This window comes from Buttiauxella agrestis ATCC 33320 (assembly GCF_000735355.1).
Taxonomy (GTDB): domain Bacteria; phylum Pseudomonadota; class Gammaproteobacteria; order Enterobacterales; family Enterobacteriaceae; genus Buttiauxella; species Buttiauxella agrestis.
Genome location: NZ_JMPI01000074.1, coordinates 57,672 through 115,342 on the forward strand (window position 1 = coordinate 57,672; position 57,671 = coordinate 115,342).

Sequence of the window (57,671 nt, forward strand, 5' to 3'; positions counted from 1 at the left end):
ACCACCTTTGGGAGGTTCAGGAAAAAAATAACTGAGATACAGAATGATGCTGAATTTAAGAAATTAATATCTCCACAGCAAGCAAAAAACCCAGAATACTGGTCTCCCGATTATGCACTTGTATGCAATCTTAAATCTTATTTTGTAATGCAGGCAATTAAATTAGGAAGTATAAAAAACAACTTAGTTGCTTGGGTTGATTTTGGCTATTGTCGTTCAGCAGCGACTCTTGATGGTATCAAAAACTGGTATTATCCGTTTGATGACTCTAAGGTTAATTTGTTTACGATCCGTAAACAATTTTCATTGAAGACAATGAATGATGTTTTGTCGGGTATATTTAATAACAATGTCTTTATTATCGGTGGTGCTATCGTTGGTTCAGTTAAGCATTGGGGTGAGTTTCATAAATTAGTCTGGAATTGTCAAAGGTACTTGCTGCAAAGGAAAATCATTGATGATGATCAAGGGGTTTTCTTAATGTGTTATTATAAAAACAAAGAACTCATACGTTTAAATTATCTTGGCGATAACAAATGGTTTTCTCTGTTCAAAGTTTTCCATCGTAGAAATAGTGTGGCGTGGAAGATAAAAAACCGTCTCCGTGTTTTTCGTGGGAAATAAATATGATTACCTTAAAAGATTGTGCTAAAAAAATCACAGAGTATAGCCACGAACAATTTGAGCTAAGAGAAAGTTTTAATATCGCCTATGGTACCGATGTAAACTACCAAGTTGGAACAATTATATCAGTTGCTTCTATTGCCGAAAATAACAAATCCATTAATTGTCGTTTCTTTATTTTTTCAGATGTCTATAGTATCGAGTTTTTAGATAAAGTTGAGCTGTTAACAAAAAAATATAAAATTAAAATCGAACTCTTTGAAGTTGATAGTGCATTATTAAGCAAATTACCACGCACCTCTATTTGGCCTGTTTCTATTTATTATCGTTTGTTAGCTTTCGATTATCTTTCCCAAGAAATAAGTTCTCTGCTCTATCTTGATGCTGATGTTATTTGTAAGGGAAGTATTAATGAATTAGTGTCGCTCGATTTTGGTGAGCATTATGGGGCCGTCGTACCAGATGTTCCATCTATCCAGGAAAAAACTTATCAACGTTTGAACATTGACTTTAAAGACCTGTATTTTAATTCAGGCGTCATGTATGTGAACTTAACACAATGGAAATCTCAACAGTTAACAAGTAAAGTCTTTTCACTTCTTCTTGATGAGAGTTCATCCGTCCGTCTAAAATATCCCGATCAGGATGCATTAAACATTGTTTTGCAGGGATACTTAATTTATCTGGATAGACGATTTAATACAATTTACTCACTTAAATCAGAATTTGAGTTTAAAGATAAAAATCACTTCAAACAATATATTTCCGATTCAACTGTGTTCATCCATTATACTGGTGTCACGAAGCCATGGCATGCCTGGGCTGATTATCCGGCATCTTCTTTCTTTCGCGATATTTATTTTTTAACACCATGGAGAAATGATCCATATTTTGATGCAAAATCTAGATCTGAATATAAAGAGGAATACAAGCACAAGCTTTATCAAGGTAAGTATCTTCAAGCAATAAAGTCAGTGATAGCATATAAATATAAGTCATATATTAATAAATAAAACAATCAAATTGTAGAGCAATAAATGAATCACACTAAAGAGTGTTTCCCTATATTCATTATTTCACTCAAACATGATATTGATCGGAAAGAAAAAATAATATCATTGTTGAACCAATATAATATTCAGTATGATTTTATTGATGCTGTTGATTACAGAACAGATGCATATAAAAATATAAAAGATAATGTCAGTGTTAATAGTAATTCGTCTTATGGGTCAATGACCGATCCTGAGATGGCCTGCACATTGAGCCATTTACAAGCGTATCAAAAAATCATAGACGAAAGTTTGGAATGGGCGCTGATTCTGGAAGATGATGTGACATTCGACGAACGTTTATCTCAGGTATTAAGTGCGCTATCACAGAATAGAAACTTATTAACCATGGGGACATCTTATGTCTTGGGCGGACAAGAGGGGACTTCAGATTACCAATTATTTGGACTAAGTCTCTTTAAAACGGTTAATATTGGCAATGTCTTATTTAGAAAAGCAACTTACAAAAAACACAAAGTGACCCGTGCGTGTTGCTATATCGTTGACGAGCGTTATTGCAGAGCAGCGATTAAGTTATTTGAGACACATGGTTTCTTTTTAATTGATGATAGAAAAATTCTTTTCGATAATAATGTTATGTCACATATATACTTTACTGATATTGTTACTCACCCCCTAGTCTGCCAGTCAAATTCTCATATAGAAAATAGTCGTATCGAAAAAAATAAAGAGTTGAGAGTTAAAACACGTAGCAATATCATGGCCTGGCTAATGAGGCTCAGATACAAGATTAGAGTTCTGCTAGGTTCATTTGAATAGTGTATATTTTTTTTATATTTCAACTTAAAGCCAATCTTAATATTAAGATTGGCTTTTTTATTGCCTATACTTTTTTATTTTTATGCAATGTGCAGATAAACATTAGTGGCAGCAACCAGCCTAAAGGAATAGGTTTCGCGTATGTTAATGTATCACTTATCCCAAACAGGATGAATAGAATCAGGAATGCGTATAGAACGGATTGTTTATTCCTGATGGCAAACCTTGCAATGCTTACAATGAGTAGTAAATCAATTATAAATCCGACCCAGCCAATGGTGGAAAGAGTATCAATAAATTGATTGTGAAGATGTACGTTTTTAAATATCAATGCTGCGGAAAGACTCTTGTCACTTTCAACAATTATTTGTATTTTTTCATTTCTTTGCTCGAGAGATTGACCAAAAATATTATCGTAGGATGAAAGCCAGCCAGTTTTATACATGGCAAAGCGCGCACCAACAGATGTATTGCTATTATCTTGAGAATACTGTGTTAAATCTGACCGCAAGTTGTCGATTCTATACATGATTGGTTTTGCCATAGAAGCAATTATTATTGCTAGCAATACGCATAGTATTGATAATGACTTCTTAGATATATGTATTCTTTTGTCTTTATACTCCATATAGCACATGACAACAAATGCAATTGGGTAGGCTATAATTGCGGCTCTGGTGCCTGTCATAATAAGAGCAGTATAGTTAAGTATCCATAATACGCTTAGGGCTTCTAATTTATGTTTTTTTAATGACGAAGATACTGAGGCCATAGCGTAAAGAGATACAAAAGAGATGATGTATGCAGCAGCAGTAGCATTAGGGCCATAGGCGAGTGATAAGAGTATTCTTTCCATCTTTAGCACAAAGAACTGATAATACGCATATATAATCAAAGATATATTAACAGCTAAAGAAACAATTAAGTGTATTTTATTGATTTGTGATGAGTAAAGTCTTTTGCTAGCGATAACTAAAAAAGTTATTGCCGAAAAAATACCCGCAAGACTCCAGTCTCGATAGTTTATATAAGCGCCAATATATTCAGACTCTGAGTTCTTATAAATGCGGAACCAAGTAAATGTTATTAATGATAATGTAAAAATACAAAGTGAAATATATTTCACATCACTTTTAAAATACTTTGTCGGTGACAGTATTATAAGAAGTAAAGAAATTTGCCCCGCGATTCTCAATAATTTCATTGAGGTTCCTTGTTCAAAAGGAAGGAACATCAAAGAGGTAATACAAAACAGTAATATCACGTAATATAATAAGTTATCTAACTTCTCAAGCTTCGTCATAACTTTTTTGACCTACAATAAAATATAAGGATTAATTCGAGTGCTTAACGGAATAAAAATTTATGAATACTGTTACTCAATCGAGAGTGTGTTTCTTAAGTACAGAAAATGAATGGATGACATCATTAGCATTGAGATCGTTTAAATCCTCTGTCTTCGAACTGCACACCACTTGATTCTGTCCGTAACCGCCAATCAATCCTGGGTCTGTTGGGCCATACAAAGTCACATTTGGCCTATCCAGAGCGGCTGTCAAATGGCTTAAACCAGTATCCACTGACACCACAAATTCCGCACCTGCTAGTACCCGCGCAATTTCTTCCAGGCTCATTCTTGGCAGCACTTCTACAAAGCTAAAGCCTTCAGCCAGCCTGTTTGCTCGTTCTTGCTCATGCGGAGCGCCCCACGGAAGTTTGATCTGTATTCCTGAATCCTTCATCATTCCTATCAATTCTCGCCAGTGTGATTCTGGCCAGTGTTTATCATCACGAGTTGTCGCATGTAAAAACACTGCGTAACGGGCATTGTCAGTATTTGGAGTATTTAGAAAATGACCCGAAATAGCATAGTCGCCCTGTGATGAAGGCTTTTTGTAGTTCAAACTTTTCGCGAACAATTCTCGAGTGCGCTCAACAGCATGTTGTTGTTTAGCGATTGAGTGGCGGCGATTGTAAAATAGACTGGCCAGTGGTTCACGAGCGCTGCTCCAGTCCATACCGTGCTTAATTCCTCGCGCTTTTCGCGTTACTAATGCTGCACTTTTGATAAGACCTTGCGCATCAATAATCGCATCGTATTGCTCGGCGCGTAACGCCTGAACAAACGCTTTGCGTTCGGCTTTTATCGGGGCTGAAAACCAATTCTTACGCCAACGGCGGATCGCCACGGGAAGAACTTTATCTACTGCGGGATGCCAGGTGGGAATTTGTGCGAAACCTTCTTCAACGACCCAATCAAAGCGGATACCAGGAATAGCCTGCATTGCATCCGTCAGGGCTGGCAGCGTGTGCAGGACATCACCCATTGATGATGTTTTTACGATCAATACCCGCATTACACTTCCTTCTCAGCTCGTAACAGAGCCGTTAGCTCTTCAATCACGCGCTCTGGCGTTATATCAATCAAACTTTGATGATAACCTTCCGCGGCATCGCCTTTACGCACCTTGTGGTAGCCTGTGATCAGACGAATTACCCGTGCCTTATGGGAAAGTGGCGGTGTAAAGTCCGGGCTACTTGGGCCATATAACGCGACAAGTGGGCGGTTAAGTGCCGCCGCAACGTGCATCAAGCCAGAATCGTTTGAAACCACGGCCTGACAAGCCGCAATTAAAATAACCGCTTGCTCAAGTTCAGTGTCTCCCGCCAGATTGCGGCAATACGCTTGCTGCTGCGACGTCAATGCGGCGACGATGTCATTCCCGGCGTCTTTGTCTTTAGCAGAACCGAATAAGACAACTTGATAGCCGTCATCAATGAGTTTTCCGGCCAGAGTCGCGTAGTGATAATGCGGCCAGCGCTTGGCTGGGCCGAACTCAGCGCCAGGACAGAAACCAATAATTGGACGTTGGGCATCAAGGCTAAAAGCTTCGCACGCCTGAACTTTTTCCCCATCGTTAACTTGCAACTGGGGCCACAGTAACGGCTGAGGAAGATCTTTTGCCGACTGCATCCGTCCTTTTTCATAAGCCAGAGCAATGTAGCGCTCGACCATCAAAGGCCAGGCTTGTTTATCCAGAACGCGCGCATCGTTGAGCAATCCGTAGCGCATTTCGCCGCGCCAGCCGGTGCGTTGTGGAATATTGGCAAAGAAGGGGACGAGTGCGGACTTGAACGAATTTGGCAGCACATAGGCCTGATCGTAACGCTTCTCGCGCAGCGCGTGTCCGAGACGGCGTCGTTCACCAATCTCAAGAGCACCATGGCCGAGTGGCATCGCCAGCGCTTCGTTAACTTCGGGCATACGTGATAATAATGGACGGCACCAGGCCGGTGCCATTACATCAATTATTGCCTGGGGATAGCGCGCCTTGAGCGTGCGATAAAGACTTTGCGACATCATCATGTCGCCTACCCATGACGGGCCAATCACCAGTATTTTCATGCGTCAGGCTACCTGCTTATGCGTCACGGTTCAGCCAGGCCATATATTCTGTTACGCCTTCGGCAACAGTTTTAAATGGCTTGTCGTACCCTGCGGCACGCAGATTGGTCAAATCAGCCTGAGTAAATTCTTGGTAGCGGCCTTTGAGCTTTTCCGGGAATGGAATGTACTCAATGCTGCCTTTTTTATGGAACGCCAGCGCTGCATCGGCAATAGCCTGGAAAGATTCCGCTCGGCCGGTACCACAGTTATAAATACCGGATACGCCATTCTGCCAGAACCACAGGTTAACGGCGGCGACATCGCCAACATAGATGAAGTCACGTTTAAAGCTGTCGCTGCCTTCAAACAGTTTTGGATTTTCACCGTTGGTGAGCTGGGTGTTCAGATGGAATGCAACGCTCGCCATGCTGCCTTTATGGCCTTCACGTGGTCCGTAGACATTGAAGTAGCGGAAGCCGGTAATCTGGGAATTTGCTTCTGGCAGGATTTGACGCACGTATTCATCGAACAAGAATTTCGAGTAACCATAAACGTTTAGCGGCTGCTCATATTCACGCGACTCGATGAAATCGCTATTGCGACCGCCGTAGGTTGCAGCAGAAGAGGCATACAGGAACGGGATTTCGCGTTCCAGGCAATAATGCAGGATTTCTTTGGAGTACTGATAGTTGTTATCCATCATGTACTTGCCATCCCACTCGGTGGTGGAAGAGCATGCGCCTTCGTGGAAGATGGCTTCGATATCGCCGAACTCTTCACCCGCCATAATCTGGATTAAGAAGTCTTCTTTATCCATATAGTCGGCGATATTTAAATCCACGAGGTTGGCGAACTTGGTGCCATCCTTCAGGTTGTCTACCACCAGAATATCTGTATGGCCAATATCATTCAGGGACTTAATGATGTTGCTGCCGATAAGGCCAGCACCGCCGGTGACAATAATCATGAGCGAAACCTTAAACAAAAAGAGGGCCGTAAGGCACGATACCTCACGCGCTAATGGCTCTTATCATACCATTACATTCATTGACCCGCCTAATCAGAGGAAGTTTCTGATACTCGTGATTTATGCTGCAAAAATCAATTTCATTGAAGCGTCATCTCGTGTCCTGGTATAGGTTTGGGTAATATGTGCCGAAATTAGCCATGCCTGGAGAATCGCAATGCGCGGAGATTTTTACCAACAGTTAACAACCCAACTTGAAACCGCACGAGCGGAAGGGTTGTTTAAAGAAGAACGTATTATTACTTCTGCTCAACAAGCAGATATTACCGTTGCTGACGGTAGTCACGTCATCAACTTCTGCGCCAATAACTATCTCGGCCTCGCTAACCACCCAGAGCTTATCAATGCTGCTAAACAAGGCATGGATACGCATGGCTTTGGGATGGCCTCTGTGCGTTTCATTTGTGGAACACAAGACAGCCACAAAGAGCTGGAAGGCAAACTGGCCGGCTTCCTCGGAATGGAAGATGCCATTCTTTATTCTTCGTGTTTTGATGCCAACGGCGGTCTGTTTGAAACACTGCTTGGCCCGGAAGATGCGATTATCTCCGATGCGCTGAACCACGCATCTATCATTGATGGCGTGCGTTTGTGCAAGGCAAAGCGTTATCGTTACGCCAACAATGACATGCAAGAACTTGAAGCCCGCCTGAAAGAAGCGCGTGCGGCAGGTGCTCGCCATATCATGATCGCAACAGACGGCGTGTTCTCTATGGATGGCGTGATTGCGAACCTGAATGGGGTTTGTGATTTGGCTGACGAATATGACGCTCTGGTCATGGTCGATGATTCTCACGCGGTAGGTTTTGTGGGTGAAAACGGTCGTGGCACGCATGAATATTGCAACGTGATGGATCGTGTAGACATCATTACCGGAACATTGGGCAAAGCGCTTGGTGGTGCATCTGGCGGTTATACCGCAGGTCGCAAAGAAGTGATTGAATGGCTGCGCCAGCGTTCGCGCCCGTACCTTTTCTCTAACTCATTGGCTCCGGCTATTGTTTCTGCATCCATTAAAGTTCTGGAGATGCTGGAAACTGGCGCTGAAATGCGCGATCGCCTGTGGGCGAATGCCAGCCTGTTCCGCGAGAAAATGACCGCCGCTGGCTTTACTCTGGCCGGTGCCGATCATGCCATCATCCCTGTAATGCTGGGTGAAGCGGTGGTTGCGCAGAATTTTGCTCGCGAGCTGCAAAAAGAAGGCATTTACGTCACTGGATTCTTCTATCCGGTGGTTCCAAAAGGGCAGGCGCGTATCCGTACTCAGATGTCTGCGGCTCACACGACTGAACAAATTGAACGTGCGATTGACGCATTTACGCGTATCGGCAAACAGTTGGGCGTCATCGCCTAAGGGAGCGGTCATGAAAGCATTAGCAAAACTGAAAGCAGAAGAAGGCATCTGGATGACGGATGCACCCAAGCCGGAAATGGGTCATAACGATCTGCTGATCAAAATCCGTAAAACTGCCATTTGTGGCACCGACGTGCATATCTATAACTGGGATGAATGGTCACAAAAGACTATTCCGGTTCCAATGGTTGTCGGCCACGAATATGTCGGTGAAGTTGTTGGTATTGGCCAGGAAGTTAAAGGCTTTAAAATTGGCGATCGTGTTTCCGGTGAAGGCCATATCACTTGCGGCCACTGCCGTAACTGCCGTGCCGGTCGTACTCACTTATGCCGTAACACGACAGGCGTTGGCGTAAACCGTCCAGGCTGCTTCGCAGAATACCTGGTGCTACCTGCTTTCAATGCTTTCAAAATTCCTGACAACATCTCCGACGATTTAGCCTCTATCTTTGACCCGTTCGGCAACGCTGTTCACACCGCGCTGTCTTTCGACCTGGTCGGTGAAGATGTGCTGGTTTCTGGTGCAGGCCCAATCGGCATTATGGCGGCGGCTGTCGCTAAACACGTTGGTGCGCGTAATGTCGTTATCACCGATGTGAATGAGTACCGTCTTGAGCTGGCTCGCGAAATGGGTGTCACCCGCGCGGTTAACGTCAGCAAAGAAAACCTGACCGATGTCATGAAAGAATTAGGCATGACCGAAGGTTTCGACGTGGGTCTGGAGATGTCTGGTGCTCCGCCAGCGTTCCGTACCATGCTCGACACCATGAATCATGGTGGTCGCATTGCAATGTTGGGTATTCCGCCATCAGACATGTCTATCGACTGGACGAAAGTCATCTTTAAGGGACTGTTTATTAAGGGAATTTACGGGCGTGAGATGTTCGAGACATGGTACAAAATGGCTGCATTAATTCAGTCAGGTTTGGATCTGTCGCCGATTATCACGCACCGTTTTGGTATTGATGATTTCCAGCAAGGCTTCGATGCCATGCGTTCTGGTCAATCCGGCAAAGTCATTCTTAGCTGGGATTAACAGTAAAAAGGCCCAAAAGCAGAATTTGGGCCTTTTTTTTCCTGGTTTTTTAGTATTGTATTGATTCTTTGTGTTCGCTAAAAGGTTGAAGATGAGTCATCCGCCGATAGAAGTCAGCGTTATTATCCCTGTCTACAATGGTGAAGAAAACATACGTCATCTGGTCGAGAGTGTTCTCGCGGAAACGCGTATAAATTTAGAGCTTATTGTTATTAATGATGGTTCAACGGATAAGACACGCGAGATACTTAATTCAATTCAGGATGAAAGGTTGGTCATTATTGAGCAACCCAATAGCGGAGTCTATATTGCGCGCAATGCCGGGTTGGCAGCGCATCGTGGGAAGTGGTTAATTCTGCTGGATGCTGATGACGCCATCACACCCGACATGATTTTTAATCGCTACACTAAAGCTGAACAGCATAATTGTGATGTGCTGATATGCAACGGCTGGCGCGGAAACCCCGGGCAGAAGTTGGCTGGATGGGAAGTTCATCGGCAACAAATTTACAACCGCATGATTTCCGGTTTCGAATGGATTAAACATGCTGTCAAAGTGCGAGAATGGCCGCATTATATTTGGTTGCAAATTGTAAGTTCGAAATATATTAAAGAAAATAATATTAACTTCCACGTGGGTACCAGTCATAAAGATATTTTATGGTCCACGGAACTGGCTCTGGCTAATGGGCGATTTTATATTTCACCAGAACCAGATTATTACTATTCAAAGAACACATCTTCTATTACCAATCACGGTCGCTATTACGATCCTCGCGCTTATAGTTACATTGATATCATCAATAAGTTAATTAATTACGCAAAATCTCCTGAATATGCAGCCGTTAGTCGCCCGCTTTATATTCATGCTTTGAGAGAAACCGGACACCTTTCAGGCCTTTACCGCAAGAAGATTAAAGATCGTGCTGCGGTTCGAAAGTCATTTCATGAGCATATCCGCTTCACCGATTTAGCAAAAGGGGTCAGCGGAATTCATGAAGCCTGGTTTTTGATCCGCCTGTGGTTCAGATTGCGTTAAAAAAATGCCAGGAATATCCTGGCATCTTATTAGCTTTTCTTGACAGTTGAATCCCAGCCTTGCCATTGGTGCTGCATGTATTTCAGCAACTGGCTTTGGCTGATGCTTTCACTTAACACCGTGAAGAAAGTGGTTGCATAGACCGGTTGCAACGGCTGTTTAGGCTTGCAAAGGTTCACGCCTTTGAATGGGTTACGCGGTTGCTCAACAGGTTTCCCCGGTGCAGTTGGGCGCGAATTATTAGGCCTTGAAGTATCAACCTGAGGCTCATTGAGCAAACTGCTCGGGCGCACCAGCGTAATATCCGCAGGTAGGTTATAGACCATTTGTTGCAGTACGCGAACGGTCGTTGGATGCGGGTGGCCGATGGCAATCGCAGAGCCATTTCGGCGCGCCAGTTCAACGGCACGATTAAACTGGAAACGAATATCCGCTTCGTTTTGTGTGTCGTCGAGGAACACTTTGCGTTTGATAACTTTGACGTTAGTGCCTGCCGCCGCACGCATCGACTGGCTATTGCCAATCGTCATGCTATCGAGAAAATAAAGATTATATTGCCCCAGCGCCTGCATAACCTTCTGCATGCCAAACAGGCTGGATGTCATCGCACTACCCATGTGGTTATTGAGGCCCACGGCATAGGGAACATCATTCACTGCTTCGCGAATAATACGTTCGATTTCGCCGCTGCTCATATCCGGGCGCAGCGTGTCCTTTTCCAGCGGCTGTTTACTCAGTGGTGCCATCGGCAAATGAATCAGGACTTCATGCCCGGCGTTATGCGCCTTAGTGGCCATTTCACGGGCGTGAGGAGCGTTGGGTAAAACTGCGACCGAAATGTTGGCAGGCAGGGCGATAACTTTGTTTTCTTGCGCGGGGCGATAACCGAAGTCATCTATCACTATTGCCAGTTTTCCGGCGTAAACGGGAGCTGTCAGCATAAGTGTGCTGACGAAAAAGAAAGACACACGACGGAATTGAAGCAAAACTTATCTTCCCAACCACGGTTGTGGATTGACGGCCTGGCCCTGGCGACGGATTTCAAAATAAAGTGACGGGCGGCCCTGACCACCACTGTTGCCCACCAGTGCAATCGCCTGGCCGGCGCGAACTTGTGTACCCACATTAACCAACGCGCTTTGGTTGTAACCATACAAACTCATATCGCCTTTGCCGTGTTCAACCACGACGACAAGGCCATAGCCCTGCAACCAGTCGGCGAGAATGACACGTCCGTCAGCAATGGCTTTAACTTCAGTGCCTTCACCCGCAGCGATAACTATCCCTTTCCAACGTAGCTCACCCTGGAGCTGTTCGCCATAGCGATGCAAAATTGACCCACGTACCGGCCAGAAGGCTTGTCCGCGTGGAGCGCCGAGGCCACCCGTACGCGAAATCAGTGAACGTTCGCTTTCTGTTGGTTTATAGGTGCTACCTTTGCTGGTCGCTTCCTTTTGGCGAGTTTTAACTTGCTCAGCTTCACGGGCTTCTTTTTCAGCTCTCGCTTTCGCAGCGGCTTCCGCACGGGCAATTTGCCCCTGGAGACGCGACTGGTTCTGGCGCATTTCACTCAGCTTTTGCTGGTCTTGCTGCAAAGAAGACTCGAGAGTAGACAGTGTTTTCTTACGCTCGTTACGCGCGCTTTCAAGCTTAGTTTGCTGAGCTTGTTGCTCGTAGAGAAGGGTCTGCTGCTCGGTTTGCTTAGATTCCAGACTGGCTTTTTGCTCATCAACTTCAGCTTTAGTTTGCTTAAGCTTTTCGATAGTTTCCTGACGCGCTGCGTTCAGGTAACCAAAATATGCCTGCAAACGTTGCCCACGCTGGCTTTCTTCGCCGCTTAAAATCAGCTGAATGCCGGTATGTTGGCCCTGGCGAAAAGCAGCATCAAGTTGAGCCGCCAGATTGCGCTCCTGCGAGGCCTGCTGTTTTTGCAGTTTCGCGAGTGAAGCGTTCATGGTGTCGATTTGGCGGTTGAGATCGGCAAGCGTGTTTTGCGTATCGCGCAGCTTGCGGCTGGCTTCGGCGATAGCTTTTTCTTGTGCCTGGAGTTGAGCGAGTAATGTAGAGCGTTGTTGCTGTTGCTGGCGTACCGCACGTTCTTGAGTCGCAATATTCTGCTGAATAGATTTCAACTCAGCGCGATCGTCGGCATGGCTGATCGAGGGGCATAACAATACGCCAGCGCTTAAAACGCTGGCGTACATCATAGGCCTGACTGAAAACAGTTTCGTTTTCACGGCCCATGTTATTGAAAAAATCGCCTTTCCCCTCATGGGGAGGGATTATTCCACGATGAACAGCGGCTTGCCAGTCATCTCTTGCGGGATTTCCATCCCCATTAGGTTCAGCATCGTTGGTGCGATATCAGAAAGCTTGCCGCCTTCAACCGCTTTCACGTTACGGGAACCGACATAAATCAACGGAACTGGCAGGCTGGTGTGCGCAGTGTGCGCCTGGCCTGTTGCCGGGTCAGCCATCTGCTCTGCGTTGCCGTGGTCAGCGGTGATAAGCAATTGCCCACCGACATTTTCAACCGCAGCAACAACCTGAGCAATACACTGGTCCAACGCTTCGATTGCCGCAATAGCCGCTTCGTAAACACCGGTATGGCCGACCATATCACCATTTGGGTAGTTACAAATGATGGTGTCGTATTTGCCGCTGTTGATAGCTGCCAGCAGTTTTTCGGTCAGTTCGACAGAACTCATTTCCGGCTGCAAATCGTAAGTAGCAACTTTCGGGGAGTTAATCAGAATGCGGTCTTCGCCAGCGAACGGCTCTTCAACGCCACCGTTATAGAAGAAGGTCACGTGAGCATATTTTTCAGTTTCGGAGATACGCAACTGAGTTTTGTCATGCTTCGCCATCCACTCACCGAAGGTATTGGTCAGTGAAGCTGGTGGATAAGCACAAGCGGCTTTGATGTCTGCTGCATATTCGGTCAGCATCACGAAATCGCCGAAGTTAACCACTTTCTTACGGGCAAAACCGTCGAAGTCAGCGTTAACAAAAGTACGGGTAATTTGACGAGCACGGTCTGCGCGGAAGTTCATGAAGATCAGCGCGTCGCCGTCGTTCATTGCGGCATCCGCTTCGCCTTCTGCACGAATCACAGTCGGTTTAACGAATTCATCGTTCTCGTCGCGAGCGTAAGCTGCTTCCAGACCTGCAACAGCAGTTTCTGCCTGGAATTCACCTTGAGCCAGAGTCAGCAGATCGTAAGCCAGTTCAACGCGATCCCAGCGGTTGTCGCGGTCCATAGCGTAGTAACGGCCAATCAGGGAGGCAACGCGGCCTTTGCCCAGAGCAGCGAATTTGTCGGCAAATTTCTTCAGAGAAGATTCTGCGCTGCGTGGCGGTGTGTCACGACCATCCAGGAATGCGTGCAGGTAGATTGCTTCTGCGCCACGCTCTGCGGCCAGTTCAATCATTGCCAGAATGTGTTCTTCGTGGCTGTGAACGCCACCGGCTGATGCCAGACCCATGATGTGTACTGCTTTGCCAGCAGCAACCGCTTTGTCTACTGCCGCAGTCAGCGTTGGGTTTGCGAAGAAAGTACGTTCTTTAATTTCAACGTCCAGACGAGTCAGATCCTGGTAAACAATACGGCCTGCGCCGAGGTTTACGTGGCCAACTTCGGAGTTACCCATTTGGCCGTCTGGCAGACCGACTTCCAGGCCGGATGCGTTGATCAACGTGTGTGGACGCTGCGCCCACAGGTTATCCATAACCGGGGTTTTAGCATTCAGAATAGCGTTATCTTGCTGCTCTTCGCGGTGGCCATAGCCATCCAGAATCACCAGAACCATAGGTTTTTTAGTAACTGACATTGCGACAACCTCTAAGTCAAAGACAAAATTTGCGTAATTTTACTACAGGCCACGGGGTAAATAGCCGCAGAAGATCAAAGAAAGAGGCTGGATTGTGATCGGTTTTACGTCGTTAAGGTAATTTTTTTCGTAACAGGCCGCAGAATCCACATTACCTGGCGCAGACTGGCTGTATTTGCCACAACGCAAATGTATACTCCTCACCTGGTTTTTTCATATTACTTAGTCGGGAGTTACACCCCCCCATGCAAGAAATTATGCAATTCATTAGTCGCCATCCCATACTTAGTCTGGCGTGGGTTGGCTTACTGGCCGCCGTACTTTTCATGACCTTTAAAGGCTTAACCTCTAAAGTTAAAGTTATCACTCGTGGCGAAGCGACACGCCTGATCAACAAAGAAGATGCTGTTGTGGTTGACGTACGTTCGCGTGATGATTATCGCAAAGGCCATATCGCTAACTCATTGAACGTGTTGCCTGCTGACATTAAAAGTGGCAACTTCGGTGAGCTGGAAAAACATAAAGCACAGCCGGTGATCGTGGTTTGTGGCAACGGTGTTTCTTCTCAAGAATCAGCAGCGCTGCTGACCAAAGCTGGTTTTGAGCAAGTCACTTTGCTGAAAGAAGGGATTGCTGGCTGGAGCGGGGAAAACCTGCCGTTGGTTCGCGGTAAATAAATCGAGACGCACACTGGGGATGACCATGGCGAATATTGAAATCTACACCAAAGCAACCTGTCCGTTTTGCCATCGTGCAAAAGACCTGCTGAAAAGCAAAGGGGTCGCGTTTCAGGAATTAGCGATTGATGGCGATGCCGTTAAGCGTGAAGAGATGATTAAACGCAGTGGGCGCACCACAGTGCCGCAGATTTTTATTGACGCACAGCACATTGGTGGTTGCGATGACTTGTACGCACTCGATGCTCGTGGTGGACTCGATCCCCTGCTGCGCTAGTGCAGTTCCTTTGTCGCATACTGCCGTTTAAGGACGTATTAATTTTTTAAGGGTTTAACAATGTCAGAACAAAACAACACAGAAATGGCTTTCCAGATTCAGCGTGTTTACACCAAAGACATCTCTTTTGAAGCGCCGAATGCACCGCATGTATTCCAGAAAGACTGGCAGCCAGAAGTTAAACTGGATCTCGATACGGCTTCCAGCCAACTGGCAGACGACGTTTATGAAGTTGTGTTGCGTGTGACTGTAACCGCAACACTGGGCGAAGACACTGCATTCCTGTGTGAAGTTCAGCAGGCGGGTATCTTCTCCATCGGTGGGATCGAAGGTCCGCAGATGGCACATTGCCTGGGTGCGTACTGCCCGAACATTCTGTTCCCTTATGCACGTGAAGCAATCACTAGCCTGGTTTCTCGTGGCACCTTCCCGCAGCTGAACCTTGCACCGGTTAACTTCGATGCGCTGTTCATGAGTTATCTGCAGCAGCAATCTGGCGAAGGCGAAGGTGCTGAAAACCATCAGGATGCCTGATGAACAGCCTTAATGCTTCAATGACTGTGATCGGTGCCGGTTCTTACGGCACCGCTCTTGCCATCACCCTGGCGCGTAATGGCCACCACGTCGTATTGTGGGGCCATGACCCTAAACATCTTGCTGTATTGCAGGCCGATCGCTGCAATGCTGCATTTCTTCCTGACGTTCCTTTTCCAGACACTCTTCACCTTGAAAGCGACTTAGCAAAAGCATTGGCTGCCAGCCGCAATATTCTGGTTGTCGTGCCGAGCCACGTTTTCGGCGAAGTGCTGCGTCAAATTAAGCCGCTTATGCGCAAAGATGCGCGTATCGTGTGGGCGACTAAAGGTCTGGAAGCTGAAACCGGACGTTTGCTACAAGACGTTGCGCGTGAAGCGTTAGGAGACGAAATCCCATTAGCGGTGATTTCCGGCCCGACGTTTGCCAAAGAGCTGGCGGCAGGTTTGCCGACAGCAATTGCACTGGCAGCAACGGACGAAACTTTTGCTCAGGATCTCCAGCAATTGCTGCACTGTGGCAAAAGCTTCCGTGTTTACAGTAACCCGGATTTCATCGGCGTGCAGTTGGGCGGCGCGGTGAAAAACGTGATTGCGATTGGCGCGGGGATGTCTGACGGCATTGGCTTTGGTGCTAACGCTCGAACGGCATTGATCACGCGTGGCCTTGCGGAAATGACGCGTCTTGGTAGTGCCTTGGGTGCAGATCCTGAAACCTTTATGGGAATGGCAGGGCTAGGCGACCTGGTACTGACTTGTACCGATAACCAATCACGTAACCGTCGATTCGGCATGGCGCTGGGGCAGGGTGCGGACGTGGATTCGGCACAGCAGAAAATCGGCCAGGTTGTTGAAGGCTATCGCAATACCAAAGAAGTGCGGGAACTGGCGGCGCGTGTAGGCGTCGAAATGCCAATAACCGAGGAAATTTATCAGGTATTGTATTGCGGAAAAAACGCTCGCGAGGCAGCATTGACTTTGCTTGGTCGTACTCGCAAGGATGAGCGGAGCGGTAGTTAATACCCATCATACTTCAAGCCGCATCTTTGTTGGCTGCGTGAACTCACCCGAATCACTTACTTATGTAAGCTCATCGGGATTCGTTCTCTTGCCGCCGCGATGCAACTCGAATTATTTTGGGTATAGCTACAATTGATGGAACAACACAACCGCAATAACTGAAGCGTTCCGGTACTTTGTGCCGGGCGCTGTTTTTCTGTCTGGAGAGAGCAATGTCGTCTGAAGAACTGGATCTGGTGTGGAACAACATTAAAGCCGAAGCGCGAGCGCTTGCCGATTGTGAACCGATGTTGGCCAGTTTTTACCACGCAACTCTCCTCAAGCACGAAAACTTAGGCAGTGCGCTGAGCTATATGCTCGCCAATAAACTTGCTTCCCCGATTATGCCCGCGATCGCGATTCGTGAAGTTGTCGAAGAAGCTTACGCGGCAGAACCACAAATGATTGCCTCCGCCGCCTGCGATATTCAGGCCGTGCGCACCCGTGACCCGGCGGTAGATAAATATTCTACTCCGCTGTTATACCTGAAAGGTTTTCATGCGCTGCAATCCTACCGTATCGGCCACTGGCTGTGGAAAGAGGGCCGCCGCGCGTTAGCGATATTCCTGCAAAACCAGGTTTCAGTCTCGTTCCAGGTCGATATCCACCCGGCGGCGAAAATTGGCTGTGGGATTATGCTCGATCACGCCACCGGCATTGTGATCGGTGAAACGGCTATCGTTGAAAATGACGTGTCGATTTTGCAGTCGGTAACGCTGGGTGGTACTGGCAAAACCAGTGGCGATCGCCACCCTAAGATTCGTGAAGGCGTGATGATTGGTGCCGGCGCAAAAATCCTCGGCAACATTGAAATTGGGCGCGGCGCGAAAATTGGCGCAGGTTCAGTGGTGTTACAACCAGTGCCGCCTCATACCACGGCTGCTGGGGTTCCTGCGCGGATTGTGGGTAAACCTGAAAGCGATATGCCTGCCATTGATATGGATCAGCACTTTAACGGAGCCAACAATGGCTTCGAATACGGCGACGGAATCTAGCTTCTCAGAACGGCGCCGGGATAACCCAACTGGCGCCACGCTTCGTAAACCACCACTGATACTGCGTTCGACAGATTCATGCTGCGGCTGTCCGGCATCATCGGAATACGAATTTTTTGTTCAGCTGGCAGAGCATCAAGAATAGTTGCAGGCAGGCCACGCGTCTCCGGGCCAAACACCAAATAATCCCCATCCTGATAGCTTACAGCACTGTGCGCAGGTGTTCCCTTTGTGGTCAACGCAAAGATTCGCTGTGGGTTTTCTGCTTCCAGAAAAGCGCTGTAGTCTTTATGGCGGTTAACGGCGGCGAATTCGTGATAATCCAGCCCTGCGCGACGAAGACGCTTATCATCCCAGCCAAAGCCTGTCGGCTCGATAATGTGCAACCGGAAGCCGGTATTGGCACAAAGACGGATGATATTCCCGGTATTCGGTGGGATTTCAGGTTCAAACAACACGATATTTAGCATACGGCCCCCATAAGACAAGGCGCGCAGAATATCAATTTATCGCCAGAAGGAAAACAGGCCCCGAAGGGCCTGGTCTTTACGATGATTAATTAACGATGATAGAGCGGCAGCCAAAGAACCAGCCGCAACCCGCCTAACGGGCTGTCGTCAGCTTTCACCCAACCACGATGCTGCTGAACAGCCGTTTCTACAATCGCTAATCCCAGCCCTGTTCCACCAGATTCGCGATCGCGCGCTTCGTCTGTGCGATAGAACGGCCGGAATATTTGCTCACGATCTTCCGGGCTAACGCCTGGGCCGTCATCATCAACCGTGATAGTAATCCCTTGATTATCAACGGAGAAATTGACAGCTATTTTCGTATGCGAGTAGCGTAAGGCGTTGCGAACAATATTCTCCAGCGCGCTTTCCAGCGAGTTGGGATTACCGTACATCAACCACGGGCCAGGCGGGTAAGTGACTTCCAGCGATTTGCCCATCTGTTCGGCCTCAAAGGCTGCGTTATCCAGCACTTCGGACCAGATTTGATTGGCTTTCATCGTCTCGCTTGCCAGCGCATTTTTTTGCTGATTGCGCGACATCACCAGCAGGTCGTTGATCATGCCGTCCAGGCGCTGAGCTTCGGTTTCAATACGCTCAAGCTCTTTGCTTTCACCCGCTTTACGGCGCAGCAGGGCTGTACCTAATTGCAGACGGGTTAACGGTGTACGCAGTTCATGGGAAATGTCAGACAATAGCCTTTGTTGGCTCGTCATCATTCTTTCCAGCGCGGTAATCATCTGGTTAAAACTGGCACCGGCCGCGAGAAATTCTTGCGGTCCGGATTCGAGTTCAGGATGTTGACGCAAATTCCCCTGCGCCACCTCATCGGCAGCATTTTTCAACTTACGCGCAGGTTTTGCCAGGCTCCACGCCAGCCATAACAGCAGCGGTGAACTGACCAGCATAGTGACTATGAGTAACAGTAAAGGTCTATCAAACAGCAGGTTAATAAAATCAGATTGGGAGTTACTTGCGGGGCGAATCAGGTAGAGCTGGTAGTTATCTTCACCATCACGTACCGAGAAGGGACCCACTAATTCTACGCGGCCATACTTTTTCTTTTGCGGATGATCGGCGTTATCAGACTGACCGATAAAGTTACGGATTATCTGCATTTCATTGCGCTGGGCGCCAATAACTCGCCCTTCGCTGGTCACGAGTAACAAACGCTGCCCCGGTGGTGCCCATTTATCAATGGCCCGGAATAAGCGACGCCACCACATCAGGTCGTTGGGTGGATCGTTTTCAAGTTCCGCTTCGACATGCTGTTCAATCATGATGCCTTGACGTTGCTCATTTTCCATCAGTTCGGTCATTTGACGCGAATCCAGTTTAGGCAGCATCAGCACTAGCATCAGCACTAACGCCAACGTTAACCAGAAGATGGCAAAAATACGCGCGGTAAGGCTACTTATCATGAAGCAGACACCATCAGGTAGCCGCGGCCACGTAATGTTTTAAACCACGGATGACCGTCTTTGCGATCCGGTAACTTACGACGCAAATTGGAAATATGCATGTCGATTGCGCGGTCGAAAGGTGTCAGGCGTTTACCCAGAACTTCCTGGCTTAAATGTTCGCGAGAAACCACCTGGCCCAAATGCTGCGCCAGCAAATAGAGCAGGGTAAATTCGGTACCGGTCAAATCCAGCGCTTGCCCATCAAAGCTTGCTTCCTGGCGACCAGGATTGAGGCTTAAGCCGTCAACTTCAACGGTTGGCGAGCCACTGTCACTGTTTTGCTGCTGCTCACTCCAGTGTGAACGACGCAAAATAGCGCGTATACGGGCCACCAGTTCACGATCGTTAAATGGTTTAGGCAAGTAGTCATCTGCACCCAGTTCGAGGCCGAGAACGCGATCCAGCTCGCTTCCTCGAGCTGTAAGCATAATGACAGGAGTCTGGTGTGACTGGCGCAACTCTTTCAATGTATCAATGCCATTTTTCTTTGGCATCATCACGTCGAGCAATAAAAGGTCAATGGTGTCATCAAGAAGCTCCAACGCTTGTTCACCATCGTGGGCAACAATTACGTTAAAACCTTCCATGTCGAGCAGTTCCTTTAACAGGGAAGTAAGCTCTCGGTCATCATCAACTAGCAGAATTTTATTCATTGTTAAATTACCTCCGAGGCAGAAATTACGTCATCAAGGCGCGCTAATCTATGACTTTACGTTGTTTTACACCCCCTGACGCTAGTTTGCAGCGGGAATCGTAGACTGGCTCTCGTTGAATCGCAGCACAGATGATTTCAGGAGCAAGTGATGCGCAATGTTACCGCTGCCGTCATGGCCTCTACATTGACTCTGATTACCCTGGCGAGCCAAGCCAGAGAGTTACCGGCTAGCGATAACTGGTACCAGGGCGGTGAAGGCACGGTGAAGCGAAATAGCCTTCAAAGCCATATGTTCGACGGGATAAACCTGACCGAACAACAGCGCCAACAAATGCGCGATCTAATGCAACGGGCACGGCATGATAGCCCACCCGTGAATGTAAGCGAAATGGAGACCATGCATAATCTGGTCACCGCAGAGAATTTTGACGAAACGGCAGTGCGTGCTCAGGCTGAAAAAATGGCACAAGAACAAGTGGCTCGCCAGGTTGAAATGGCGAAGGTACGCAATCAAATGTACCGCTTGTTAAGTCCTGAACAGCAGGCCGTTTTGAATGACAAACACCAACAGCGCATGAATCAGTTTCGTGAACTGTCGGATCTGCAACATATGTCTTCGTTGCAGGCATTGAGTAGTAGCAGTAAGCGTAGTAACCAGTAACAAACCCTGTTTTCCTTGCCATAGACACCATCCCTGTCTTCCCCGCCTTAACAGGCGGGTTTTTTTTGCCTGAAGGTTCGGATGAATCCGCTATACTAGCCAGCAATCATTCGCTGGAGCCCCTATGAATCAACAATATGGGAAGCTGGTCAGCCGTGCAGCAATTGCCGCAACGGTGATGGCATCGCTGTTACTTTTGATCAAGATTTTCGCCTGGTGGTATACCGGTTCGGTCAGTATTCTGGCTGCATTGGTCGATTCGCTGGTGGATATCGCCGCGTCGCTGACTAACCTTCTTGTCGTGCGTTATTCTCTGCAACCTGCGGATGAAGAACACACTTTTGGGCATGGGAAAGCGGAATCGCTGGCGGCACTCGCACAAAGTATGTTTATTTCTGGTTCCGCACTGTTCCTGTTTTTGACCGGGATTCAGCATTTAGCGGATCCGGCACAAATGAAACAACCGTTAGTGGGTGTGATCGTTACGGTTATCGCATTACTCAGTACACTTGTACTTGTGACGTTCCAACGGTGGGTCGTGCGTAAGACGCAAAGCCAGGCCGTTCGGGCAGATATGCTTCATTATCAGTCTGATGTTATGATGAACGGAGCCATTTTGGTTGCGCTGGCGCTGTCCTGGTATGGCTGGCATCGCGCTGATTCGATATTTGCATTAGGTATTGGCGTCTATATTTTATATAACGCGATTCGCATGGGGCATGAAGCCGTGCAATCCCTTTTAGATCGCGCATTACCCGATGAAGAACGACAGGCAATTGTTGATATCATCAATGCATGGCCCGGTGTTAAAGGGGCGCATGATTTACGCACGCGGCAGTCAGGGCCGACCCGCTTTATTCAAGTCCATATCGAAATGGAAGACAATCTGCCACTGGTTCAGGCGCATGTTATTGCCGAACAAGTGGAGCAAGCGATTTTGCGTCGTTTCCCTGGGTCAGATGTGATTATTCACCAGGACCCCTGCTCGGTAGTCCCGACGCAGCAGCAAGGGCATTTTGAGCTCTAAATATTCGTTGTAAAACCAGGCATTATTGGAATTTTTTGGATAAAATACCGACATATGGCCTGACCTGAATCAATTCAGCAAGAAGCGGTTGTTATACTATTTGTAGCAGAGTCGACGCCTCGGCATGCCGCAGGCCGTTTCCGGCAACAGGATTAATTTGCATTCAAAAGTTCAGAGGTAGTCATGATCAAAAAAATTGGTGTGTTGACGAGTGGCGGTGATGCGCCAGGTATGAACGCCGCGATTCGTGGTGTTGTCCGTGCAGCATTGTCGGAAGGTCTGGAAGTTGTGGGTGTTTATGATGGCTATCTGGGACTGTATGAAGACCGCATGGTGAATCTGGACCGCTACAGCGTGTCCGATATGATCAACCGTGGCGGCACCTTCCTGGGTTCCGCTCGTTTCCCGGAGTTTCGTGATGAGAAAATCCGTGAAGTGGCTATCGAGAATTTGAAAAAACGCGGTATCGATGCGCTGGTTGTTATCGGTGGTGACGGTTCCTATATGGGTGCGATGCGCCTGACTGAAATGGGCTTCCCATGCATCGGTCTGCCAGGCACCATTGATAACGATATCAAAGGCACCGATTACACTATCGGTTTCTTCACCGCTCTGGAAACTGTTGTTGAAGCAATCGACCGCCTGCGTGACACCTCTTCCTCCCACCAGCGTATTTCTATCGTGGAAGTGATGGGCCGTTACTGTGGCGATTTGACCTTAGCTGCGTCGATTGCCGGTGGCTGTGAGTTTGTTGTCCTGCCAGAAGTTGAGTTCAATCGCGAAGACCTGGTTGAAGAAATCAAAGCGGGTATCGCTAAAGGTAAAAAGCACGCTATCGTGGCGATTACAGAGCACATCTGTGATATCGACGAACTGGCTCAATATATCGAAGCGGAAACCAAGCGTGAAACTCGTGCCACCGTCCTGGGCCACATTCAGCGCGGTGGTTCACCGGTTGCTTACGATCGCATTCTGGCTTCCCGCATGGGCGCTTACTCCATCGAACTGTTGCTGCAAGGCCACGGTGGTCGTTGCGTAGGCATTCAGAATGAGAAGCTGGTTCACCATGACATCATCGACGCTATCGAAAGCATGAAGCGTCCGTTCAAAGGTGACTGGCTGGATTGCGCTAAGAAACTGTATTAATTCACGAACAGTGAAAATTGAAGCCGGGGAAACCCGGCTTTTTGTTGTCTGTTATATGCCCAATAGTTATAGCCAATCTTTTTTTATTCTTTAATGAACGGTTAAATTTCTGGCACGCTGCTTTTATCAAATCTGATTAAAGAGAGCGAACGATGAACAAGTGGGGAGTTGGACTTACATTACTGTTGGCATCAACCAGCGTACTGGCGAAAGATATTCAGTTACTTAACGTCTCATACGATCCCACTCGCGAACTTTATGACGAGTACAACAAGGCGTTCAGTGCTCACTGGAAACAACAAACCGGCGATAACGTTGTTATTCGTCAGTCTCACGGTGGCTCAGGTAAACAAGCAACGTCTGTTATCAACGGCATTGAAGCTGACGTAGTGACTCTGGCCCTGGCGTACGATGTCGATGCTATCGCTGAACGTGGCCGTATCGATAAAAACTGGATCAAGCGCCTGCCAGACAACTCCGCGCCTTATACGTCGACTATCGTTTTCCTGGTGCGCAAAGGCAATCCGAAACAAATTCATGACTGGAACGATCTGATTAAACCGGGCGTTTCCGTTATCACTCCAAACCCGAAAAGCTCAGGCGGCGCGCGCTGGAACTATCTGGCAGCGTGGGGTTATGCCCTTCATCACAACAATAACGATCAAGCCAAAGCGCAAGATTTCGTGAAAGCGCTGTATAAAAACGTTGAAGTGCTGGACTCCGGTGCTCGCGGTTCAACCAATACCTTCGTTGAGCGCAATATCGGTGATGTGCTGATTGCCTGGGAAAACGAAGCATTACTGGCAACTAACGAGCTGGGCAAAGATAAGTTTGAAATTGTCACCCCAAGCGAATCAATCCTTGCCGAGCCTACCGTTTCTGTCGTCGATAAAGTGGTCGATAAGAAAGGGACTCAGGAAGTTGCTACGGCGTATCTGAAATACCTTTACTCGCCAGAAGGCCAGGAAATTGCGGCGAAAAACTACTATCGCCCACGCAATGCAGACGTTGCGAAGAAGTATGAAAGTGCTTTCCCGAAACTTAAACTGTATACCATTGATGAAGAGTTCGGCGGCTGGACAAAAGCGCAGAAAGATCACTTCTCAAATGGCGGAACCTTCGACCAGATTAGTCAGCGTTAAGTTTAAAGGCGGCTCCGAAAGGAGCCGTTTTGCTTTTGAGTTTCCGTAAGTTGCGTTACGCTGAGCATCCCTCTAATTGTTTCTAAGGTTTCAATTGCGGTTACGACGCCCGGTCATTCTTTTAATCCTCGTATTGCTTGTTACCGCGGTGGGATGGTTTAGCCTGCGGCAATATTTGCATCACCCCGATGCGCTATGGCGAATCGTCAGCCAGCAATGTGTTCCTCAGCAGCAAAAAAACCAAAGCCCTGAGCCTTGCGCCAAAGTGGATTTGCGCTCGGGATATGTTTTGCTCAAAGACATCAACGGCCCACTTCAATATTTGCTCATGCCTGCCGCGAAAATTAAAGGTATGGAAAGCCCTGAGCTTTTGCAGCCGAAAACACCGAATTTCTTTTGGCTGGCCTGGCAGCAGCGCAATGTGATGAGTGTTCACCGAGGATCTCACGTGCCTGACGAAGTTATTTCGCTCACGATAAACTCCACGTCCGGGCGCACGCAAAACCAGCTGCATATTCATATTTCCTGTTTGCGGGAGGATGTGCGCGAGCAGTTGAATCGCTATACAAACACCCTGAACAGCCACTGGCAGCAATTCCCGGAATCACTGGTGGGAAACCAGTACATCGCAAGAAAAGTGGGTGTGGAGGAGTTTTCACAATCTGGCCCGTTTATCATGCTGGCGAATCAGGTTGCGCAGGCACGCGAGCATATGGGGCGTTACAGTATTGCGATGGCACAACTGGCTGACGGAGATTGGGTGGTTTTGGCGACAGAGCGGAATTTACTACGCTTGAATCTGGCTTCTGCTGAGCAACTACAAGATCATGACTGCGGATTGCTCAAAAAATAAAGGCCCTGCCGGAGCAGAGCCTTAACGTTTATTCGCGAGAAAACTTACGCTTTTTTCGCTTCAGCCGCAGCTTTAACGATAACGGCAAATGCGTCTGCTTTCAGGGAAGCACCGCCAACCAGCGCGCCGTCGATATCCGGCTGAGCAAACAGCTCTGCTGCGTTTTTATCGTTTACGGAACCGCCGTACTGGATGATCACTTGCTCAGCCACTTTCGCATCAGCTTTAGCGATGTGGTCACGAATGAATTTGTGAACAGCCTGAGCCTGAGCAGGAGTTGCTGATTTGCCAGTACCGATTGCCCATACTGGTTCGTAAGCGATTACCACGCCTTCGAATGCGGCAGCACCCTGAGTTTTCAGAACCGCGTCAATCTGACGTGCACAAACTTCTTCAGTTTTGCCCGCTTCGTTTTCTGCTTCGGTTTCGCCGATGCAAAGAACAGGGATCAGGCCAACTTCTTTCAGAATGGCGAATTTCTTAGCGATCAGTTCATCAGACTCTGCGTGGTAAGTACGACGCTCTGAGTGACCGATGATGATGTATTTAGCACCAACATCTTTCAGCATTTCTGCGGAAACTTCGCCAGTGAATGCGCCAGACAGGTTCAGGTCAACGTTCTGAGCACCAAGAATGATGTGGCTGCCAGAAGCGGCATGTTTAGCCAGATCCAGATACATAGTAGGAGGAGCGATAGCCACGCCACAGCCAGCAACGCCAGCCAGTTCTTTGCGTAAGCCAGCAACCAGCTCGTGTACCATGTGCTTGCTGCCGTTCAGTTTCCAGTTACCCATCACCAAAGGATGTCGCATCTTAATTCTCCACAAGGTCAAACTAATAAAAGAATCGCTGCCATTCAGGGCAGCATGGTCTGTGAAACAGTATAGAGACTCAACTGCCTAAAGGCTTTGCTTTTTGTCATTTATTCGCCGTTGTTAAGCGTTTCAGATAGCGTCAGCTTAATCGGTTCAACTGCGAAGGTAAGCCCCTTTTCACCGTTATCCGCAACCACATAGCGAATCGCGCCATCTGTTTGCGCGTAATAACGCTTGTTCTTACCATTGCCGAGCAATTTGTTAAGTTTCGTCACGCTTTGCGGTTTTGAAAGCGATGTCGTAAACGTGCGAACCAGCGCCGCCATATACTCATTCGCTTTTGCGCGAGCGGCTTTTTGCTCCGGTCCCTGAATCGGTAACCAGGTTATCTGAATAGATTTTATCTTGAGCGTGCCGCGCTCAAGTGCGGCGGACGCATAGAGATTTTCGTTAATCTTACTGGCTGCGCGCATCAGGTTGATTTCATCAGCATTAGAGTCGATGGCGCGGAATTCGTTGATCGGCAACTTCGGATTTTCAGCGCTGAATTTTTCCCGAAACTGCGTGATGTTCATGTCAAACGTTGGCGCACCTGCCAGCAAATACGGAGCGGCTTGTAGCGTTGACGCAGAATCTGTAGGCGGATCGGCCCAGACCACCGTGGCGGGTAGCATCAGTAAAGCCAGAGCTGCAAACAGATGTCTCATTGACAAATTCTCCTGTGAATTCTGCTTCCCGATTAAATCGGCATTCCGTTGGCTTGTCAAAACCCGGCATAGCCAGGGTACACTACGGCGCTAAACAATAAAATGGACCTTACCATGACCATACAGCAATGGCTGTTCTCTTTTAACGGACGTATTGGACGTCGTGACTTCTGGATTTGGATTGGCGTTTGGTTAATCGCGCTGATCATTCTCTTCACCCTGGCGGGTGCAGAAATTATGCCTTATTCCACCGCGGGTTTCTTTTTATCGGGTTCGTTGATTCCAACGGCGGCGGTGATTGTGAAACGTCTGCATGACAGAAATAAGAAAGGCTGGTGGGCGCTGCTGTTTATTCCAGCGTGGCTGCTGCTCGCGGGCAACTGGGAAACATTCGGAACTTTAGCGCAATGGGGACTTGGGCGTTTTATTCCAACGCTGATTCTGGTGATGGTGATTATGGACCTGGGCGCGTTTGTTGGCACCCAGGGTGAAAACCGTTTTGGCAAAGACACCAGCGAAGTGAAGTACCGCTAAATTACCAGTAATGTTCAGCAGTCATATGGCCCGGTCGGCGACGTAAATGTTTGGTCATCTGCCGGGTATCTTTCAGCAATTGCTGCGTATCACGTACCATCTGCGGGTTGCCGCACAACATCACATGGCTGGTTTCAATGTTCATCGGCAATCCGACTGCCGCTTCCAGCTCACCGTTTTCGATCAATGCAGGCACGCGTCCGGTTAGCGAACCCGGAATAGACTCACGGCTGACAACCGTCTGAATGCGTAGCTTTCCTTCGTATTGCTGCTGGAGTTTTTGCATTAACGGCAAATAACTCAAGTCCTGCGCGTAACGTACTGCATGCAGCAAAACGATATTCTCAAAACGCTCGAGTCCAGTGCCTTCCTGCAAAATTGAAAGATACGGCCCTAATGCGGTTCCTGTCGCCAGCATCCATAGCGTCTGGCAGTCAGGAATTTCATCGAGCACAAAGAAACCTGCCGCTTCGCTGACCAATGAAATCTCGTCGCCGGGTTGCAGCGCGTGTAAACGCGGGCTGAGTTTGCCTTCAGGTACGGTGACCAGATAAAACTCAAGATTCGGATCGCTGGGCGCGTTGACGTAGGAGTAGGCTCGCTGCACGCGTTCGCCATCAATTTCCATCCCAAGCTTGGTAAATTGCCCGGCGGTGAAAGGGGCGACAGGCGCATGAACAGTGAGACTAAACAGAGCATCGGTCCAGTTTTCAATCCGGATGACTTTACCTTTGACCCATTCCGCCATAATGCACGCTCCCCTTTGTTGTGTTTTCCCTATCTTCACCAGAAAAGTGCGAGATTTCCAGCCGGTTAAAGCTGGAAAGCTCAATCAGACAAACGGCGGCCTTACAGAATATGAGTCTGTACGTCCGGGTCTTTGCGGTCGAGATAGTGAATAGATTGGATACGGCGAATAGTGCGAGACTTTCCGCGAATCAGCAGTGTTTCTGTGGTCGCCATATTCCCTTTGCGCGTAATCCCGTCCAGCAAATCGCCTTTAGTGATGCCGGTTGCGGAGAAGATAACGTTGTCGTTACGCGCCATATCATCGAGTTTTAATACCACACCCGCTTCAATGCCCATTGCCTTACAGCGTTCTAATTCTTTTTCACCGATAAGACGGTTTTCTTCGCTATCACCCTTCACATGGTGACGAGCCAACAGGCGGCCTTGCATGTCGCCATCTAACGCACGAATAACCGCTGCGGAAATCACGCCTTCAGGTGCGCCGCCGATACCGTACATCACATCGACTTCGCTATCTGGCATACAGGTCAAAATTGACGCTGCAACATCACCATCAGGAATGGCGAAAACGCGCACGCCAAGTTTTTGTAACTCAGCAATGGTGGCGTCGTGGCGTGGTTTAGCAAGAATGGTAACGGTGAGCTCGCTCAGTGGCTTATTGAGCGCAACGGCGATGTTATAGAGGTTTTCAGCCAGCGGCAGATTGAGGTCGATAATGCCTTTCGCACCCGGGCCGACAATCAGTTTTTCCATGTACATATCGGGCGCATTCAGGAAGCTGCCTTTATCGCCGACGGCCAGCACCGCCAGCGCGTTGGCCTGGCCCATTGCCGTCATGCGGGTACCTTCAATCGGGTCAACAGCGATGTCTACCGCGTCGCCCTGGCCGGTACCGACTTTTTCACCAATGTAGAGCATTGGTGCTTCGTCGATTTCCCCTTCGCCAATCACAATCTGGCCATCAATATTGACCTGATTGAGCATGATACGCATGGCGTGAACGGCTGCTCCATCCGCCGTGTTTTTGTCGCCACGACCCAACCATTTATAACCCGCCAGTGCCGCCGCTTCGGTTACACGGGAAAATTCAATCGCAAGTTCTCGTCTCATTACATACTCATTTAAGAAGCCCAATTGCGACCGAGTTTAGCACAGGCGGGGTAGGGTGATCCCCTCTCCCTGGGGGAGAGGGTTAGGGGGAGGGCAATTAACTTTCTTCGTGATCTTCCCAGGCCAGCGCGCGTTTCACGGCTTTTTTCCAGCCAGCGTAACGGTAGTTGCGTTCGGTGGTTTCGATACCTGGACGGAACTCTTTTTCGATAACCGCTTTCTCGCTAACTTCGTCCAGGTTCTGCCAGAAACCAACGGCCAGACCCGCCAGATATGCCGCGCCCAAAGCTGTGACTTCGCGGACTTCAGGGCGTTCTACACGCGTACCTAAAATGTCCGCCTGGAATTGCATCAGGAAGTTGTTCGCCACCGCACCACCATCTACACGCAGAGCGTGAAGACGGATATTCGCGTCAGCCTGCATCGCTTCCAGCACGTCGCGCGTTTGATAAGCGATGGACTCAAGCGTGGCGCGGATAATGTGGTTGGCGTTCACGCCACGCGTCAGGCCGAAGATGGCGCCACGGGCATATGGGTCCCAGTAAGGTGCGCCGAGGCCAGTAAACGCAGGGACGACATATACACCGTTGGTGTCTTTCACTTTCGTTGCAAAGTACTCGGAATCCGTCGCGTCGCTGATAAGTTTCATTTCATCGCGCAGCCACTGAATAGAAGCACCACCCATGAATACGGCACCTTCCAGCGCATAATTCACTTCACCACGTGGGCCGCAAGCAATCGTCGTCAACAAGCCGTGAGTAGATTTAACCGCCTGAGTACCGGTGTTCATCAACATGAAGCAGCCGGTGCCGTAGGTGTTTTTCGCCATCCCTTCTTTGACGCACAACTGACCAAACAGAGCGGCTTGCTGGTCGCCAGCAATCCCGGCGATAGGAATACGCGTACCGCCTTTACCACCGATGTTAGTCTGACCATAAACTTCTGAAGATTTACGCACTTCTGGCAGCATCTCGCGTGGGATATCCAGCGCTTCGAGCATGCGGTCATCCCAGGTGAGATCGTGGATGTTAAACAACATGGTACGGGAGGCGTTGGTGTAGTCGGTGACGTGCACGCGCCCTTGAGTCATTTTCCAGATAAGCCAGGTATCGACCGTACCAAACAGCAATTCGCCACGGCGAGCACGCTCACGCGAACCCTCCACATGGTCCAGAATCCACTTCACTTTGGTGCCGGAGAAATACGGGTCAACCACTAGGCCGGTTGCTGATTTGATGTACTCTTCCAGTCCGTCGCGTTTGAGCTGTTCGCAGATTTCTGCGGTACGACGGCACTGCCAGACGATGGCGTTATAAATCGGTTTGCCCGTCTCTTTTTCCCAGACAATCGCGGTTTCACGTTGGTTGGTGATACCAATGGCGGCAATTTGGTCTGAGTTGATATCAGCTTTCGCCAACACTTCGACAAGTGTGGAACTTTGTGTTGCCCAAATCTCCATTGGGTCGTGTTCTACCCATCCTGCTTTTGGGTAGATTTGCTGGAATTCGCGCTGCGAAACGCTGACTACGTTGGCATCGTGATCCAGGACGACGGCGCGGGAGCTGGTGGTACCCTGATCAAGTGCGACGATATATTTTTTTTCGTGAGTCATAATCTTGTCCTGAAGTCAGTCTTACAAAGAAGCATTTTGTTGCGTGGAGGTGCTGGATTTCTCTTTATCTTCAACACATACATCGCAAGGTAAATGGTGGCCAATCAACTTACGGTAGCCAAATGCGCCAAGTGCTGCGCCTACTATTGGGCCAAATACTGGCACCAGGAAGTAAGGAATATCGCGTCCACCCGTAAAGGCAACCTCACCCCAGCCCGCGAGCCATGCAAACAGTTTCGGACCGAAGTCACGCGCAGGGTTCATAGCAAAGCCGGTGAGCGGTCCCATTGATGCGCCGATAACCGCAATCAGCAAGCCAATCAGCAACGGTGCTAATGGGCCACGTGGAATGCCGTTGCCATCATCAGTCAGAGCCAGGATAACGCCCATCAAAATGGCGGTAATCACCATCTCTACAGCAAACGCCTGAATCAAATTGATGTGTGGATTAGGATAGGTTGAGAAGATACCGGCCAAATCCAGGCTTTCTACGCTGCCGCGCACCATATGATGCGTCTGTTCGTAATCGAGGAATAAATTGTAATACAGGCCATACACCAAAGCTGCGGCGCAGAACGCACCTGCGACTTGTGAAACAATAAACGGAACCACTTTGCGTTTATCGAAGCAGGCGAACAGGCACAATGCGATGGTGACTGCCGGGTTGAGGTGCGCACCGGATACCCCTGCGGTCAGGTAGATAGCCATCGCTACCCCCAGCCCCCAGATGATACTAATTTCCCATTGCCCGAAGCTTGCGCCTGCCACTTTTAAGGCGGCAACGCATCCGACACCAAAGAAAATCAACAATGCTGTACCCATGAACTCGGCGATGCACTGACCTTTCAAGGTTGATGGAGCTGTCTGACTCATAATAGGGTCCTGAAGGCAAAATTAATGATTATTGTTTGTTCGGGCATTCCCTGCCGCGCAGGTGCCATGTAGGCGTAGTGTTAATTTATCGTTAACGAACATAAACGAGAAATATCGAACCTTAAATTTGTGTGGCTCGTCATAAAAATGAGCGATTTCGCGTCATTATGTGCGCATTATCACCCAAAAAAGACAACGCAAACGCGCACGTTAATCTTCAGCGCATTAACAAATAGTGATTTTAAGCCGCCCTGTCGTTCGGTATATGCCGAAAAACGTTATGTTACGCAAAGAGCGCTTGAACTCGCTGGACACGCGTACTCACGCTACTTACAATCGAGACACGCTGCGTGGTGCGCATATATTCATAAGGTGTCTTCGGGGAATATCCGGAACGGGGATTTATACCCATCATCCTTCAAGCTGCAGGGACGTTGGCTGCGCTCACTTACCCGAACACTTACTGAAGTAAGCTCATCGGGATAAGCTCCCTGGCCGCCTACCTGCAACTCGAATGCTAACGGGTATAGACATCCATCAACGCCTTGCAATTCAGGAGAGGTTCGAAATGTCATTTGAAGTGTTTGAGAAACTGGAAGCAAAAGTACAGCAGGCGATTGATACCATTACCCTGCTGCAAATGGAAATCGAAGAACTGAAAGAGACGAACAACAATCTGTCTCAGCAAGTTCAGCAATCTCAGAGCAATCATGAAGAATTAGTACGCGAAAACAATTCTCTGAAAGAGCAACAGCACGTCTGGCAGGATCGTCTGCACGCCCTGCTGGGTAAAATGGAAGAAGTGTAAGACCACAGCTTCAATAAAAACGGGCGCCCCAGGGCGCCCGTTTTGTTATTCGATTTTGTTACTCAATATCGAGGGGATCTTCGGAAAGGATAATGCCGGTGTTATCCGCATACAGATGGTCGCCGGAGAAGAATGTCACGCCGCCAAAGTTAACGCGCACGTCACTTTCACCAACGCCAACACCCGCAGAGCCAACAGGAATGGCGGCAATTGCCTGAATACCAATATCCAGTTCTTCCAGGTCATCGACCTGGCGCACGGCACCGTATACCACAATGCCTTCCCACTCGTTTTGAGTCGCCAGACGGGCAAGTTCTGCGTCAATCAACGCGCGGCGAACTGAGCCACCGCCATCAATCACCAGCACTCGGCCACGGCCATTTTGTTCGAGCAGATCATACAACAATCCGTTGTCCTCGAAACATTTCACCGTGATGATTTGCCCGCCAAAGGACGACCGCCCACCGAAATTGGAAAACAGCGGTTCAACGACGTTGACATCTTCCTGGTAGATGTCGCAAAGCTCGGAAGTATCATATTTCATAGGATTAAGATTCTGTTGCTGCACGAGTTGTCAGTATATCGCTTAATGTTAACTGTTGGCAAAATCATCAATTGTTAATTGATATTTGTCAGCTAAAACGACACCGTACTAAGCACAACTCCTATCGCAAACAATAGGTTAGTCAGTAACGCGGCTTTTACCGTGCGCTCGAGCATGGGACGCATCGCGAGCGGATCCCTTTCGCGCAGCACAAACAGGGTTTGCTTAATCAGAAGCGGTGCTGCCAGCACAAACAGCCAACCCCACAGACTTTGTAGCCACACCAGATTAAACACGGCCAGGCAGACCAGAGCGCCCATCAGCAAGCAGGCGTGATAACGACGAGCCTGCACTGGCCCCAGACGCACCGCCAGCGTGTTTTTACCGTTTTCCCGGTCGCTGTCGATATCGCGCAAATTATTAATATTAAGCACTGCAGTCGCTAATAACCCGCACGCGGTCGCAGGTAAAAAGACTAGTGGCGCGAGAGAGTGCGCTTGTAGATACCAGGTTCCTGCCACGCTCAGCCAGCCGAAAAACACCAGCACCGAAATATCACCAAGCCCCATGTAACCATACGGACGCGTGCCGACGGTGTAGGTGATGGCCGCGATGATTGCCAGTAAACCTAAAGCCAGGAAGCCGAGGAAATCTGCCAGCGTACGGCAGGCAACGGCCACCAGCGCCAGTCCAGAAAGGCAAATCAGTATCACGGTGATCATCAGCGCCTTTTTCATTTGCGCTTGAGTAATCACCCCTTTTTGCATCCCGCGCAGCGGCCCGATACGGTCTTCTTTGTCGCTACCTTTTACCGCATCGCCGTAATCATTCGCCAGATTTGAGAGGATTTGCAGTAACCCCGCAGTCAACAATGCCAACAATGCGATTGCAGGGTTAAACACACCTTGCCAGAAAGCCAACGCCGAACCACAAACAATTGAGGCAAATGCCAGAGGTAACGTGCGTGGGCGCAGGCTTTCAAGCCAGGCCTGAGTGGTGCTTACAGAGTGCGATTCGCTCATAGTTCTCTCTGTTAGATATAAAAAAATGGAGGGCATAAGCCCTCCATTTCAAATGAAGAAAATACGTTGAGCGGGATTATAGGATAAAACGGCTCAAGTCTTCATCTGCTACTAGCTCATCCAGATGCTTACTGACATATTCGCCATCGATCAGGATGGATTGGCCGTTCATCTCGCTGGCATCATAAGAGATATCTTCAACCAGACGTTCCAGCACAGTGTGCAGACGACGCGCACCGATGTTTTCAGTCGATTCGTTCACTTGCCATGCGGCTTGAGCAATACGACGAATACCATCTTCGGTGAAGTCGATATTTACGCCTTCGGTGCCCAACAGCGCCTTGTACTGCACAGTGATCGACGCATTTGGCTCAGTCAGAATACGCTCGAAATCTTCTACGGTCAGCGCCTGTAATTCCACACGAATTGGCAGACGACCCTGCAATTCAGGAATCAAATCAGACGGGCTTGCCACCTGGAATGCGCCGGATGCGATAAACAGAATGTGGTCAGTTTTGACCATACCGTGTTTAGTCGAAACGGTGCAGCCTTCAACCAGCGGCAGCAAATCACGCTGCACACCTTCACGAGACACATCCGGGCCGGAGCTGTTGCCACCGCGCTTACAGATTTTATCGATCTCATCGATAAACACGATGCCATGTTGCTCAACGGCATCAATCGCGTCTTGCTTAAGCTCTTCCGGGTTCACCAGTTTCGCAGCTTCTTCTTCAATCAGAAGTTTCATCGCGTCTTTGATTTTCAGCTTGCGAGGTTTTTGCTTCTGACCGCCGAGATTCTGGAACATGGACTGCAACTGGCTGGTCATTTCTTCCATGCCAGGAGGAGCCATGATTTCAACACCCATCGGTGCCGCAGCCAGATCGATTTCAATTTCTTTATCGTCCAGTTGGCCTTCACGCAATTTCTTACGGAAAGACTGGCGAGCCGCAGATGGCTCAGGTGCAGTTTCGTTTTGACCCCAGTTGTTTTTAGCTGGCGGGATCAGCACATCAAGAATGCGCTCTTCTGCCATTTCTTCAGCACGATAGCGGTTTTTCTCGATGGATTGCAGACGCACCATTTTCATCGCGGAATCAGTCAGATCGCGGATGATAGAATCCACTTCTTTACCCACATAGCCGACTTCGGTGAATTTGGTTGCTTCAACTTTAATGAACGGCGCGTTAGCCAGTTTTGCCAGACGGCGGGCAATTTCGGTTTTACCTACGCCAGTTGGGCCGATCATCAGAATGTTTTTTGGCGTAACTTCATGACGCAGCTCTTCATCAAGCTGCATACGGCGCCAGCGGTTACGCAGCGCAATCGCCACGGAACGCTTGGCATTGTCCTGGCCAATGATGTGTTTGTTCAGTTCGCTGACAATTTCGCGTGGAGTCATTTCAGACATGGGGATTCCTTACGCCTTAGACGCTAATTCTTCAATAGTATGGAAATGGTTGGTGTAGATGCAGATATCACCGGCGATCCCCAGCGATTTCTCTACGATGTCACGAGCACCTAGTTCAGTATTTTCAAGAAGCGCACGTGCCGCAGCCTGGGCATAAGGGCCGCCTGAACCAATGGCAATCAGGTCATCTTCTGGTTGGATAACATCACCATTACCGGTGATGATAAGAGAGGCGTTTTCGTCAGCGACTGCAAGCAGAGCTTCGAGTTTGCGCAGCATACGGTCGGTACGCCAGTCTTTTGCCAGTTCAACCGCAGCTTTCACCAGGTGGCCCTGGTGCATTTCAAGCTTGCGTTCAAACAATTCGAATAGGGTGAAGGCATCCGCAGTGCCGCCAGCAAAGCCAGCAATCACTTTGTCGTTATACAAACGACGCACTTTTTTGACGTTGCCTTTCATTACAGTATTGCCGAGCGTGGCCTGACCATCACCACCGATTACGACATGGCCATTGCGGCGCACACTTACTATTGTTGTCACGAGCAGACCCCTTATTGCATCAGCTAAATAAGTACCCCGACATTTTATCGGGGCTGAATGCAATTATAGATGGGGGGGATTTTGGGGGTTTCAACCCCCAGTGCCAAGACGAATACAGTTAGAGTGACCCGCCATCTTCAGACGGTTGATCGTTCCATCAGCATTGTCTTTGCCTTTGATTGGGCCAATGACGACGCGGTTCCAACCATTGTTGGTGGTAATCCGGGAATCAAAGCCTTCAAACGCAAGCTGCGCACGAACGGTTTCCGCCTGCTCGCTGCCTTTAAACGAGCCGCACTGAACCATCCAGCGTTTCTCGTCCTTTGGCTTCTCCTGAGCTGCCGGAGCTTGTTTCGCTACTTCCTCACGGGTAATCGGAGCCGCCTTCGGCTGCGCGGATTCACGCGGTTGTGTCACCGGCTGTGCGGCACGCTGCTGAGTGTTATGTGGCGGCGTTTGCAACAAATCCTGGTACGGCTGTTGTGCCGTTGTTGTGGTACGCGGCTGTTGCTGAACAGTACGTGGCTGTTGCGCGGCAGGTTGAGACTGTGGCTGTACCGTACGCGTCTGCGGCGCAACTTGTTGAGCAGTGAATTGCTGTTGCTGCTGAATCACTTTCTGGCGCTGAAGTGTGTTCTGACGCTGCTCTGGCGTCTGTTCGTTCCAGGGTACTTCATTGAGCTGCGTCGGTTGCTGGCGCATATCTGCCTGCATTTGCTCCAGCAACTGGCGCTGTTCACTGGTGAGCTGATCTTTATTTTGCACTTCACCACCGGCAGAAGGCTCGGTAGGGGCGCGCACACCCGTCTGACGGTTTTCCAGTTCTTTGATATAACGCCAGCGTTCTTCGGGTTTAGGCGGCAGGCCGTTACCTGTGACTTTATGCCCAGGCAGGGCTTCGCTTTCATCTTTTTTGTGATGAGTAATGAAGTACAGGGCACCAATAAAGGTCACCAGAACGGCTGCCGCGATAGCGACCATCGTCGGCGAAACGGATGGCATGCTGCGTTGCTTGCTACGGGTGTTACTTTTCTTACGCCGCGTACCTGCCGATTGCCCGCGGCGTACATAATCTCGTTGTGCCACTATTGATTCGCTATATTTTTTTCGTTTATCAGCCCGCCATGTTACTTAATGGGCATCCCTTTGACCAGAATCCAGTGTCCTAAAGCGGGTCATTTTCTATTGCCAGGTGCGCTGGTAGAGCCTCGTTCAATCAGCTCGCAATCCAGTAAACGCGAGCCACTACTTACGGCGTGACCGTTTAGCTGATCCAAAAGCAGTAGCATAGCCTCCCGCCCGATATCGAAACGGGGTTGGGCGACGGTAGTCAGCGGTGGGTCACAGAACTGTGAAAGTGCAATGTCATCAAAGCCCATAATTGATAAATCTTCTGGCACGCGCAAGCCGCTACGTTTGGCTTGAGACAACGCGCCAAGCGCCATGACGTCGCTATGGCAGAATACTGCACTCGGCGGATTAGGCAGCGCCAGGAGTTGCGCCAAAGCTGCCGCACCGGCTTCGTAAGTAAAGTTACCGCGCGCAATATAATGCGGATCGACCACCGCTCCCGTACGGCGCAATGCCTGCACGTATCCTTGTAAGCGATAATGGCAAAGTGGCATTTCTTCCGGGCCAGCGATACAGGCTATTTTCTGATGTCCGAGCTGCTGCAAATAATAAACAGCATTGAACGCAGCGGTCAGGTTATCAATATGAACCGTTGGTAGCTCGAGTTCGGGAGCAAATTCGTTCGCCATGACCATTGGCGGTAAATTGCGTTGTTCTTCAATGCTGGCATCAAAGGGCAACCGTGAACCGAGCAGCAACATGCCATCAATCTGCTTCGTGATGATCAGGTTGATGAAGGTTTTTTCCTGCTGATTTTGATGAGCGCAATCGCCAATCAACACCAGGTAGCCTTGCTCGGCTGCGGTCACTTCAATCCCGCGAATAATTTCGCTAAAGAAGGGATCACAAATATCCGGGACAATAACCAGAATGGTGCGAGACTCATTACGCTTTAAATTTCGCCCCAGGGAATGGGGTAAATAGCCAACGGCAATTGCCGCTTGTTCCACACGATTTCGAGTGCTTTGCGATACTTTGTCCGGGTTCATTAACGCTCTGGACACGGTTGCCGTTGAGACTTTCGCCTGCACAGCAACATCTTTCATGGTTGCATTGGCAACCTGATTCTTCGGCTTCAACTTCTTCTCCTCGCGTGCACTTTACAGGTGCTGACAACGTCCCTGGTGTCTGACCATGTCCACATTCTTAGCAGAAATTGATGCCGGTTAGTTACAGTTATTTCATTAAAAGTGTGATGGTTGTTGAATTTTTCGATCTGCTTCGCATATCCACAGGGCTTTGTGCTAGCCGTCTGTCGGATCAACATCCAGCATCCACTTCACTTTACGTGATTCCGGTAACGTATTGACCAGTTTCAATGAATGGCTAACGAGGCGCTGTAGGCGAGCACGGGAAGGATGTTGCAGGAGTATTTGCCAGCGAAAACGGCCGCCGCGTTTAGGTTGCAAACACGGCACCGGCCCCATTATCCACAACTGATCATCTCTTAACGGGCTGGATTCCAGCAGGTTCCGTAACTGCTGCAAAAAGAGCGGCGCCTGATGGTTATTCTGATCTTCTGCACGGAACATGATGTGGCTGGTAAATGGCGGCAAGAAGACTGTTTTGCGTTCCGTGAGCGCCTGGCTTGCGAAATCGTCGTAACCTTTTGTGAGCAACGTTTGTAATAAAGGATGCTCAGGGTGGTGAGTTTGCAGCAGAACTTCACCTTGTTTACCGGCTCGCCCGGCACGGCCTGATACCTGAATATAAAGCTGCGCAAAACGTTCCGCTGCCCGGAAGTCAGCTGAAAATAGCGCACCGTCGACATCCAACAAGGCAACCAGTGTCACATCAGGGAAGTGATGGCCTTTCGCCAGCATTTGCGTACCAATCAAAATGCGTGCGCCGCCACGATGGACTTCTGCCAACTGTTGCTCAAGTGCGCCTTTGCGGCTGGTGGTGTCGCGGTCGATGCGTGAAATTGGTACGCCCGGAAACTCAGGCTCAAGACTGTGCTCAAGCTGCTCCGTTCCCATACCAACCGGAACCAGGTTGGTAGAACCACAATGCGGGCATTGCTGGGGAATTGCTCTTTGGCTGTCACAATGGTGGCAGCGCAAATGGCGCTGGCCCTGATGGTAGGTGTAATAGTGATCGCAGCGTGGGCACTCTGCTATCCAGCCGCATTCATGGCACAGCAAAGCTGGGGCAAATCCTCGGCGGTTCAGGAACAGAATTACCTGATTATCGGCTTTCAGGTGCTGGCCAATTTTTTTGATGAGTGCTGGCGCAAGCCCTGATTTTAGCGGCTGACCTTTTAAATCCACCACTTGCTGCGTGGCCGGGCGTGCATTCCCGGCGCGTTTTGTCAGCCGTAACTGGCGATATTTTCCGACCTGAACGTTGTGCAGGGTTTCCAACGCGGGTGTTGCCGAGCCAAGAATAATCGGAATATCTTCTGCGTGAGCGCGATACACGGCTAAATCACGTGCGTGATAGCGCCAGCCTTCTTGCTGCTTATAAGAGCTATCGTGTTCTTCATCAATCACGATCACGCCGAGACGGCAAAACGGGGTGAAAAGTGATGAACGCGTGCCAATCACAATCGCCGCTTCGCCACTGCGTGCTTTCAGCCATACCGCGAGGCGTTCGCTATCGTTAAGCCCGGAGTGCAAAACTTCGACCGGCGCGTTAAAACGCTCGCGAAAACGGGCGATAGTTTGCGGTGTTAAACCAATTTCTGGCACCAGAACCAGGGCTTGCTTACCCTGCGCCAGCACGTTTTCCAGCACACTGAGATAAACTTCGGTTTTGCCTGATCCGGTGATGCCTGCCAGCAACCAGACGGCAAAATGGTCGGCGGAGCTATGAATGGCGCCGATGGCGGTGGCCTGCTCGGTGTTGAGCCGTAAACGCTCACCCTCTACCGAATAGCTATCGCGCCAGTCTGCGGCCGACGGCGCAGCACTTTTCAGGTCGCATAAACCTTTGGCTCGCAGAGCTTGTAGCCCGGCCTCGCTGATTTCCAGCTCGCTAACCTGATGACGCCAGATGATTTTTTGCCGTACCGCTGCCAGAGCTTGCTGCTGTTTAGGCGCACGTTTCAGGCTATTAAGGTCTACGGCTTTGCCTTCTTCAGTGGCGAACCAGTACCACAACGGCGCGTGGTGGGCGGGTTTCCCCTGGCGCAGCAAACCCGGTAGTGCGTGGAAGAGCACGTCGCCTAGCGGATGGTGGTAATACTCGGCCGCCCACAGCAGTACGCGCCAGAGCGAATCCGGAAACAACGAAGCGCCATCCAGAACTTCAGCAACAGGTTTTAGCTCATTGAGAGACAATTCACTGTGCTCGCTAACAGAAACAACGATCCCGACAGCCTGGCGTTTACCAAACGGCACCATGACGCGACAGCCTGATGCCACCTGCATTCCAGCAGGAATGAAGTAGTCAAAAGTACGGGCGAGAGGAACCGGTAAAGCGACGTGGGCGACAGGCATTAATACATCCAGGCTGATAAAAATGACGAGATAGTGTACACTGTGTGTTCCAGAAAATGCGGATCAGTTTGCATCCACTCGCGGGGTTCTGTATGATTCGCCGCCTTTGATGCGCAGTTTTTGGTGTCAAAAAACCTAATTTATCAACTTCGCGCGGTGTCTGGCGTTAGGGCTGGAAGAGCGGCGCGGCCTTATACAGAGGTTTTCCATGAAAAAGAATATTCACCCGAACTACGCAGAAATTACTGCAAACTGTTCTTGCGGTAATTCTATCAAGATTCGCTCTACCGTGGGTCATGATCTGAACCTGGACGTATGTGGCGAATGCCACCCGTTCTACACTGGCAAGCAGCGTGATGTTGCTACCGGTGGCCGCGTTGACCGCTTCAACAAGCGTTTCAGCGTTCCAGGCGCGAAGAAGTAATTCTTTGCTCTACGGTAGTAAGAAAAAGGCGCCTAACGGCGCCTTTTTTGTTTCTGTCGATCCCGTAAAACCTTAATATTCCCAGGTCTCTGGATCAATCCCCAGCTCGCGCATAATCACTTTTGCCGCTTCAGGAATTTCATCGCTACGCTCTTTGCGCAGGTCTGCATCGTTTGGCAACGGTTGGCCGGTAAACGCGTGCAGGAAAGCTTCGCACAGCAACTCACTGTTTGTTGCGTGACGCAGGTTATTCACCTGGCGACGGGTACGCTCATCGGTGAGGATTTTTAACACCTTCAGAGGAATGGAAACCGTAATTTTCTTTACTTGCTCACTCTTCTTCCCGTGCTCAGCGTAAGGGCTGATATATTCGCCGCTCCATTCAGCCATGAGATACTTAATCCTCTTATCAATGTATTTAGGCCTCCACCGGTCACATGCGCGGCAAAAGCGATTATCTGGTCGTAGTGTAAGCGTTTATTGATCCGCGGTCTGCGGCGCTATCACCCTAAAGCATATAATTTTAACGGCTATTTCGCGTTTGCTCAATCTATACGCAAAGAAGTTTAGATGTCCAGATGTATTGACGTCTAACTCGGCAGTGTTTACTCTGGTGCCTGACCTTTATTCGACCAGCAAGGATTCGAGAGCCATGACGCGCAAACAGGCAACTATCGCAGTACGTAGCGGTTTGAACGATGACGAGCAATACGGCTGCGTTGTCCCACCTATCCACCTTTCCAGCACTTATAATTTCACCGGATTTAACGAACCTCGTGCGCATGACTATTCGCGCCGTGGGAATCCTACGCGTGATGTCGTACAGCGCGCGCTGGCAGAACTGGAAGGCGGAGCGGGCGCGGTGCTGACGAATACCGGCATGTCAGCCATCCATCTGGTCACGACCGTTTTCCTGAAACCTGGCGACCTGCTGGTGGCTCCTCATGACTGCTACGGTGGCAGCTATCGCCTGTTTGATAGTCTGGCAAAACGTGGCGCATATCGCGTTTTGTTTGTTGATCAAGGTGATGAAGCTGCATTAAATGCAGCACTGGCCGAAAAACCGAAGCTGGTGCTGGTCGAAAGCCCAAGTAATCCCTTGTTACGCGTGGTAGATATTGCGAAAATCTGCGCCGCAGCGCGTGAAGCTGGGGCAATCAGCGTGGTGGATAACACTTTCCTGAGCCCGGCTCTGCAAAATCCGCTGGCCCTGGGTGCGGATTTAGTTCTGCATTCTTGTACTAAATACCTGAATGGCCACTCAGACGTGGTCGCAGGTGTTGTAATTGCGAAAGACGCTGAAACCGTGACTGAGCTTGCCTGGTGGGCAAACAACATTGGTGTCACCGGCAGCGCTTTCGATAGCTACTTGCTGCTGCGTGGCCTGCGTACACTCTCACCTCGTATGGAAGTGGCACAACGCAACGCCCAGGCGATTGTTGATTTCCTGCAAACGCAACCGCTGGTGAAAAAGCTGTATCATCCTTCGCTGCCTGAAAACCAGGGCCATGAAATTGCGGCTCGTCAGCAAAAAGGTTTTGGCGCGATGCTGAGTTTTGAATTTAATGGCGACGAGCAAACATTGCGTCGTTTCCTGAGTAGCCTGACTCTCTTCACGTTAGCGGAATCGCTGGGTGGAGTAGAAAGTTTGATTTCACACGCGGCGACGATGACCCATGCGGGCATGGCTCCAGAAGCGCGTGCGGCAGCGGGGATTTCAGAAACCTTGTTGCGTATTTCTACTGGCATTGAAGATAGCGAAGATTTAATTGCTGACCTGGAAAATGCCTTCCGGGTTGCAGCCGAGGGGTAAGCATGAGTGTTTCAGCACCAACAGGGGCGTCGGGTCGTCAACTGCATAAATTTGGCGGCAGTAGTCTGGCAGATGTGAAGTGTTACCTGCGCGTTGCGGGGATCATGGCCGAGTATTCTAAACTTGGCGACATGATGGTGGTTTCTGCCGCCGGTAGCACAACTAACCAGTTGATTAACTGGCTAAAATTGAGCCAAAGCGATCGTCTTTCTGCTCATCAGGTTCAGCAGGCGCTACGTCGTTATCAAAGCGACCTGATTAGCGGCCTGGTGGCAGCTGATGTTGCTGATACTTTGATTGGCCAGTTTGTTCACGATCTTGAGCGTCTGGCGGGTTTGCTTGACGGCAAAATGACTGACGCGGTGTATGCCGAAGTCGTGGGTCATGGTGAAATTTGGTCTGCACGCCTGATGTCTGCGGTGTTGAATCAATTAGGTCATCCAGCAGCCTGGCTTGATGCGCGTGAATTTATGCGCGCTGAACGCTCGGCGCAACCTCAAGTTAATGAAGGTTTATCCTGGCCGCTGCTGCAAGAATTGATGGCGCAGCATCCACACAAACGCCTCGTGGTTACCGGCTTTATCTGCCGTAACGATGCGGGTGAAACCGTGCTGTTGGGTCGTAACGGTTCTGACTATTCTGCAACGCAGATTGGTGCTCTGGCAGGGGTTTCCCGCGTGACCATCTGGAGTGACGTTGCCGGGGTTTATAGTGCCGACCCACGTAAAGTCAAAGATGCGTGTTTGCTCCCATTGCTACGCCTGGACGAAGCCAGTGAACTGGCGCGTCTTGCCGCTCCTGTGCTGCACGCCCGTACCTTGCAGCCCGTTTCAGGTAGCGACATCGATCTGCAATTACGTTGTAGCTATTCACCAGAGCAAGGCTCCACACGTATCGAGCGCGTGCTGGCTTCCGGCACTGGCGCACGCATTGTTACCAGCCACGATGATGTGTGCCTGATTGAACTGGAAGTTGCTCCGCAGCAAGATTTTAAACTGGCGCACAAAGAACTGGATACGCTGTTAAAGCGCGCTCAGATTCGCCCGTTGTCGATTGGTGTTCATCCTGACCGCAATCTGCTCCAGCTTTGCTATACCTCAGAAGTGGCTGGCAGCGTGCTGCAAACCCTTCAGGATGCTAATCTTCCTGGCGAATTACGCCTGCGAGAAGGTCTGGCGCTGGTCGCAATGGTAGGCGCGGGCGTTTGCCGTAATCCACTGCACAGCCACCGCTTCTGGCAGCAACTGAAAGATCAGCCTGTTGAGTTTATCTGGCAGTCAGAAGATGGCATCAGCCTGGTGGCGGTGTTGCGTGTTGGCCCAACCGAAAACCTCATCAAAGGCCTGCATAAATCTCTGTTCCGTGCTGAAAAACGTATTGGTCTGGTCCTGTTTGGGAAGGGCAATATAGGCTCGCGCTGGTTAGAACTTTTCTCTCGCGAACAAGAAACCCTTTCAGCTCGCACCGGCTTTGAATTTGTTCTGTCGGGTGTGGTTGATAGCCGCCGCAGCTTGCTGAATTACGAAGGTCTGGACGCCAGCCGTGCGCTCGCTTTCTTCAATGATGAAGCCGTAGAGCAAGATGAAGAGTCATTATTCCAGTGGATGCGTGCGCACCCATATGATGATTTAGTGGTGCTGGATGTGACGGCGAGCGAACAGCTGGCCGACCAATACCTTGATTTCGCCAGCCACGGTTTCCATGTTATCAGCGCCAATAAAGTCGCGGGTGCAAGTACCGGTCAGAAATACCGTGAAATTCGCAACGCGTTTACCAAAACGGGCCGCCACTGGCTGTACAACGCAACCGTAGGCGCGGGCCTGCCGGTGAACCATACCGTGCGTGACTTACGTGAAAGCGGCGATTCCATTCTGGCTATCAGCGGTATTTTCTCGGGTACGCTTTCCTGGCTGTTCCTGCAGTTCGACGGCACTGTTCCATTTACCGATTTAGTTGACCAGGCCTGGCAGCAAGGGCTGACTGAACCCGATCCGCGCGTCGATCTCTCCGGGAAAGATGTGATGCGCAAGCTGGTGATTCTGGCTCGTGAAGCGGGTTATGACATCGAACCCGATCAGGTGCGTGTTGAGTCGCTGGTCACAAGCGGAAGTGAAACGGGTTCCATCGACCATTTCTTCGAAAATGGCGATGAGATCAATGAGCAAATGCTTCAGCGCTTTGAAGCCGCTCAGGAAATGGGGCTGCTTCTGCGCTATGTGGCGCGTTTCGACGCTAACGGTAAAGCGCGTGTTGGTGTGGAAGCGGTACGCCCTGAGCATCCTCTGGCTTCACTGCTGCCGTGCGATAACGTATTTGCCATCGAAAGTCGCTGGTATCGCGATAACCCACTGGTGATTCGTGGGCCGGGTGCCGGGCGCGATGTGACAGCGGGTGCTATCCAGTCGGATCTCAACCGTCTGGCGCAGTTGCTGTAACGATTGCGAAAAAAACCGAGGCCAGCTTTTGCTGGCCTTTTTTAATTATTCACGGCCATCGTGAATAAATTTCAACTTGATTGAGAATTCCTCATTTCTTGTGTTGAATTATCAGTTGACGGCGCCATGCTTTTCCTTCATCTTGCTATCTGGACGTCTAAACGTCTGGATGTAGTAAAACACAACACCACATAATAAAATGCGATTGATGAGGTAAGGGTATGAGCTTTTTTCACGCCAACCAGCGGGAAGCACTGAATCAGAGTCTGGCCGAAGTTGCCGGGCAAATTAACGTTTCCTTTGAGTTTTTCCCGCCGCGCACCAGTGAAATGGAACAAACCCTGTGGAGCTCAATTGACCGCCTCAGCAGCCTGAAACCGAAATTTGTCTCCGTAACTTACGGTGCAAACTCTGGCGAACGCGACCGTACCCATAGCATCATCAAAGGCATTAAAGACCGCACTGGCCTGGAAGCAGCCCCGCATTTGACCTGTATCGATGCCACCCGCGAAGAATTGCGCACTATCGCGCAGGATTACTGGAATAACGGCATTCGTCACATCGTCGCTCTGCGCGGCGATTTACCGCCAGGCGGCGGCAAGCCGGATATGTACGCTTCAGATCTGGTCACATTGCTCAAAGACGTCGGTGATTTTGATATCTCCGTCGCCGCCTATCCGGAAGTTCATCCAGAAGCGAAAAGCGCACAGGCTGATTTGATCAACCTGAAGCGTAAAATTGACGCAGGCGCAAACCGCGCAATTACTCAGTTCTTCTTCGATGTGGAAAGCTATCTGCGCTTTCGCGATCGCTGCGCCGCAGCGGGTATCGACGTCGAAATCGTGCCAGGCATTTTGCCGGTGAGTAACTACAAGCAGGCCCATAAATTCGCCACCATGACCAACGTGCGTGTCCCGCACTGGATGGCGCAAATGTTTGAAGGGCTGGATAACGACGCTGAAACGCGCAAAATGGTCGGTGCCAATATTGCGATGGATATGGTGAAAATCCTCAGCCGTGAGGGCGTGAAAGACTTCCATTTCTACACGCTTAACCGTGCAGAAATGAGCTACGCAATTTGCCACACCCTGGGTGTTCGCCCGGCAGTATAATTCTGACAATGGCCCGCAAGGGCCATAACTTTCCGCAGTAAATCCATTCCCCCTCTCAATACCCCTTTCATTTCTAATGTTAAGTTTTGAAAGTTTATGTTGCTGTCGACGTTTCTTCGAATCAGTTTTGCTATGTTGCTCATTAGCCAACAGGAAATATCTATCAAATCTGTAGTTTTTTTCATCTATAACTTATCTGCAGAGCCGTATATCCTGGTATTAAAATAGCGAAGGGAGCAGGAAGATGAGCACAAACGAAAACGATCATAATAAGTTGTCGACAGACGCAGGGAAGTGCCCGTTTCATCAGAGCGGAAATGATGAAAGCGCGGGAGCAGGAACAAGCACTCGTGACTGGTGGCCAAAACAACTCCGCGTAGACCTTCTTAATCAGCACTCCAACCGTTCAAATCCTCTTGGCGAAGATTTTGATTACCGCAAAGAATTCAGCAAGCTGGATTATTCTGCGCTGAAAGGCGACCTCAAAGCATTATTAACCGACTCTCAACCCTGGTGGCCTGCTGACTGGGGTAGCTACGCAGGGCTGTTTATTCGTATGGCCTGGCACGGCGCGGGTACTTATCGCGCAGTAGACGGACGCGGCGGTGCCGGTCGTGGGCAACAGCGCTTTGCCCCACTGAACTCCTGGCCGGACAACGTAAGCCTTGATAAAGCTCGTCGCCTGCTGTGGCCTATCAAAAAGAAATATGGCCAGAAAATCTCCTGGGCTGACCTTTATGTGCTGGCAGGTAACGTGGCGCTGGAAAACTCCGGCTTCCGTACCTTTGGTTTTGGCGCCGGGCGTGAAGATGTCTGGGAACCTGATCTTGATGTGAACTGGGGTAATGAAAAAGCCTGGCTGGAACATCGTGACCCAGAAGCACTCGCAAAACGCCCATTAGCAGCGACCGAAATGGGGCTGATCTACGTTAACCCTGAAGGGCCAAACGCCAGCGGTGAACCGCTCTCTGCGGCCGCCGCTATTCGTGCCACTTTCGGCAATATGGGAATGAATGATGAAGAAACGGTTGCGCTCATTGCCGGTGGTCATACCTTAGGCAAAACCCACGGCGCGGCAGAAGCGACCCATGTGGGCGTCGACCCGGAAGCAGCACCGATCGAATCTCAAGGCCTGGGTTGGACCAGCAGCCACGGGAGTGGTGCAGGTGCGGATGCGATTACTTCTGGCCTGGAAGTTGTCTGGTCACAAACCCCAACGCAGTGGAGCAACTACTTCTTCGAGAACCTGTTCAAATTCGAATGGGTGCAAACACGCAGCCCTGCTGGTGCCATTCAGTTTGAAGCGGTCGATGCACCTGAAATTATTCCTGATCCATTTGATCCATCGAAAAAACGTAAACCGACAATGTTGGTCACCGACCTGACGCTGCGTTTCGACCCTGAATTTGAGAAGATCTCACGTCGCTTCCTCAATGATCCACAAGCTTTCAATGAAGCTTTTGCCCGCGCATGGTTCAAATTGACGCACCGTGATATGGGGCCAATTGCGCGTTATATCGGACCGGAAGTGCCAAAAGAAGAGCTAATTTGGCAAGATCCGCTGCCAAAAGCAGTATTCAGCCCGACTCCGGCAGATATCGATCACCTGAAAGCAGCTATCTCACATTCTGGTTTGTCAGTTGGTGAACTCGTCTCTGTAGCCTGGGCATCAGCGTCCACTTTCCGTGGTGGTGATAAACGTGGTGGTGCCAATGGTGCGCGCCTGGCGCTGGCTCCACAGCGGAGTTGGGATGTGAATGCCATCGCGGCTCGCGTTCTGCCAACGTTGGAAGCGATTCAGAAAGAGGCTGGCAAAGCTTCGCTGGCCGATATCATTGTTCTGGCGGGCGTGGTCGGCGTTGAACAAGCGGCGGAGGCTGCGGGTGTCAGCGTGCGTGTTCCGTTTATTCCTGGGCGTGTGGATGCCAGCCAGGATCAAACTGATATCGAGATGTTCAACCTGCTTGAACCAGCGGCAGATGGGTTCCGTAACTACCGTGCTCGTGTGGATGCGGCAACAACGGAATCTCTGCTGATTGATAAAGCGCAGCAACTGACGCTGACTGCTCCAGAACTCACCGTTCTGGTCGGCGGCTTGCGTGGGCTGGGTGCGAATTTCGACGGCGGTAAGCAAGGCGTGTTCACCGATCGTGTAGGTGTTCTCAGCAACGATTTCTTTGTCAATCTGCTGGATATGGGCACCGAATGGAAAGCCACTGATGACTCTTCTGAATTGTTTGAAGGGCGTTGCCGTCAAACGGGTGAAGTGAAACATCTGGCAAGCCGCGCAGACCTGGTCTTTGGCTCAAACTCTGTTTTGCGCGCACTGGCAGAAGTTTATGCCAGCGGTGATGCGAAAGAGAAGTTTGTGAAGGACTTCGTTGCTGCCTGGGTGAAAGTGATGAATCTGGATCGCTTTGACCTGAAGTAAGCCGCTATCTGAAGTGAGAATCCCCGCTTGTGAGCGGGGATTTTTTTATGGCCTTATTCCCATTCTTGCAGGAAACGTTGCCCATATTGGTCAGCAACCAGTAGAGCGGCATACACCTGATCCGGAGTCGCCCCACCAGGCATGTTATGAATGGTTTCACCTTCTGCGCAAGATGCCTGCGCAACACGGCGCATTTTTGCCTCAACATCCTGCTTGATGTCCAGTTGAGCCAGCGTTATTGGCAGACCAACGGAGTGGCAGAGTGCTGCGACAGTTTCTATCTCTTCGACCGAGGCATTCTCAAGCACTAGCTGCGTCAGCGTTCCGAAAGCGACTTTTTCACCATGATAGTAATGATGCGCATCTGGAATGGCTGTCAGGCCGTTATGCACAGCGTGAGCCGCTGCCAGACCGCCACTTTCAAAGCCGACGCCGCTCAGATAAGTATTGGCTTCTATTATGCGCTCAAGAGCCGGGGTCACGACATGCAACTCGGCAGCAAGCATCGCTTTTTCACCTTCTTCGAGCAGCGTGTTATAGCAAAGTTCAGCGAGCGCTAATGCCGCCTGAGTGCACTTGCCGCCGGCCATTGTGGTTGCGCCGCTGCGTGAGCAGGCTCGCGCTTCGAACCAGGTTGCCATTGCATCACCAATCCCGGCTGCCAGCATTCGCGCGGGTGCATTCGCCACGATTTGGGTATCAACAATCACCATATTAGGGTTGTTTGGTAGCATCAGATAACGGTCAAACTCACCGGTATCGGTATAGATAACGGAAAGTGCGCTGCAAGGCGCATCGGTGGAGGCAATAGTCGGTGCAATGGCAACCGGCACGCCCATAAAGTGAGCCAAAGCTTTGGCGGTGTCGAGAGTCTTTCCACCCCCGATGCCGAGTACCGCGCTGCACTGTGCTTTTTGCGCAACGCCACGCAAACGGTCGATTTCATTTTGCGAACATTCGCCGCCAAATGGGGCTATTTCCAGCATCAGCCCGGCATCTTTAAAGCTTTTTTCCAGCGTAGATTCGGCAAATCCTAAGACAAATTTGTCTCCAACGACCAGCCAACGTTCAGCCAGCGGTTTGAGATATTCTCCAATACGCGTGATGGCATCAGCGCCCTGGATGTATTTACCTGGTGATTGAATAATGCGATCCATACTCTATTTCCCTCACAAGTTGATATGACCAAATGCGTTAGCCCAGTCTTGCTCAAACTGAGCTATAGCTGACTCTACCGCAGGGGTATTGAGCATTTGTTGCGCTACATCTAACGGAAGGGTGATTGCTTCGCAGCCTGCCAGTAAGCAGTCCAGCGCCTGGCGTGGTGTTTTGAAACTGGCTGCCAGCACTTTGCTTTCGGGCGCGTGAAGATTCAGTAGCATCTGTAATTCCTGAACCATGCGAATGCCATCGCCTCCCTGCGCATCAACGCGGTTTACATACGGCGCGACGTATTTCGCTCCCGCCAGTGCTGCCAGCAAGCCTTGCGACGCGCTGTAAACGGCCGTTCCCAGCGTAGCGATTCCCTCCTTTTTCAGCAGCTTTATTGCAGCCAGCCCCTCTGAGGTGACAGGGATTTTCACCACGATACCCGGAACAGCAGAGCGCAGGCGTTTGGCCTCGTTCACCATGCCCTGAGCATCACGGCTCATGGTCTGGGCAAACAAAATGCCGCCTGCCCCGATGGCCTTTTGTAGTCGTGGCAGGACATCCCAGATGGGTTCTTTACTGGCGGCAATAATGCTCGGGTTCGTGGTGACACCTGCTATTGGGAAGACTCGGGCCAGGCGTTCGACTTCTGCTACGTTTGCGGTATCCAGATACAGTTCCATATTTCGTCCTCTTAGAGTTCTAATTCGTGTTGTAGCAGGCTGGCGATAGCCTCTTCCGAAACGGCGTGAACCAGTGCATGACGAAATTCCTCATGCATGATGCGGCGCGCCAGGCGGGAGAAAATACGCATATGCTGATCGCCTGCGGCGTGTTTATTGAGCGTCAGCATAATGATGAACTGGGCTTCGTCATCACCCCATTTCACTGGGGCCGGAAGCCGTGCCACGCTAATTGTTGATTGTTCGATATGTTCAGATTTGCTGTGTGGTATCGCGAAGCTAAAACCTAAGCCCGTTGAGAACACGGCTTCCCGCGCCCACAGGTCGGCTTCTAGTTTGCGTGGATAGCGGCAACGCCCGGCAATCAACAGGTTATCTGTCATGCCTTTAATCACCTCTTCTTTGCTGCGCCAGTCGTTGGTCAGCGAGATGCATTGTGGGATGATCAGGGGGGCATCTTGCTGAATCATGCGGAACTGGGCCAGCAGATGTTCGACCTCGAGGGAGGTACGGCAGGCCATCGCCTGATTAAGCAACTGGCGGCAGGCTTTGCTGTCAAGCTGAGCCAGGCGTGCTTTCGTGGCCGGAATTGAAGGGGCGCTCATGCTGATTTCATCCATCCCTAAGCCCACCAGCAACGGTAAAACTGAGCCTTTCGCACCCAGCTCACCACATAGCCCAATCCATTTCCCCTGGCGATGAACCGCCTGTACTGCAAAATCCAGAGCGCGCAAAAATGCTGGATTTAAGCTGTTGTAATGACGCGTGACTTTCGCATTGTCACGGTCAACCGCCAGCAGATATTGCGTCAGGTCATTGCTGCCAATGCTAAAGAAATCAATCTCCTCGCAGCACTGATCGATGATGAACATCACCGAAGGCACTTCAAGCATGATGCCGAGCGGGATTTTTTCATCAAATGGGATGTGTTCGCTGCGTAGCGTCTGTTTTACTTCGGCGAGTTGATCTTTCACCCACAAGATCTCTTCCATTGAGGAGATCATGGGGATCATGATTTTTAATGATCCGTGTGCCGATGCGCGCAAAATGGAGCGTAACTGGCTATGGAAAAGCGACAGGTATTCTTGATAAATGCGCACGGCACGGTAGCCAAGGAACGGGTTGTTCTCCGCTGGAATATTCAAATACTCCACTGGCTTATCACCGCCGATATCTATCGTGCGTACAATTATGCTGCGCCCATTTGCCCCTTCCAGCGCCTGGCAGTAGATATTGTAAAGTTCATCTTCTGAAGGAGCATGCACGCGGTCCATATACAGCATTTCAGTGCGGAACAGACCAACAGCTTCTGCACCGTTATTAAACGCTGGAGCCGATTCAACACAATGAGCAATGTTGGCTGCCACTTCCAGACGAAGACCATCCGCGGTGCGCCCCAACTGGTTGAGCCATTCTTTTTGCTGATCGCGCAGAACTTGCTGCACCCAGGCTTCTTGTTGGTAATAGCGTTTTACCGAATCGGTAAGATTGACGACGATGAGACCAAGATCGCCGTCGATTTGCACCGTTTGTTGCAACCAAGGGCGCAGTGCATCTGTATCCATTCCCACAAGTGTTGGGATATTAAATGAGCGAGCCAGAATCACCGTGTGGGAGGTCGTTCCGCCGCTACGCAGCACAAGCCCTTTGAGCAGGGTCTTATCCAATTCCAGAAACTGACTGGGTGTAATTTCATCTGCTACACAGATGGCTTCCTGCTGTAACTTGCCGGGCGTTGGGAAGCGCGTTTCACCGTAAATATGCTGTAACAGCTGGAAGCAGACATCCCGGACATCAAGTACACGCTCTTGCAGATACACACTTTCTGATTGGGAAAACTGAGCGCAAAAGTATGCTGCTGTTTTCACTACTGCTGCCGCGCAACTTGCACCTGCGTGTATCTGTTCCAGAAGCTGCGTGCGTAATGAAATATCACTCGCAAGGGAGCGATGTGCTTCAAGAATAGCGCTAGCCGTACCGTCGCTGGCGAGCTGACGGAGATTGATAGCTCTTAGCAATTGCTCAAGCCCGCTCTCCAGTGCCGTTTGTTCCACGTCAATGCTTCGTGCCGCAGGCAAATCCCCTAGTTTGTTCAAATCAAGTGAAGCGAGCGGAATGAGTATTCCGCTGGCACTTCCGCCACACACCGGATTTGCACGGAAGAAGGAGGGGTTCAGGCGTGAGAGGGATTCTGGAACAGGAGCTATTTCGCTGTTTTGTGCTTCCGGTAGTGGTGCGTCACAGTGAGGAAACTCATCTTTTATGAAGGTGGAAAGCGTGGCGAAAGCATGATCTTCATCGTTACCTGCGACCCGAATTTGGCAGTCGTCCCCTTTTAATGTCCCTGTTCCGATAAGCGACAATGCACTTTTTGCATCACCATGACGATCGGTGCGCAAGTTATGCCATTCAATTGTTGAGGAAAACTGATTGCACAGTGTTTCAACAAGACTGGCGGGGCGGGCATGTACTCCGTTTGGTAAATCACAGCGGAAATGAATAACCAGTGCCATAGAAGTTCTCCTGAACCCACTCAAAACAATGACTACAGAATAAGTGGCCTTTGTCATGACTCGCCATGAGACAAAACTGTCAAAAACTGGATAAATGTATTGTGTATGGGTATTTGCGAGATTCCTCACAAAACCTGATTAAGTAAGTAATGAAACCAGTAATGTTAAGTTTTGAGGCTGATCGCATTTCTATTTTCGTATTACAAAAATCCAGTAAATGACGTTTTTATCCACTGTCTGTCGCTGCCCGGATTGCCTATTGTGTCCCCAATATTTTGGACATACGCCGCTAAGGCCGGGAGTGCTTTATGAAAGAGTTGGTCCAGATCCTCAAAAACACGCGACAGCATTTAATGACCGGCGTGTCGCATATGATTCCCTTCGTGGTGGCAGGCGGTATTTTGCTGGCTGTTTCCGTCATGCTCTATGGCAAAGGTGCTGTGCCAGATGCTTTGAGCGACCCCAATCTGAAAAAACTGTTTGATATAGGCGTTGCAGGTTTAACGCTGATGGTTCCGTTCCTCGCGGCCTACATCGGCTATTCAATTGCAGAGCGTTCTGCGCTTGCCCCTTGTGCAATAGGTGCCTGGGTGGGGAACAGTTTTGGGGCCGGGTTCTTTGGCGCAATCATCGCCGGGATCATCGGCGGCATTGTTGTCTTCTATATCAAGAAAATCCCGGTGCCCAAAATACTGCGCTCGGTGATGCCCATTTTTGTCATTCCTATTGTCGGCACCTTTATTACTGCGGGCATCATGATGTGGGGTTTAGGAGAACCTGTCGGTGCGCTGACCGGTAATCTGACTCATTGGCTGCAAGGAATGCAGCAAGGCAGCATTGTGGTTCTGGCGGTGATCATGGGTCTGATGCTGGCCTTTGATATGGGTGGGCCGGTTAACAAAGTGGCTTACGCCTTTATGCTGATATGCGTCGCACAAGGCGTGTATAGCGTGGTGGCTATTGCTGCTGTTGGAATCGCTGTTCCGCCATTAGGGCTTGGCCTCGCAACGCTGATGAACCGCAAGAATTTTAGTAGTGAAGAGCGTGAAGCAGGCAAGGCGTCATTGGTCATGGGATGTGTTGGCGTGACTGAAGGAGCGATTCCGTTTGCGGCTGCCGATCCGTTACGCGTTATACCTTCCATCATGCTCGGGTCTGCATGTGGGGCGACCACTGCCGCACTCATGGGAGCGCAATGTTATGCAGGCTGGGGCGGATTAATTGTGCTGCCGGTTGTTGAAGGCAAGTTTGGCTTTGTTCTGGCGTTGTTGGTGGGGGCAGTCGTCACCGCAGTCTGCGTGAATCTTTTGAAAACGTATGCCCGTAAAAAGCAGACTGATACGCCCGCGAAAGCTGAAGACGATCTGGACCTGGATTTTGAAATTAACTGATTGATAAAAAGGAATTAACCATGACGAAGATTATTGCTGTTACTGCTTGCCCATCAGGTGTTGCTCATACCTACATGGCTGCTGAGGCACTCGAAAGTGCCGCTAAAGCAAAAGGCTGGGAAGTGAAAGTGGAAACTCAAGGCTCAATCGGGCTTGAAAATGAACTCACCGCTGAGGATGTCGCCAGTGCGGATATGGTGATTCTGACCAAGGATATCGGCATCAAAATGGAAGAGCGCTTTGCCGGTAAAACGATTGTGCGCGTCAATATTAGTGATGCCGTGAAACGTGCCGACGCCATCATGAGCAAGATTGAAGCCCATCTGACACAAACAGCCTGAGCCTTTGACTGACCAGTAAGGAGCACATCATGACTCATCGTATCGAACGTTTGAAATCAGCATTGTTTGCCCAACCGCGAGAAATTTCTCTGGAGCGCGCGGTGCTTTACACCGCCAGCCACCGCACAACGGAAGGTGAACATGTGCTGTTACGCCGGGCTAAAGCAACAGCGTACATTCTGGATAACGTGCAAATAGCGATTCGAGAGGATGAGTTGATTGCGGGTAATCGAACCGTAAAACCGCGCGCCGGGATTATGTCGCCGGAGATGGACCCTTATTGGTTGCTCAAAGAATTGGATCAATTCCCTACTCGCCCCCAGGACAGGTTTGAAATCAGCGAGCAGGATAAAGCCTTATACCGCGAACAGCTTTACCCCTATTGGGAAAAGCGTTCGATGAAAGATTTCATCAATAGCCAAATGACTGATGACGTCAAAGAGGCGGTAAAAACGCAAATTTTTAGCGTCAACCAAACTGATAAAGGGCAGGGGCATATTATTATTGATTACCCGCGCCTGTTACAAAACGGTTTGGGTAAGCTGGTGGAGGAATTGCGTGAGCACTGCCGTAAATCACCCGATAACCATTTCTATCAGTCAGCATTAATTCTGTTGGAAGCCTCACAGCGGCATATCCTGCGTTACGCTGAATTGGCCGAGAACATGGCGGCTGAATGCGAAGATGTCGAGCGCCAGGGTGAGTTATTGAAAATTGCTTATATCTCTCGCCACAATGCCGAATCACGCCCAAAAGATTTCTGGGAGGCGTGCCAGCTGTTCTGGTACATGAACATTATTCTCCAGTATGAATCGAACGCTAGTTCGCTGTCGTTGGGGCGCTTCGATCAATACATGCTGCCGTTTTACCAGACCTCGTTGAACCAGGGGGAAAGCCCTGAGTTTTTGCGCGAGCTGCTGGAGTCGCTGTGGGTAAAATGCAATGACATCGTTTTACTGCGATCCACCAGCAGTGCTCGTTATTTTGCTGGTTTCCCAACGGGCTACACCATTTTACTGGGCGGATTGACTGAAAACGGGCGTAGCGCTGTGAACGTGCTTTCTTTCCTGTGTCTTGATGCCTACCAGAGTATCCAATTGCCGCAGCCGAACCTTGGGGTGCGGGTAAATGAACTGATTGACCGCCCCTTCCTGCTGAAAACAGCTGAAACCGTGCGCCTCGGAACGGGTATTCCGCAAATCTTCAATGATGAAGTTGTTGTGCCTGCATTCCTGAACCGGGGCGTGTCGCTGGAAGATGCACGCGATTACGCCGTTGTAGGATGCGTAGAGCTATCCATTCCCGGGCGAACTTACGGCCTGCATGACATCGCCATGTTTAATCTCTTGAAGGTGATGGAAATTGTTTTGCTGGAAAACGAAGGCAACAGCGCTTTGGACTATCAGAACCTGTTGCAGCAAATCCGCGACAAAATTTGCCACTACATCAAACTGATGGTTGAAGGCAGCAACATTTGCGATATCGGGCATCGTGATTGGGCGCCAGTACCGCTGCTTTCATCGTTTATTGATGATTGCCTGGAAAACGGTAGAGACATTACAGAAGGGGGCGCCCGCTATAACTTCTCTGGTGTGCAGGGAATAGGCATCGCCAATCTTAGCGACTCATTGCATGCGCTCAACGGTATGGTGTTTGAGCAGCAGCGGTTAAGTTTTGATGAACTTCTGGCGGTGCTGAAAGATAACTTTGAAAGCACGGAAGGGAAGCAAATACGTGCGCGTTTAATTAATCGCTTTGAAAAATATGGCAATGATATCGACGAAGTGGACAACATCAGCGCCGATCTGTTGCGCTTTTACTGCAAAGAGGTCGAAAAATACCGTAATCCACGCGGCGGTAGCTTCACGCCAGGCTCATACACGGTGTCGGCGCATGTGCCGCTTGGCGCAGTCGTTGGTGCAACTCCTGACGGGCGTTATGCTAGCGAACAGCTTGCTGATGGGGGATTGTCTCCCATGTTGGGGCAGGACTGTCAGGGGCCAACTGCGGTACTAAAATCGGTTAGCAAGCTGGATAACTATTTGCTCTCCAATGGCACATTGTTGAACGTGAAATTTACCCCCAGCACGCTGGAAGGGGACGCTGGACTTCATAAACTGGCAGATTTCCTCGGAGCGTTCACTAAGCTTAAATTGCAGCATATTCAATTCAATGTGGTGAATGCCGAAACGCTACGTGATGCGCAAAGTCGGCCGCAAGATTATGCCGGGCTGGTAGTACGAGTGGCCGGGTACAGCGCTTTCTTTGTGGAGCTGTCGAAGGAGATTCAGGATGACATTATCCGCCGTACCGCGCATCAGTTGTGAGGTGATCGAAGACGGGGAGGCAAAAGCGCGTATCTTCAATATCCAGCGCTACTCCCTGAATGATGGCAATGGCATCAGGACAGTGGTTTTTTTCAAAGGCTGCCCACATTACTGCCCGTGGTGCGCAAACCCGGAGTCAATCTCCGGGAAGATTGAAACCGTGCGGCGTTTATCAAAATGCCTGCACTGTCCGACTTGTCAGAATGATGTGGATGAATGCCCTTCTGGGGCAATGGAAAGTATTGGCCGTGATTATTCACTGGCCGAACTCGAAAAAGAGGTTCTGAAAGACGACGTCTTCTTCCGGTCATCAAAAGGAGGCGTTACGCTTTCAGGCGGCGAGGTATTGATGCAGGCGGCTGTTGCGACTCGTTTTCTCAAGCGTCTGAAATCGCTAGGAATCCATACTGCTATTGAAACCGCTGGCGATGCGGCATCTGAAAAAGTGCTTACTTTGGCGCGGCAGTGCGACGAAGTCCTGTTCGATTTGAAAATCATGGATACAGATAAAGCCAAATCCGTGCTGAATATGAATCAACCCAGAGTCCTGGCAAATCTTAAATTGCTGGTCGAGTCGGGAATTCGCGTCATCCCCCGCGTGCCTTTGATTCCGGGGTATACCCTCGAG

54 protein-coding genes (2 of these 54 cut by a window edge) are annotated in these 57,671 nt (G+C 49.9%); 27 read left to right on the top strand and 27 right to left on the bottom strand.

Going from position 1 to position 57,671, the window contains the following annotated elements:
* The 3 genes in view from yibB to GBAG_RS20900 are tightly spaced (at most 24 nt apart) and all read left to right on the top strand, a layout consistent with a single transcriptional unit that may run on beyond the window.
* Positions 1-624: the 3' portion of a protein YibB gene (gene yibB / locus GBAG_RS20890; RefSeq protein ID WP_034500005.1), read on the top strand. Its footprint begins 237 nt before the window's first position; the window shows 624 of its 861 coding nt (coding positions 238-861); the start codon falls outside the window, past its left edge; its stop codon occupies positions 622-624.
* Between the two features lie 2 nt (positions 625-626).
* The gene (locus GBAG_RS20895) at positions 627-1,637 is read left to right on the top strand and encodes a glycosyltransferase family 8 protein (protein ID WP_051873767.1); all 1,011 of its coding nucleotides are present in this window, start codon (positions 627-629) and stop codon (positions 1,635-1,637) included.
* Positions 1,638-1,661: 24 nt separating this feature from the next.
* A complete protein-coding gene (locus GBAG_RS20900) occupies positions 1,662-2,456 on the top strand; it encodes a glycosyltransferase family 25 protein (protein WP_034500008.1) in 795 nt (264 codons plus the stop codon).
* Positions 2,457-2,520: 64 nt separating this feature from the next.
* Here GBAG_RS20900 and GBAG_RS20905 read toward each other — a convergent pair whose 3' ends face one another.
* The 4 genes from GBAG_RS20905 to rfaD all read right to left on the bottom strand — a co-directional run bounded on the left by GBAG_RS20905 (position 2,521) and on the right by rfaD (position 6,811).
* Complete coding sequence (locus tag GBAG_RS20905) at positions 2,521-3,660, bottom strand: O-antigen ligase family protein (protein WP_246864892.1); 1,140 nt, start codon at positions 3,658-3,660, stop codon at positions 2,521-2,523.
* A gap of 175 nt (positions 3,661-3,835) precedes the next feature.
* Positions 3,836-4,813 (bottom strand): lipopolysaccharide heptosyltransferase RfaC, encoded by a 978-nt coding sequence (gene rfaC, locus GBAG_RS20910; RefSeq protein ID WP_034500011.1) that lies wholly within the window; start codon positions 4,811-4,813, stop codon positions 3,836-3,838.
* Positions 4,813-5,862 (bottom strand): ADP-heptose--LPS heptosyltransferase RfaF, encoded by a 1,050-nt coding sequence (rfaF, locus tag GBAG_RS20915; protein ID WP_034500014.1) that lies wholly within the window; start codon positions 5,860-5,862, stop codon positions 4,813-4,815. Before rfaF ends, rfaC begins: the two co-directional genes overlap by 1 nt.
* A gap of 16 nt (positions 5,863-5,878) precedes the next feature.
* Positions 5,879-6,811 (bottom strand): ADP-glyceromanno-heptose 6-epimerase, encoded by a 933-nt coding sequence (gene rfaD / locus GBAG_RS20920; protein ID WP_034500016.1) that lies wholly within the window; start codon positions 6,809-6,811, stop codon positions 5,879-5,881.
* 217 nt (positions 6,812-7,028) lie between these two features.
* Between rfaD and kbl the strand changes: the two genes are divergently transcribed.
* The 3 genes from kbl (at position 7,029) to GBAG_RS20935 (ending at position 10,300) form a co-directional block, all read left to right on the top strand.
* Complete coding sequence (kbl, locus tag GBAG_RS20925; protein WP_034500018.1) at positions 7,029-8,225, top strand: glycine C-acetyltransferase; 1,197 nt, start codon at positions 7,029-7,031, stop codon at positions 8,223-8,225.
* 10 nt (positions 8,226-8,235) lie between these two features.
* Positions 8,236-9,261: an L-threonine 3-dehydrogenase gene (tdh, locus tag GBAG_RS20930; protein WP_034500019.1), complete on the top strand. Its 1,026-nt coding sequence runs from the start codon at positions 8,236-8,238 to the stop codon at positions 9,259-9,261.
* Between the two features lie 91 nt (positions 9,262-9,352).
* On the top strand, positions 9,353-10,300 hold the full coding sequence (locus GBAG_RS20935; RefSeq protein WP_034500021.1) for a glycosyltransferase: 948 nt from the start codon (positions 9,353-9,355) through the stop codon (positions 10,298-10,300).
* 29 nt (positions 10,301-10,329) lie between these two features.
* On the opposite strand, the gene GBAG_RS20940 is transcribed toward GBAG_RS20935, so the two are convergent.
* Genes GBAG_RS20940 through gpmM form a run of 3 tightly spaced genes read right to left on the bottom strand, consistent with a single transcriptional unit; the run spans position 10,330 to position 14,130 of the window.
* Entirely contained in the window at positions 10,330-11,286 is a 957-nt protein-coding gene (locus GBAG_RS20940; protein ID WP_034500023.1) for a divergent polysaccharide deacetylase family protein, read from the bottom strand.
* A gap of 3 nt (positions 11,287-11,289) precedes the next feature.
* Positions 11,290-12,573: a murein hydrolase activator EnvC gene (gene envC, locus GBAG_RS20945; protein WP_034500024.1), complete on the bottom strand. Its 1,284-nt coding sequence runs from the start codon at positions 12,571-12,573 to the stop codon at positions 11,290-11,292.
* A gap of 9 nt (positions 12,574-12,582) precedes the next feature.
* On the bottom strand, positions 12,583-14,130 hold the full coding sequence (gpmM, locus tag GBAG_RS20950; RefSeq protein WP_034500026.1) for a 2,3-bisphosphoglycerate-independent phosphoglycerate mutase: 1,548 nt from the start codon (positions 14,128-14,130) through the stop codon (positions 12,583-12,585).
* Between the two features lie 245 nt (positions 14,131-14,375).
* Between gpmM and GBAG_RS20955 the strand changes: the two genes are divergently transcribed.
* From GBAG_RS20955 to cysE, 5 genes are all read left to right on the top strand, one after another.
* A complete protein-coding gene (locus tag GBAG_RS20955; RefSeq protein ID WP_034500027.1) occupies positions 14,376-14,807 on the top strand; it encodes a rhodanese-like domain-containing protein in 432 nt (143 codons plus the stop codon).
* A gap of 25 nt (positions 14,808-14,832) precedes the next feature.
* On the top strand, positions 14,833-15,084 hold the full coding sequence (gene grxC / locus GBAG_RS20960) for a glutaredoxin 3 (RefSeq protein WP_034500028.1): 252 nt from the start codon (positions 14,833-14,835) through the stop codon (positions 15,082-15,084).
* Between the two features lie 60 nt (positions 15,085-15,144).
* A complete protein-coding gene (secB, locus tag GBAG_RS20965; protein WP_034461441.1) occupies positions 15,145-15,618 on the top strand; it encodes a protein-export chaperone SecB in 474 nt (157 codons plus the stop codon).
* On the top strand, positions 15,618-16,637 hold the full coding sequence (gpsA, locus tag GBAG_RS20970; RefSeq protein WP_034500030.1) for an NAD(P)H-dependent glycerol-3-phosphate dehydrogenase: 1,020 nt from the start codon (positions 15,618-15,620) through the stop codon (positions 16,635-16,637). The genes secB and gpsA overlap by 1 nt, the downstream gene beginning before the upstream one ends.
* Before the next feature lie 212 nt (positions 16,638-16,849).
* Positions 16,850-17,671 carry a serine O-acetyltransferase gene (gene cysE, locus GBAG_RS20975; protein WP_034500031.1) on the top strand — a complete coding sequence of 274 codons (822 nt, stop codon included), beginning with the start codon at positions 16,850-16,852 and terminating at the stop codon, positions 17,669-17,671.
* Here the strand turns inward: cysE and trmL are convergent.
* From trmL to cpxR, 3 genes are all read right to left on the bottom strand, one after another.
* Positions 17,668-18,141: a tRNA (uridine(34)/cytosine(34)/5-carboxymethylaminomethyluridine(34)-2'-O)-methyltransferase TrmL gene (trmL, locus tag GBAG_RS20980; protein WP_034500032.1), complete on the bottom strand. Its 474-nt coding sequence runs from the start codon at positions 18,139-18,141 to the stop codon at positions 17,668-17,670. The two genes, cysE and trmL, sit on opposite strands and share 4 nt — an antisense overlap.
* Before the next feature lie 89 nt (positions 18,142-18,230).
* Complete coding sequence (gene cpxA / locus GBAG_RS20985; RefSeq protein ID WP_034500034.1) at positions 18,231-19,601, bottom strand: envelope stress sensor histidine kinase CpxA; 1,371 nt, start codon at positions 19,599-19,601, stop codon at positions 18,231-18,233.
* On the bottom strand, positions 19,598-20,296 hold the full coding sequence (cpxR, locus tag GBAG_RS20990) for an envelope stress response regulator transcription factor CpxR (RefSeq protein ID WP_034461436.1): 699 nt from the start codon (positions 20,294-20,296) through the stop codon (positions 19,598-19,600). The genes cpxA and cpxR overlap by 4 nt, the downstream gene beginning before the upstream one ends.
* 150 nt (positions 20,297-20,446) lie before the next feature.
* On the opposite strand from cpxR, the gene cpxP reads away from it, so the two are divergent.
* From cpxP to GBAG_RS21015, 5 genes are all read left to right on the top strand, one after another.
* Complete coding sequence (cpxP, locus tag GBAG_RS20995; protein WP_034500035.1) at positions 20,447-20,959, top strand: cell-envelope stress modulator CpxP; 513 nt, start codon at positions 20,447-20,449, stop codon at positions 20,957-20,959.
* A 124-nt stretch (positions 20,960-21,083) separates the two neighbouring features.
* Positions 21,084-21,986, top strand: coding sequence for a CDF family cation-efflux transporter FieF (gene fieF / locus GBAG_RS21000; RefSeq protein WP_034500036.1), 903 nt, complete (start codon positions 21,084-21,086; stop codon positions 21,984-21,986).
* Positions 21,987-22,169: 183 nt separating this feature from the next.
* Entirely contained in the window at positions 22,170-23,132 is a 963-nt protein-coding gene (gene pfkA / locus GBAG_RS21005) for a 6-phosphofructokinase (RefSeq protein ID WP_034500037.1), read from the top strand.
* 152 nt (positions 23,133-23,284) lie between these two features.
* Positions 23,285-24,274: a sulfate/thiosulfate ABC transporter substrate-binding protein Sbp gene (gene sbp / locus GBAG_RS21010; protein ID WP_034500038.1), complete on the top strand. Its 990-nt coding sequence runs from the start codon at positions 23,285-23,287 to the stop codon at positions 24,272-24,274.
* Positions 24,275-24,368: 94 nt separating this feature from the next.
* Positions 24,369-25,127, top strand: coding sequence for a CDP-diacylglycerol diphosphatase (locus GBAG_RS21015; RefSeq protein WP_034500039.1), 759 nt, complete (start codon positions 24,369-24,371; stop codon positions 25,125-25,127).
* Positions 25,128-25,171: 44 nt separating this feature from the next.
* Here GBAG_RS21015 and tpiA read toward each other — a convergent pair whose 3' ends face one another.
* Both tpiA and GBAG_RS21025 read right to left on the bottom strand, forming a co-directional pair.
* Complete coding sequence (gene tpiA / locus GBAG_RS21020; protein ID WP_034500041.1) at positions 25,172-25,939, bottom strand: triose-phosphate isomerase; 768 nt, start codon at positions 25,937-25,939, stop codon at positions 25,172-25,174.
* 110 nt (positions 25,940-26,049) lie between these two features.
* Entirely contained in the window at positions 26,050-26,616 is a 567-nt protein-coding gene (locus GBAG_RS21025; protein ID WP_246864893.1) for a DUF1454 family protein, read from the bottom strand.
* A 147-nt stretch (positions 26,617-26,763) separates the two neighbouring features.
* Between GBAG_RS21025 and GBAG_RS21030 the strand changes: the two genes are divergently transcribed.
* Positions 26,764-27,183: a DUF805 domain-containing protein gene (locus GBAG_RS21030; protein WP_034500043.1), complete on the top strand. Its 420-nt coding sequence runs from the start codon at positions 26,764-26,766 to the stop codon at positions 27,181-27,183.
* Between the two features lies 1 nt (position 27,184).
* On the opposite strand, the gene fpr is transcribed toward GBAG_RS21030, so the two are convergent.
* The 4 genes from fpr to GBAG_RS21050 form a co-directional block, all read right to left on the bottom strand.
* Entirely contained in the window at positions 27,185-27,931 is a 747-nt protein-coding gene (gene fpr, locus GBAG_RS21035; RefSeq protein WP_034500044.1) for a ferredoxin--NADP(+) reductase, read from the bottom strand.
* A 101-nt stretch (positions 27,932-28,032) separates the two neighbouring features.
* The gene (gene glpX, locus GBAG_RS21040; RefSeq protein ID WP_034500046.1) at positions 28,033-29,043 is read right to left on the bottom strand and encodes a class II fructose-bisphosphatase; all 1,011 of its coding nucleotides are present in this window, start codon (positions 29,041-29,043) and stop codon (positions 28,033-28,035) included.
* Between the two features lie 97 nt (positions 29,044-29,140).
* Entirely contained in the window at positions 29,141-30,655 is a 1,515-nt protein-coding gene (glpK, locus tag GBAG_RS21045) for a glycerol kinase GlpK (protein ID WP_034500047.1), read from the bottom strand.
* A 21-nt stretch (positions 30,656-30,676) separates the two neighbouring features.
* Positions 30,677-31,528, bottom strand: a complete 852-nt coding sequence (locus GBAG_RS21050; RefSeq protein ID WP_034500050.1) for an MIP/aquaporin family protein — start codon at positions 31,526-31,528, stop codon at positions 30,677-30,679.
* A 568-nt stretch (positions 31,529-32,096) separates the two neighbouring features.
* On the opposite strand from GBAG_RS21050, the gene zapB reads away from it, so the two are divergent.
* On the top strand, positions 32,097-32,336 hold the full coding sequence (gene zapB, locus GBAG_RS21055) for a septal ring assembly protein ZapB (RefSeq protein ID WP_034461423.1): 240 nt from the start codon (positions 32,097-32,099) through the stop codon (positions 32,334-32,336).
* A 58-nt stretch (positions 32,337-32,394) separates the two neighbouring features.
* Here the strand turns inward: zapB and rraA are convergent, their stop codons facing one another.
* The 7 genes from rraA to priA all read right to left on the bottom strand — a co-directional run bounded on the left by rraA (position 32,395) and on the right by priA (position 40,424).
* The gene (rraA, locus tag GBAG_RS21060) at positions 32,395-32,880 is read right to left on the bottom strand and encodes a ribonuclease E activity regulator RraA (RefSeq protein WP_034500052.1); all 486 of its coding nucleotides are present in this window, start codon (positions 32,878-32,880) and stop codon (positions 32,395-32,397) included.
* A 92-nt stretch (positions 32,881-32,972) separates the two neighbouring features.
* The gene (menA, locus tag GBAG_RS21065) at positions 32,973-33,902 is read right to left on the bottom strand and encodes a 1,4-dihydroxy-2-naphthoate polyprenyltransferase (protein WP_034500054.1); all 930 of its coding nucleotides are present in this window, start codon (positions 33,900-33,902) and stop codon (positions 32,973-32,975) included.
* 76 nt (positions 33,903-33,978) lie between these two features.
* The gene (gene hslU, locus GBAG_RS21070; RefSeq protein WP_034461420.1) at positions 33,979-35,313 is read right to left on the bottom strand and encodes an ATP-dependent protease ATPase subunit HslU; all 1,335 of its coding nucleotides are present in this window, start codon (positions 35,311-35,313) and stop codon (positions 33,979-33,981) included.
* 9 nt (positions 35,314-35,322) lie between these two features.
* The gene (gene hslV / locus GBAG_RS21075) at positions 35,323-35,853 is read right to left on the bottom strand and encodes an ATP-dependent protease subunit HslV (protein ID WP_034461419.1); all 531 of its coding nucleotides are present in this window, start codon (positions 35,851-35,853) and stop codon (positions 35,323-35,325) included.
* A 90-nt stretch (positions 35,854-35,943) separates the two neighbouring features.
* Positions 35,944-36,939 (bottom strand): cell division protein FtsN, encoded by a 996-nt coding sequence (gene ftsN, locus GBAG_RS21080; protein ID WP_072011230.1) that lies wholly within the window; start codon positions 36,937-36,939, stop codon positions 35,944-35,946.
* Positions 36,940-37,028: 89 nt separating this feature from the next.
* Positions 37,029-38,063 (bottom strand): DNA-binding transcriptional regulator CytR, encoded by a 1,035-nt coding sequence (gene cytR / locus GBAG_RS21085; protein WP_034500058.1) that lies wholly within the window; start codon positions 38,061-38,063, stop codon positions 37,029-37,031.
* A gap of 165 nt (positions 38,064-38,228) precedes the next feature.
* Positions 38,229-40,424 carry a primosomal protein N' gene (priA, locus tag GBAG_RS21090; protein WP_034500059.1) on the bottom strand — a complete coding sequence of 732 codons (2,196 nt, stop codon included), beginning with the start codon at positions 40,422-40,424 and terminating at the stop codon, positions 38,229-38,231.
* Positions 40,425-40,632: 208 nt separating this feature from the next.
* Between priA and rpmE the strand changes: the two genes are divergently transcribed.
* Entirely contained in the window at positions 40,633-40,848 is a 216-nt protein-coding gene (gene rpmE / locus GBAG_RS21095) for a 50S ribosomal protein L31 (protein WP_034500060.1), read from the top strand.
* A gap of 72 nt (positions 40,849-40,920) precedes the next feature.
* On the opposite strand, the gene metJ is transcribed toward rpmE, so the two are convergent.
* Positions 40,921-41,238, bottom strand: a complete 318-nt coding sequence (gene metJ / locus GBAG_RS21100) for a met regulon transcriptional regulator MetJ (protein WP_034461414.1) — start codon at positions 41,236-41,238, stop codon at positions 40,921-40,923.
* A 262-nt stretch (positions 41,239-41,500) separates the two neighbouring features.
* Here metJ and metB point away from each other — a divergent pair, with 262 nt between their 5' ends.
* The 4 genes from metB to katG all read left to right on the top strand — a co-directional run bounded on the left by metB (position 41,501) and on the right by katG (position 48,639).
* Positions 41,501-42,661: a cystathionine gamma-synthase gene (metB, locus tag GBAG_RS21105; protein ID WP_034500061.1), complete on the top strand. Its 1,161-nt coding sequence runs from the start codon at positions 41,501-41,503 to the stop codon at positions 42,659-42,661.
* A gap of 2 nt (positions 42,662-42,663) precedes the next feature.
* Positions 42,664-45,096, top strand: coding sequence for a bifunctional aspartate kinase/homoserine dehydrogenase II (locus GBAG_RS21110; RefSeq protein WP_034500063.1), 2,433 nt, complete (start codon positions 42,664-42,666; stop codon positions 45,094-45,096).
* Between the two features lie 221 nt (positions 45,097-45,317).
* Positions 45,318-46,208, top strand: a complete 891-nt coding sequence (metF, locus tag GBAG_RS21115) for a methylenetetrahydrofolate reductase (protein WP_034500064.1) — start codon at positions 45,318-45,320, stop codon at positions 46,206-46,208.
* 244 nt (positions 46,209-46,452) lie between these two features.
* Complete coding sequence (gene katG, locus GBAG_RS21120) at positions 46,453-48,639, top strand: catalase/peroxidase HPI (RefSeq protein WP_034500066.1); 2,187 nt, start codon at positions 46,453-46,455, stop codon at positions 48,637-48,639.
* A gap of 53 nt (positions 48,640-48,692) precedes the next feature.
* Here the strand turns inward: katG and gldA are convergent, their stop codons facing one another.
* Genes gldA through ptsP form a run of 3 tightly spaced genes read right to left on the bottom strand, consistent with a single transcriptional unit; the run spans position 48,693 to position 52,984 of the window.
* Positions 48,693-49,796, bottom strand: a complete 1,104-nt coding sequence (gene gldA, locus GBAG_RS22870; protein WP_034500069.1) for a bifunctional L-1,2-propanediol dehydrogenase/glycerol dehydrogenase — start codon at positions 49,794-49,796, stop codon at positions 48,693-48,695.
* Between the two features lie 12 nt (positions 49,797-49,808).
* Positions 49,809-50,471 carry a fructose-6-phosphate aldolase gene (gene fsa, locus GBAG_RS22875; protein ID WP_034500071.1) on the bottom strand — a complete coding sequence of 221 codons (663 nt, stop codon included), beginning with the start codon at positions 50,469-50,471 and terminating at the stop codon, positions 49,809-49,811.
* An 11-nt stretch (positions 50,472-50,482) separates the two neighbouring features.
* Positions 50,483-52,984 (bottom strand): phosphoenolpyruvate--protein phosphotransferase, encoded by a 2,502-nt coding sequence (gene ptsP / locus GBAG_RS21135; protein WP_034500072.1) that lies wholly within the window; start codon positions 52,982-52,984, stop codon positions 50,483-50,485.
* 308 nt (positions 52,985-53,292) lie between these two features.
* Between ptsP and GBAG_RS21140 the strand changes: the two genes are divergently transcribed.
* The 4 genes in view from GBAG_RS21140 to GBAG_RS21155 are tightly spaced (at most 29 nt apart) and all read left to right on the top strand, a layout consistent with a single transcriptional unit that may run on beyond the window.
* Positions 53,293-54,375, top strand: a complete 1,083-nt coding sequence (locus tag GBAG_RS21140) for a PTS fructose transporter subunit EIIC (RefSeq protein WP_034500073.1) — start codon at positions 53,293-53,295, stop codon at positions 54,373-54,375.
* A 20-nt stretch (positions 54,376-54,395) separates the two neighbouring features.
* Entirely contained in the window at positions 54,396-54,716 is a 321-nt protein-coding gene (locus GBAG_RS21145) for a PTS fructose-like transporter subunit IIB (RefSeq protein ID WP_034500074.1), read from the top strand.
* Between the two features lie 29 nt (positions 54,717-54,745).
* On the top strand, positions 54,746-57,043 hold the full coding sequence (locus GBAG_RS21150) for a formate C-acetyltransferase (RefSeq protein ID WP_034500075.1): 2,298 nt from the start codon (positions 54,746-54,748) through the stop codon (positions 57,041-57,043).
* Positions 57,009-57,671, top strand: partial view of a [formate-C-acetyltransferase]-activating enzyme gene (locus GBAG_RS21155; protein WP_034500076.1) — the 5' portion only. The gene runs 213 nt beyond the window's last position; 663 of the gene's 876 nt are visible here — the first part of the coding sequence; the start codon lies at positions 57,009-57,011; its stop codon lies off the right edge, out of view. The genes GBAG_RS21150 and GBAG_RS21155 overlap by 35 nt, the downstream gene beginning before the upstream one ends.

Excerpts from the sequence above, each read along its gene's own strand:
- grxC (WP_034500028.1), top strand. The coding sequence starts at position 14,833 with ATGGCGAATATTGAAATCTACACCAAAGCAACCTGTCCGTTTTGCCAT.
- GBAG_RS20955 (WP_034500027.1), top strand. The coding sequence starts at position 14,376 with ATGCAAGAAATTATGCAATTCATTAGTCGCCATCCCATACTTAGTCTG.
- gldA (WP_034500069.1), bottom strand. The coding sequence starts at position 49,796 with ATGGATCGCATTATTCAATCACCAGGTAAATACATCCAGGGCGCTGAT.
- GBAG_RS21025 (WP_246864893.1), bottom strand. The coding sequence starts at position 26,616 with ATGCTACCCGCCACGGTGGTCTGGGCCGATCCGCCTACAGATTCTGCG.
- tpiA (WP_034500041.1), bottom strand. The coding sequence starts at position 25,939 with ATGCGACATCCTTTGGTGATGGGTAACTGGAAACTGAACGGCAGCAAG.
- menA (WP_034500054.1), bottom strand. The coding sequence starts at position 33,902 with ATGAGCGAATCGCACTCTGTAAGCACCACTCAGGCCTGGCTTGAAAGC.
- GBAG_RS20935 (WP_034500021.1), top strand. The coding sequence starts at position 9,353 with ATGAGTCATCCGCCGATAGAAGTCAGCGTTATTATCCCTGTCTACAAT.
- rfaD (WP_034500016.1), bottom strand. The coding sequence starts at position 6,811 with ATGATTATTGTCACCGGCGGTGCTGGCCTTATCGGCAGCAACATCATT.
- GBAG_RS21050 (WP_034500050.1), bottom strand. The coding sequence starts at position 31,528 with ATGAGTCAGACAGCTCCATCAACCTTGAAAGGTCAGTGCATCGCCGAG.
- gpmM (WP_034500026.1), bottom strand. The coding sequence starts at position 14,130 with ATGTCAGTTACTAAAAAACCTATGGTTCTGGTGATTCTGGATGGCTAT.
- fpr (WP_034500044.1), bottom strand. The coding sequence starts at position 27,931 with ATGGCGGAATGGGTCAAAGGTAAAGTCATCCGGATTGAAAACTGGACC.
- envC (WP_034500024.1), bottom strand. The coding sequence starts at position 12,573 with ATGAGGGGAAAGGCGATTTTTTCAATAACATGGGCCGTGAAAACGAAA.
- trmL (WP_034500032.1), bottom strand. The coding sequence starts at position 18,141 with ATGCTAAATATCGTGTTGTTTGAACCTGAAATCCCACCGAATACCGGG.
- cpxP (WP_034500035.1), top strand. The coding sequence starts at position 20,447 with ATGCGCAATGTTACCGCTGCCGTCATGGCCTCTACATTGACTCTGATT.
- metB (WP_034500061.1), top strand. The coding sequence starts at position 41,501 with ATGACGCGCAAACAGGCAACTATCGCAGTACGTAGCGGTTTGAACGAT.
- cpxA (WP_034500034.1), bottom strand. The coding sequence starts at position 19,601 with ATGATAAGTAGCCTTACCGCGCGTATTTTTGCCATCTTCTGGTTAACG.
- gpsA (WP_034500030.1), top strand. The coding sequence starts at position 15,618 with ATGAACAGCCTTAATGCTTCAATGACTGTGATCGGTGCCGGTTCTTAC.
- GBAG_RS21030 (WP_034500043.1), top strand. The coding sequence starts at position 26,764 with ATGACCATACAGCAATGGCTGTTCTCTTTTAACGGACGTATTGGACGT.
- GBAG_RS20900 (WP_034500008.1), top strand. The coding sequence starts at position 1,662 with ATGAATCACACTAAAGAGTGTTTCCCTATATTCATTATTTCACTCAAA.
- kbl (WP_034500018.1), top strand. The coding sequence starts at position 7,029 with ATGCGCGGAGATTTTTACCAACAGTTAACAACCCAACTTGAAACCGCA.
- rpmE (WP_034500060.1), top strand. The coding sequence starts at position 40,633 with ATGAAAAAGAATATTCACCCGAACTACGCAGAAATTACTGCAAACTGT.
- glpX (WP_034500046.1), bottom strand. The coding sequence starts at position 29,043 with ATGAGACGAGAACTTGCGATTGAATTTTCCCGTGTAACCGAAGCGGCG.
- sbp (WP_034500038.1), top strand. The coding sequence starts at position 23,285 with ATGAACAAGTGGGGAGTTGGACTTACATTACTGTTGGCATCAACCAGC.
- glpK (WP_034500047.1), bottom strand. The coding sequence starts at position 30,655 with ATGACTCACGAAAAAAAATATATCGTCGCACTTGATCAGGGTACCACC.
- GBAG_RS21110 (WP_034500063.1), top strand. The coding sequence starts at position 42,664 with ATGAGTGTTTCAGCACCAACAGGGGCGTCGGGTCGTCAACTGCATAAA.
- tdh (WP_034500019.1), top strand. The coding sequence starts at position 8,236 with ATGAAAGCATTAGCAAAACTGAAAGCAGAAGAAGGCATCTGGATGACG.
- cpxR (WP_034461436.1), bottom strand. The coding sequence starts at position 20,296 with ATGAATAAAATTCTGCTAGTTGATGATGACCGAGAGCTTACTTCCCTG.
- priA (WP_034500059.1), bottom strand. The coding sequence starts at position 40,424 with ATGCCTGTCGCCCACGTCGCTTTACCGGTTCCTCTCGCCCGTACTTTT.
- rfaF (WP_034500014.1), bottom strand. The coding sequence starts at position 5,862 with ATGAAAATACTGGTGATTGGCCCGTCATGGGTAGGCGACATGATGATG.
- fsa (WP_034500071.1), bottom strand. The coding sequence starts at position 50,471 with ATGGAACTGTATCTGGATACCGCAAACGTAGCAGAAGTCGAACGCCTG.
- pfkA (WP_034500037.1), top strand. The coding sequence starts at position 22,170 with ATGATCAAAAAAATTGGTGTGTTGACGAGTGGCGGTGATGCGCCAGGT.
- GBAG_RS21150 (WP_034500075.1), top strand. The coding sequence starts at position 54,746 with ATGACTCATCGTATCGAACGTTTGAAATCAGCATTGTTTGCCCAACCG.
- GBAG_RS20895 (WP_051873767.1), top strand. The coding sequence starts at position 627 with ATGATTACCTTAAAAGATTGTGCTAAAAAAATCACAGAGTATAGCCAC.
- metF (WP_034500064.1), top strand. The coding sequence starts at position 45,318 with ATGAGCTTTTTTCACGCCAACCAGCGGGAAGCACTGAATCAGAGTCTG.
- zapB (WP_034461423.1), top strand. The coding sequence starts at position 32,097 with ATGTCATTTGAAGTGTTTGAGAAACTGGAAGCAAAAGTACAGCAGGCG.
- hslU (WP_034461420.1), bottom strand. The coding sequence starts at position 35,313 with ATGTCTGAAATGACTCCACGCGAAATTGTCAGCGAACTGAACAAACAC.
- katG (WP_034500066.1), top strand. The coding sequence starts at position 46,453 with ATGAGCACAAACGAAAACGATCATAATAAGTTGTCGACAGACGCAGGG.
- rfaC (WP_034500011.1), bottom strand. The coding sequence starts at position 4,813 with ATGCGGGTATTGATCGTAAAAACATCATCAATGGGTGATGTCCTGCAC.
- cysE (WP_034500031.1), top strand. The coding sequence starts at position 16,850 with ATGTCGTCTGAAGAACTGGATCTGGTGTGGAACAACATTAAAGCCGAA.
- GBAG_RS21140 (WP_034500073.1), top strand. The coding sequence starts at position 53,293 with ATGAAAGAGTTGGTCCAGATCCTCAAAAACACGCGACAGCATTTAATG.
- fieF (WP_034500036.1), top strand. The coding sequence starts at position 21,084 with ATGAATCAACAATATGGGAAGCTGGTCAGCCGTGCAGCAATTGCCGCA.
- GBAG_RS20905 (WP_246864892.1), bottom strand. The coding sequence starts at position 3,660 with ATGAAATTATTGAGAATCGCGGGGCAAATTTCTTTACTTCTTATAATA.
- ptsP (WP_034500072.1), bottom strand. The coding sequence starts at position 52,984 with ATGGCACTGGTTATTCATTTCCGCTGTGATTTACCAAACGGAGTACAT.
- metJ (WP_034461414.1), bottom strand. The coding sequence starts at position 41,238 with ATGGCTGAATGGAGCGGCGAATATATCAGCCCTTACGCTGAGCACGGG.
- rraA (WP_034500052.1), bottom strand. The coding sequence starts at position 32,880 with ATGAAATATGATACTTCCGAGCTTTGCGACATCTACCAGGAAGATGTC.
- secB (WP_034461441.1), top strand. The coding sequence starts at position 15,145 with ATGTCAGAACAAAACAACACAGAAATGGCTTTCCAGATTCAGCGTGTT.
- GBAG_RS21145 (WP_034500074.1), top strand. The coding sequence starts at position 54,396 with ATGACGAAGATTATTGCTGTTACTGCTTGCCCATCAGGTGTTGCTCAT.